This is a genomic window from Nakamurella sp. UYEF19 (genome assembly GCF_040546275.1).
In the GTDB taxonomy this organism is placed as follows: domain Bacteria; phylum Actinomycetota; class Actinomycetes; order Mycobacteriales; family Nakamurellaceae; genus Nakamurella.
Genome location: NZ_JBEPNO010000005.1, coordinates 1 through 57,376, shown reverse-complemented (window position 1 = coordinate 57,376; position 57,376 = coordinate 1). Strand labels below are relative to the sequence as shown.

Below are 57,376 nucleotides of genomic sequence, written 5' to 3'. Positions count from 1 at the left end.
GAATCGCTGCCAGTACGAGCGGTACGCCTCGAGCGTGCGGACCAGCGGGCCATTGCGTCCCTCCGGCCGGAGGTTGGCGTCGACCAGCAGCGGCGGGTCGGGGGTCGGGCGACCCAGCAGTCGCGCCATCAGGTCGGCCACTGCACTCATGTCGTCCATGCCGCCTCTGCTGTCCTCGTCGGGCAGCGGTTCGGCCACGTACATCACGTCGGCGTCCGAGGAGTAGCCCAGTTCGGCTCCGCCGAGCCGGCCCATCCCGATGACGGCCATCCGACCGCGCACCTTGCCGCCATGGGCCGCCGCGACCTGCCGTAGTGACACCTCGTAGGCGGCCTGCAGGGAGGCTTCAGCGATGCTCGTCAGGCCGGTGGCGATGTCGGTGACCTTGATGAGGCCGAGCATGTCGCCACAGGCCAGGCGCAGCATCTCGTGCCGGCGAGCCGATCTGGCTGCGTCCACCGATTCCTGGGCGGTCGCAGCCCTTTTCGACCTGGCAAGCAGCGCCAGCCGGACCTCGGCCGGCTGCGGCCGCAGCAGCGAGACGTCGTCGACCAGCAGCCTGAGCACCTCGGGCGCCCTGACCAGCAGGTTGCCGATGAGTTTGGATCCGCCGAGCAACGTTCCGAGTCGCTGGGCGACAAGACCCTCGTCGCGCAGAAGCCTGAGGTACCAGGGCGTTTCGGCCAGAGCCTCGGACACCTGACGGTAGGAGAGCAGTCCGGCGTCCGGGTCTGGGCTGCCGGCGAACGTATCCAGCAGTACCGGGAGCAGGGTGCGCTGGATGGCCGCCCGCCGGCTGACGCCGGAGGTGAGCGCGGCCAGATGACGCAGGGCAGCATCGGGATTTGCGAACCCCAGCGCCGCTAGGCGTGCGGTCGCCGCCTCCGGACTCAGCCGCAGTTCGTCGCCGGGAACAGCAGCGACGGCATGCAGAAGTGGCCGGTAGAAGAGCTTCTCGTGCAGTCTCCGGACCGAGGCGCTGTGCCGGGTCCGGTCGGCGGTGAAGATCTCCGCCGCGCTGGACGTCCCGCTGGCCGTGTAGCCGTCCGTCCGGGCCAGCCACTCCAGATCGGCCTGGTCCTCCGGCAGCAGATGGGTGCGTCGCAGCCGCTGCAACTGGAGGCGGTGCTCGGCCCGGCGCAGAAACGTGTAGGCAGCGGCCATCTCGGCACCGTCGGACCGGCCGACGTACCCACCGCGGATCAGGAACCGAAGGGCCATCAGGGTTCCCGGCAACCGGAGTTCGGTATCGGTCCGGCCGTGCACCAACTGGAGCAGCTGGACGGCGAACTCCACATCACGGAGCCCACCCGCGCCCAGCTTGAGTTCCTTGTCCCGCTGGTCCTCCGGGATGTTGGCCTCGACGCGCCGGCGCATGGCCTGCACGTCGTCGACGAACGAGGCGCGGCCGGCGGCGCTCCAGACGCCCACCGACGTGATGTCGGTGAAGGCCTTCCCGACGGCGGCGTCACCGGCCGCCGGACGGGCCTTGAGCAGGGCCTGGAACTCCCAGGTGTGGGCCCAGCGCTGGTAGTACGCGGCGTGGCTGGACAGCGTGCGCACCAGCGCACCGGCCTTGCCCTCGGGCCGGAGCGCGGCGTCCACCTCCCAGGCGGCCTGACCGCAGATGCGCATCAGCCCCGCCGCCAGCGCCGTCGCCGTGGCGAGCATCGCACTGTCGTCCCTGGTGGCCGTGGCCGGGCCGGGCCGGGATGGTCTGTCCGCTGCCGGACTGTCGGCGTCCGAGCCCTCAAGGCCTTCCGAGCCCTCAAGGCCTTCCGGGCGTTGGCTGGCGACGGCTTGTTCGTCCGGGGCCGCCGGGTGATCAGCAGCGAAGATGACGTCGACGTCGGACAGGTAGTTCAGTTCCCGCGCACCGCATTTGCCCATCGCGATGATGGCCAGACGTGCCGGAGCAGCCGTGGCCGGCAGTGCGGCGGCGGCCACCGCAAGACCGACCTGCAGGGTGGCATCGGCCAGGTCGGACAGGGCCTGGCAGACAGCCGGTAGTGCCGTGACCGGCAGCGACGACTCGACTGCCGGCGCCAGGTCGTGGGCGGCGATGATCAACAGCTGGGACCGGTACGCGCGCTGCAGCGCGAGCACCGCCGCCCCACCGGTCACGGTCGCGCGGCCGCCCTCGGTACCGGTGCAGAGCGGCTCGGCCGGATCGATGCCGACCGACGCCGAGAGCGCCGCCTGCATCGTCTCCGCGGTGATCAACTGACCCGGTACCGCCTCCGGTAGCAGCAGACGCCACTGTTCCGGTTGCGCGGCCAGGTGTTCGGCCAGGCCGGTCGACGCACCGAGGACCCCCAGCAGACGCCCCCGGAATCGCGCCGACGCTCGCAGCGCGTCCAGGATCTCCGGCCCGTCGGCGCTCGCCTCGATCAGGGCGCACAGGCCGTGCACCGCCAGGTCGGGGCGACCGGTACGGGACAGCGCGGCAAGCACGTCCTCCGATCCCGGCATGACCGACGAGCCGGAGGCGAGGCCGAGCGTGCGCAGGTTATCCCCCGCTCGTTCGTTGTCACCAAACCCGTACCGGGCCAGGGTTCTGGAAGCGGGGCGGGTCACTGGTGTCCGTGCAGGGGAAGCCGGCGGCCCAGCAGCTCGTCGTCATGGTGCGTGTAAGAGGTCGAGGATCGGGCGGTCGAGGTTCGGGCGAATTCGACGAACCGCGCGGTGAAGTCCCGCCAGACCTCGCCCATGACCTCCTCGGCCTGGTCGAGTACCGGTCCAAGGCGCCCCACCGGTTCGCGTCCCTCCGTCCGTCCCCAGGCGCGTAGATCCTCGGCGGAGGCCTCGATGTGGAACTGCAGCGCCCACGCCGCCGACCCGATCCGCCACGCCTGGTGCGGGTATCCGGTGGAGGACAACAGCAAGACAGCCCCGGGTGGCAGTGTGGACACCACGTCGTAGTGGTACTGCATCACGTCCGGCGTCATGGGGAGCGGGTCGAACAGCGGATCCTGTTCCGCTGCATCGCGTTTCGCCGTCAGGTAGGCGCCGACCTCCGGACCTTCCGCACCGATGGTGACCGTCCCGCCGGTGGCGACGGCCAACAGCTGCGAACCGAGACAGACGGCCAGGGTGGGGGTCCGGGTGTTCACCGCGTGCGCCAGCAGGTCTCGGGTCGCGGGCAGCCACGGAGCGATGTCGTCGTCGTAGGCGCCCATCTCGCCGCCGAGACTGATCACCGCCTGGTAGCCGGTCAGGTCGGCCGGGACGTCGTCGTCGTCGTACAACCTCAGGATGTCCACGATCGCATCGGCGTCGGCCAGCCAGTCACCCACGCGCAGCAGGGGATCAGAGGCATCGTGCTGGAGGACCAGGATGCGTACCTCGCTGCTGGCGTTGGTCTCGCTCATGCCGGTTTCCGTCATGCCGGTTTCCGTCATGCCGGTTTCGGTCATGCCGGATCCTCGAGTTCGACGATCACCGGGGCATGGTCGGACGCGCCTTTGCCCTTGCGTTCCTCACGGTCGATGGTCGCCCCGGTGACCCGGGCGGCCAGCGTGGCCGAGGCGAGCGCGAAGTCGATCCGCATGCCTTCCCTCCTGGCGAAGCGCAGACGTTGGTAGTCCCAGTAGGTGTACACGCCTGGCCCGGGATGATGGGGACGGACCACATCCACCAGGCCGACGTCGAGCAGATTTTGAAAGGCGGTGCGCTCGGGCTCGGTGACGTGGGTGTCGCCCTCGAAGGCGGCCATGTCCCAGACATCCTCGTCCGTGGGGGCGATGTTGAAATCGCCGCACAGGGCCAGTTGCAGCTGCGGCTCGGCGGCGACCCGGGAAGCCGCGTACCAGCCGAGAGCCGCCAGCCACTGGAGCTTGTAGTCGTAGTGCGGGTCACCGACGGCACGCCCGTTGGGCACGTAGAGACTCCAGATGTCCACCCCTCCGCACATGGCCCCGATCGCTCTGGCCTCCGCGACCGGCGGATCGCCGAACAACGGCATGTCCGGAAAGCTGGTCCGGACGTTCTCGATCCCCACCCGCGAGATGATGGCGACGCCGTTCCACTGCGAGAACCCATGGTGCGCAACCTCGAAGCCGAGATCGGTCAGCGGACCGTCTGGAAACTTGGCGTCCGGGATCTTGGTCTCCTGGACCGCCAGGACGTCGACGTCCGATCGCTCCAGCCACGCCAGCAACCGGTCCTGCCGCGCCCGGATCGAATTGATGTTCCAGGTGGCGAACCTCATCCCAGGACCGGTCCGGCCGGCGGCGCCGGGACGAAGAACGGGAGGGCCCACTCCGGCCGGGTGTCACCGTCTATCCTGGCCCGCCAGACGAGCACGCGGCCGGCCGGGAGCGGCAGACCGGTGTTGAAGTAGAGGACGACGTGCGAGCGGGCGGGCAGGGCACGCCGGGGAACACCGTTGCCGCGGAAGTTCGGTTCGTCGACCTGCAGGGTCTGGCCGAATCGCATGACGCTCGACGCTCCGCCGACGGGCACCGCGGTGAGTTCCACCGGCGCTCCGGAGGTGTCCTCGAGCACCACCTCGAACGAGTACTGCTCGTTGAAGACCTCCGGCGGAAAATCGAGCGAGACGACCAGCGCGAAGGCCGACGAGACACCCTTGACGTGGTCGCGTCCGACGATCTGCAGCCCACCGCCGACCATCTGCAGCTTGCCGAGCTGGTCCGCCACCGCATAGTCGGCCAGCACCAGGGAAACCGACGCCCGCTCGAAGACCATGCTCATGTTGAATCAGCCGTCCTGCGATGCTCACTCATGCCGCCGATCGTGCCAGACCCGGGTCAGCGGAAGTCCCGGGAGGGCGTGGCGGCGATCAGATCGAGTCGGGCGATCCGCTCTGCGAGCACCGAGAATGCTGCCCCCTGACGCTCCAGCATTCCCCTGACCAGCAGTGACGGCGACTCCCGTGCGACCTTCCGGTACTTGGACCAGAACCCGGTCGAGCAGACGATGTTGATCATCCCCGACTCGTCCTCCAGGTTGATGAAGATGATGCCCGAGGCGGTGGCCGGCCGTTGCCGGTGCGTCACCATCCCGGCCACCAGCACCCGCGTCCCATGTGCCACCGTGGCGAGATCACGGGCCGACAGCACACCCATCTCCTGCAGCTTCGAGCGGGAGAACTCGGTGGGATAGGCCACAGGTGAGATCCCGGTGGCCCAGATGTCGGCGACGGTGAGCTCGATCTCGCTCATCCCCGGCAGCGTCGGCGCGTCGAGACCGACCATCGTGCCGGGCAGGGTGCCGGCACGCTCCCCCGCGGCAGCACCCGCCGCCCAGAGCGCGCGGCGGCGGTCCTTGCCCAGCGGTTCCTCACCGTTCAACGTCAGCGAGTCCAGCGCTCCGGAGGTGGCCAGCGCCTCGGCGTGCGAGCTGGCCAGGGTGACCGCCCTGGTCAGCTGGTCGATGTCGCGGTACCCGCCCTCCGGACGCGCCGCGACGATCCGGTCGGCCAGCTCCGCACCGATGGTCCTGATGCCCGCCAATCCCAACCTGATCGCAGGGGCACCGCCCGGTCCCGGCTCGAGGTCGGCGTGGGCGCGCGAGAGGTTGATGTCGGGTCGGCGCACGGTGACCCCGTGTCGCCTGGCGTCGGCGACCAGTGATTGCGGTGAGTAGAAACCCATCGGCTGGGCTCGTAGCAACGCAGCGGTGAAGGCCGCTGGGTGGTGCAGTTTGAGCCAGGACGAGTAGAAGACCAGAGCGGCGAAGGACAGGGCGTGCGACTCGGCGAAACCGAAGTTGGCGAAGGCCAGCAACCGCTCGTAGATGCGGTCCGCAGCCTGGCCGGTGATGCCGTGCAGGTTCTGCATCCCGTCATACAACCGGGTCTTCATCTTCTCCATCTTCGCGCTGGACCTCTTGGAGCCCATGGCTCTTCGGAGCTGATCGGCCTCACCGGCGTCGAAACCGGCCACGTCGACGGCCAACTGCATGAGCTGCTCCTGGAACAGCGGGATGCCGAGCGTCTTGGACAGCGAACGTTCCATCACCGGATGGTCGTAGACGACCGGCTCCAACCCGTTGCGGCGCCTGATGTACGGGTGCACCGAGCCACCCTGGATGGGGCCGGGGCGGATCAGCGCCACCTCGACGACGAGGTCGTAGAACGTCCGCGGTTTGAGCCGGGGAAGGGTGGCCATCTGGGCACGCGATTCGACCTGGAACACACCGACCGAGTCGGCGCGGCGCAACATCTCGTAGACCGCGGGTTCTTCGAGATCGAGCTTGGCGAAATCGACGTCGATCTTCTCGTGCTCGCGTACGAGGTCGACCGCGTAGTGCAGCGCCGACAGCATGCCGAGGCCCAGCAGGTCGAACTTCACCAGCCCGATCACCGCGCAGTCGTCCTTGTCCCACTGGAGCACGGACCGGTTCGGCATCCGGCCCCATTCCACCGGGCACACCTCCCCCACCGGCCGGTCGCAGATCACCATGCCGCCGGAGTGGATGCCGAGATGCCGTGGATAGTCCTGGATCCGGCCGGCCAGCTCGAGGACGTCGGGCGGGATCGACTGCTCGACGTCCTGGGCTGCCAGCGGGGTCCAGCCGTCCAGCTGTTTGGAGTAGGCGTCCTGCTGGCCGGGCGAATGACCGAGGGCCTTGGCCATGTCCCTGACCGCCATCCGGGGACGGAAGGTGTTGACGTTGGCCACCTGTGCGGCCCGTTCCCGGCCGTACTTGTCGTACACGTGCTGGATGACCTCCTCCCGACGGTCGGACTCGATGTCCACGTCGATGTCGGGCGGTCCATCCCGCTCGGGGGCGAGGAACCGTTCGAAGAGCAGCCCGTACTCGACGGCGTCGACGGCGGTGATCCGAAGGGCGTAGCAGACGGCCGAGTTGGCGGCCGAACCTCTGCCCTGGCAGAGAATGTCGTGATCGCGGCAGAACATCACGATGTCGTGCACGATGAGGAAGTAACCCGGAAAGTTGAGGTGCGCGATGATCCGCAACTCCTTCTCGATCTGCGCATAGGCCACGGGATTGTCCTGCGGCGACCCGTAGCGCTCGACGGCGCCGGCCAGGGTGAGCGCCCGGAGATGACTGTTCTCGTCGTGGCCGGGCGGCACCTCGAACGGTGGTAGTTGCGGGGCGACCAGCATCAGGTCGAAGGCGCACTCCTGCCCGATCCGGGCCGCGGTGGCAACGGCGGTCGGGTAACGGGCGAACAGCCGCTGCATCTCCGCCCCGGACCGCAGATGTGCACCGGGACCCGCCGGCAGATAGGGATCTGCCTCGTCCAGGCTGCGCCTTGCTCGCACGGCCGCCACCGCGGTGCCGAGCCGGTGGCCGTGCGGCCTGGCGTAGTGGGCTCCGGTGGTCGCCACCACCGGGAGACCGAGATCTGCTGCCAGCCGGGCCAACTCGTCGTTGTCCTCGTCATCGGTCGGTTGTTGCTGGGTGGTCAGTTCGACCACCACGTTCTGCTGACCGAACCGCTCGACCAGGTTCAGGATCTCCCGACGCGCCATCGGCGGGCCGCCCCGCGCGAGAGCCCGCCGAACACTGCCCTTGCGGCATCCGGTGAGGATCAGCCAGTGGCCGTCGGCTGCCTTCCCCAGATCGTCGAGATCGTAGATTGGGCGGCCTTTCTCATGTCCCTTCAGCTGCGCTTTGCTGATCTGCTGCGCCAGCCGTCGGTACCCCTCCTGACCTCTGGCCAGCACCAGCAGGTGCTGGCCGACCGGGTCCGGCACGCCGAGCTGTCCGGCCGGGAGATCGAGGGACAGCTCCGCCCCGTAGAGCGTGCGCAGTCCGGCATCCCGTGCTGCCTCGGCGAAGCGGACCACACCGTAGAAGCCATCGTGATCGGTGATGGCCAAGGCCTCCAGCCCTAGTCGCACCGCCTCCGCCACCAGGGTTTCCGGGGTGGAGGCACCGTCGAGGAAGCTGAACGCGGAGTGACAGTGCAGTTCTGCGTAGGGGACAGCTTGCTCCGGCTCCCGCTGCAACGGTTCCTGCTGGATCGGTTGTCGCTGCGCCTCGGTGATTCCCGCGGTTCTACTGGTTCCCGGAGATCCGGGAGTCCCCGGCGGCCGAATCGGCGCAACCTTCGGCGGACCTCTGCCCTCCAATGGTGGTAACCCGGACAGCGCACGCTCCAGTTCTCGCCAGGGGACAGGCGGATTCGACCAGCCCATCAGTCGTACTCCCCCTCGATCTGCCAGCCGTTGACGCCGAACAACAGCAGCAGTGCTGATCCGTTGTCGGTGAGCACCTGCAATCGCGCCCGGTGTCGGGTCGGTGCGCTGACCGCCGTCACCTGATGTGCCTTGGTCGATGATGCCGGGGGCGGTGGTGCCGGGGGCGGTGGTGCGAAAGCGCCCTTTCTGGGTGGCTTGTCGTAGGCCGTATCGCCGGGACCGAGGCTGTACGGCCCGGCCGGCCGGCGAGCGATGTTCGGCATCACCGTCACCTTCTCCACCGCTACCTTCTCCACCGACTCCGGTAGTTCGGCGAGCCACCAGCGTTCGTCCAGTAGCCACGGTCCCGCCCAGCCCCGGATCCAGGCGGTGTCGAAACGCCGCCCGTGCAATCGAGTGGGGACGCCGCTGAGCATGCCCCGGTCGGTGACGCTGACCGGAGCCCCGTACTCGTCCAGCATGGTCACCGAGATGTCCGCCGGACCCACCTCCGCACGGAGATCGACCGGTGAGGCCAGGCGAGCGGGCGCCGGGGCGGGTAGCGCACCCGGCCAGGGCGCTGACGGATCGCGGGCCGGCACCTTCTCCTCGCCCCAGGGCACAAGGGTGATGCGCTCGATCGGTCCACGACCCCCCGACAACACCGGTGTCAGCACGGATTCCGGTCCGAGCAGACCTTGAACCCTGGCGAACGCCCACCCGGCTCGTTGATCATCCTGTCCGTCGGAACCCCACAGTCCGTACTGGACCAGACCCGCGCCGATCGCCTCGATGGGCTCGAGCCGCAGCAGGGTGATGGCGCCGGGACCGCTGAATTCGTCGTCCAGCGGATCGTCTTGACCCTGCTGATGCTCCTGGACGTGTTGACGCTGCTGACCTCGTGAATTCTGCTGACCTCGTGGATTCTGCTGACCCCGCTGTCCAGCGGCGAGGACGGTCCGTCCCGAGGTCAACCAGCCGTCCAACTGCCAACGCAACCGGTCTGCGGTGGCAGCCGGGGTCAACGGCCGGGCGCAACGCCAGATCCTCGACAGCTGAGCCCCTCTGTCCGTCGTTGCGCTGATCGCCAGCCGCGTGCAGGCCAACCCGGCGTCCGCGAGCCGCGCATGAAACTGCTCCGCCAGCGCCCGGGCCGCGAAGGCGGCGGCGTCCACCCGGTCCAGCGGAGGGTCGCAGTGCTGCTCGACCGCCAACTCTTCGGGAATGATCCGGCGCGACATTCCCCGCTCGTCGAGACCCTTCGACAGTCGATGGGCGACAACGGCATCCGCCCCGAACCTGGTGGCCACCTTCATCTCCGGCAGCGCGGCGAAAGCACCGGCTGTGGTGATGCCGAGGCGGATCAGCAGATCGACGAGTTCCCACCGCTGCGGTGGTGAGATCGCCGGATCCCTGGCCAGTTCGGCGATGGGCAGCGTGCCGCAGAATTCGGCCGACCGGCCGGGCGGAACGATGACGACCTGCCGGGCGGCGAGGACCGCGACCGCGAGCGAGTCGGCGAACCCGACCGAGCATTCGACATCCAGCGCCTCGACGATGTCCGTGATCCGTTCAGCCGCCTTCTCCTCGCTGCCGAAGTACCTCGTCGGCCCACGCGACGAGCACGCGATCAGGCCGGGCCGAAGGATCTCCACCCCCGGCGCCACCGATTCCGCTGCGGCCACCACGGGTTCGAAGAGCCGTGCGTCACGATCGGCATCTGCTTTGAGCACCAACAGGTCCGGGCATCGCGACTGGGCGTCCCGCCGTCGCTGCCCCACCTTGATGCCCTCCGACCGGGCGGCCGTGTTACAGGTCTGTACCCGGTTGGCGTGGAAGACGGCCACCGGGTCCGACGCCGATTTGCCGGCCTGCCGTGCACCGGCGACTGCGGGCCAGTCCGGGCACCAGATCACCAGGGTGCGGTTGCGATCGGCTTTGGGGTTCATCGTGTGGCCTGCGGTTCGAACAGCGCTTTCCGGCAGAAGGCCATGATTTCGTCGAAGGTGTCGAACTGGCTGAAGTCGGTGTTGTCGAGCAGGTCCTCTCCGGCCGAGACAGGTCTGTGGAGCGCGGGTTGTTCGTCATCTGCTTTCGTGGCCGGTGCGGTCCTCGGTGCGGTGACTCGTTCTTCGGCCGATGCGGTACTCGGGGCGGCAGTCGGTTCTCCGGCCGGTGCGGTAGCCATCGGGTCGGCATTCGGCGGGTCGAAGACGTCGAAGGCGTTGAAAGCATCAGCTCCGGTGAAGTCGACCGCTTCGGAGGGGCCGTCGGCGGCGCGGCAGAACACCCCCACCGACTCGGCAAGCCTGAATCCGCCACCCAACCGGGCCTGCGCTGCCTCCTCATCCACCACATACCCGCCGGCCACGTCCGCATCGTCGCCTCGCGGGCCGGGCAGCATGACCCGCACCCCGGGCACCGCAACCCCGTCAGGCCGATGAAACACCCACCCGGACAACGTCGCACCGCGACTGGTCGGCCCGGCGAACCCGACGGTGAAACCACCCTCGTGGACCTGCATGTGGTGGAACCGACACACCAGCACCAGGTTGTCCAGATCGGTCCCGCCGCCGTTCTTCCAATGCACCACATGATGAGCTTCCAGATGCCGCCGGCGATGACACCCCGGAAACTGACACCCCCCATCGCGGACCCGCAACGCCCGCCGCAACCCCGCCGAGATCTTTCGGGTCCGGCGTCCCACCCGCAGCGGCTCCCCACGCAGCAACGGACCCAACCCGGAACGGACCACCGCCACCACCGCGGCATCGCAGATCAACCGCTCCACTGTGCTCCGTGACACCCCCGGACCGTCCTCCAGATGACAACGCCCCCGAAAGTCCTGCCCAACCTGCCCATCAGCAGGACCATGCAGAACCCGCGAATCAGACCCGCCGGGTTCGACAAGTTCGACAGGTTCGACAGGTTCGACAGGTTCGACAGGTTCGACGGGTTCGACAGGTTCGACGAGCATCGCGGCATCGACGTGCAGGACCAGCAGATGCCGATCATCACCGGAACTGTCCACCGGACCAGCAGCCAACGCATTCTGCGCCATCGCCATCAACGCATCCGCCGTACACCACCCACCCTGCTCAGAATCCCGCCGCACCAACGCCTCCGCAGACATACAGTCATCCGGCCACAGCGCCACCACCGGCGACGAATCAGCCGCATCAACACCCCCCACATCCAGGTCGGCGTCACCCACATCCAGGTCGGCGTCACCCACACCCAGGTCGGCACCATCCACGTCCACGTCAGTGCCATCCACGTCCACGTCAGTGCCATTCGGGTCAGCACCGCTCGGAGCAGGACAGTCCGCAGCGGCAGCATTCGAAGCCCCGTCGTCACCGGGCGGCACACCCAAAGACTGCTCCGCCGCGCGTAACGCCGCCAACAAAATCGCGCCCTCATCCGGCGGCAATCGGGCGGTCAGAACGAACATCCCATCCTCATCCCAAAACCAGCGGGCCTTGCGCTGCCGCTGCTGATCAACCCCAGCACTGTCGGTCTTGCCGAACTCCCGCACCACCCGCTGCAACTGAGCTGCCGTATGCAACAACGCCTGCTCCAGCAACGTCTGCTCCGGCACCAACCCCACCACACGGGTAATCACCTTCACCTTCGAAAACGACAACCTCCCCGCCGCAAAAGCTGCCACGATCAACGGCACCCGATCCAGCACCCTGGCCACCCGCAAAAACTCACGCGCCGACTGTGCCGACACCGAACACGCCCACGACAACCAATGCGCACACGACTTCAACCCCCACTGCGCCCACCCCTTGCGACGGTCGAACTCCGCCACCATCAACAACCACTCACACGTCGACGCCGCAATGTGCGCAGCCTGCGAACAGATCCGCGCCTCCAACCGCTCCAACGACTCCTCCGACACCCCCTCCACCGATGACACCCCCTCCACCGGCGGCAAGTCCTCCGGCACCGACAGCAGGTCCTCCGGCACCCCACCCGGTGGCAGGGCTATCGGGGGTATAGCGGGCACCGCAGATACCGGCGACTCCGGAAGTGCAGGAATTACCATCGGGGACACACCGTTCACCACGAACCTCCACACCACATCAACACACCAAAAAACCGGCAACAGACCTACGTCGAACCTCTGTTCGAGACACTAGATCAAGCCACCGACAGTCCCGGATTCCGAAGAACCTCCGCATCCTGATGTCCGAATTGCCGCTTTCGCGGCATCGTTTCTACCGTCACCTCACCGCTCCACACCACCTGAACCACCCGACGCCTGACGGCACCTGACCGACACCACCGTGCTCGACATGAAATCGGGACGATCGGATATCCCCGGGCGACCGCCCGATCTGATGCGAGAACGAGGGCTCCACACGCCACTACCAACTCGCAATGTCCGAATTGCCGCTTTCGCGGCATCGTTTTGGTGCTGGTCAATCCCGCCATCACACCGATCCAGGCGTGACGTGGCCCGTCAGACGACCTCGGAGATCGCCGGGTCGAGGACAAAGCGTTCCGGCGCGGCACCGACATCGATATCGACCGACGATCGACGACTCGTCAGAAACATCGCTGCGGATGCCCGACGGCCGGCTGCTCGACGTCCTCCGACCTCGACGATCAGCTCCCGGTCCTTCAACCGGCCATGTCCGCGCCCGAGCCCGGTCCATCGTTCGATCCGACAGTCCAGCACCAGATCGGCACCTGGCCAGGCCCCCGCGACGAGCAGCACGGCACCGCTCTGTCGCAACCGGGCGGTGAGCACCCGCTGTCGGGCCGGAGCAACCGACCAACCGGCACCACCGCGCGGCGGTGCGGCCACAATGATGTCGACACCGTCGGCCAGCACCGAAAGGACCTGCAGGGCATCGGGACCCGGGTACGGAATCAGCACCACACGATCGAGGTCGACGCCCAGCTCGGACGCTGCGAGCAATCCGACATCCGGCATGCCGACCAGCGCGGACCAGGTGTTGGCCGGGGCAGCCAACAGCGAGAAGAGCAGACTGGTCGCCCCGGCGCCGCCGCCCAGACTGACCACGCCACCACGGGGCAGACCCCCACCGGGCAGAATCTCGGCCAGGGGCCCGGGGACAGCCAGGACCGGCCGACCGGCCGACCGCAACGTAGCTGCAGTAGTGGTGACGGATAGCGCAGTCGTCGCGGTGGCGGCTACGGCGCTGGTGGTGAAGAGTGCCGCAGCGGTGGACGGGGCAGCCGTAGTGGTGGACGAGATAGTGGTGGACGGGGCAGCGGTGACGGGTTCGGCACTGATCTTGCGGCGCAGTTCGGCCAGAACCTGTTGCCTCTGCTGATCGAACACAAGTTCGATACTACAACACCGGAACCTCTACGACACCAGGATCACCACACCTGACTACGAGACAACACCACGCAGCCACGCAGCCACGCAGCCACGCAGCCACGCAGCTACAGCCTGTCCACCCAGTGCTGCAGAACCTGCGCGCCGGCGTCACCGGACTTCTCCGGGTGGAACTGGGTCGCCGAGAGCGGACCGTTCTCCACTGCTGCGACAAAACGATCGCCACCGTGCTCGGCCCAGGTCACCACCGGCGGAACGAACCGACCGGTCACCTCGAGTTCCCAGCGCCGCACCGCGTAGGAGTGCACGAAGTAGAACCGCGTCGACGGGTCGAGGTCGGCGAAGAGCACCGATCCCTCACCCGGTAGCACCGTGTTCCACCCCATGTGCGGGACGATCGGGGCCCGCAACTTCTCGACGGTTCCCGGCCACTCGCCGACGCCGTCCGTCTGCTCGCCGTGCTCGACCCCCGATTCGAAGAGGATCTGCATACCGACGCAGATGCCGAGCACCGGCCGCGATCCAGCCAGCCGGCGACCGATGATCCGGTCCCCCCGGACCGCCTGCAACCCGGTCATGCACGCCGCGTAGGCGCCGACGCCCGGCACCACCAGACCGTCGGCGTTCAGCGCGGTTTCGAAGTCGTCCGTGACCTCGACCTCGGCACCCGTCCGACGCAATGCCCGCTCTGCGGAGGCCAGGTTGCCCGACCCGTAGTCCAGGACAACAACTTTCATCTCACACCAACCACCGTCACACCAACCAGAGGATGCCGCCGGCGACACAGCCAACCGCGAAGATGGCCAGGATCACCGCAGCTATCCGAGACTCGTTGCGCCACAACGAGAGCACGCCACCGATCAGGAACCCGCCGAGCAGGATCAGCACGTAGGCGAACCAGTTCACAGCACGCCCTTGGTCGAGGGAATCCCGCCCACCCGCGGATCCGGCTCGGCGGCGGCGCGCAGTGCACGGGCGACCGCCTTGTACTGGGCCTCGCAGATGTGGTGCGGGTCGCGGCCGTAGATCACCCGGACGTGCAGGGCGATCCGCGCGTGGAAGGCCAACGAGTCGAAGACGTGCCGGTTCAGCACCACCGGGTAGTTGTTGCCGACGGTGAAGCCAAGGATCGACTCGGGTTCGCCGGTGTGCACCGAGAACGGCCGTCCGGACAGGTCAACCGCCGCATGCGCCAGGGTCTCGTCCATCGGGATGAACGCGTCACCGAAGCGCCGGATGCCGGCCTTGTCGCCGAGCGCCTGCGCGAGGGCCTGCCCCAGCACGATCGCTGTGTCCTCGACGGTGTGGTGGGCGTCGATGTCGACGTCACCGGTCGACCTGACCGTCAGGTCGAACGAACCGTGCACGCCGAACGCCGTCAGCATGTGGTCGTAGAACCGGACCCCGGTCGAGATGTCGACCTTGCCCGTCCCGTCGAGGTCGATGTCCACCAGTACGGAGGACTCGCTGGTGGTGCGCTCGATCCTGGCCCGCCGCTTCACGGACACACCATCGCCAGCCACACCAACCCCACCCACACCAACCCCACCCACACCAACCCCACCCACACCAACCCCACCCACACCAACCCCACCCACACCAACCCCACCCACACCAACCCCATCCACACCATCGACAACTACATCATCGACGCTCACACGATCTCCTTCAGACGGGCACTCACAGCGAGGAACACATCGTTCTCATTCTCGGTCCCGACGGTCGCCCGCAGAAATCCGGGGATCCCGGGGTCGCGGATCAACACGCCCTCGTCGAGATAGGTCTGCCACTTCGCGTGCGCGTCGGAGAAACGGCCGAACAGCAGGAAGTTGGCATCGGAGTCGATCACCTCGTAGCCCAGGTCGACCAGCGCTGCGCTCACTCGCTTCCGCTCCGCAACCAGACGCGCCACCGACCCCAGGGTGTCGTCGCCGTGCCGCAGGGCGGCCAGCGCCGCCGCCTGGGTCAGGACGGAGAGATGATAAGGCAGCCGCACCAACAACAATGCGTCGATGATCGCCGGCGACGCGGCCAGGTAGCCCAGTCGGCCCCCGGCGAAAGCGAACGCCTTCGACATGGTCCGGGACACCACCACCCTGGTCGGGAACTCGTCGATCAGGGCGATGGCGCTGGGCCGGTCGGAGAACTCGGCGTAGGCCTCGTCGATCACCACGATGCCGGTCGACGCCTCGACGATCACGCGGATGTCGGGCAGCGAGATGGACCCACCGGTCGGATTGTTCGGGCTCGTCACGAACAGGATGTCCGGCTTCTGCTGCCGAACGGCGGCCACTGCAACTTCAACGTCAATGGTGAAATCGGGGCGCCGAGGAGTCGGCACCCAGGCCGTCTGCGTGCCGGTCGAGATGATCGAGTGCATCGAATAGGACGGCTCGAAACCCAGCGCCCGCCGGCCGGGACCACCGAAGGCCTGCAGCAACTGCTGCAGGATCTCGTTGGAACCATTTGCCGCCCACACGTTCTCGACGGTCAGCGGCACCGAGGTGGTGCGCGCCAGGTACGCGGCCAGTTCGGTCCGCAACAACACGGCGTCGCGGTCCGGATACCGGTTCAGCTCGCCGGCCACCTTCGAGATCGACTCGACCAGGTCCGCCACCAGTGCATCCGAAGGCGCAAAGGGATTTTCGTTGGTGTTGATCTGCACCGGAACGTCCAACTGGGGAGCGCCGTACGGGCTCTTCCCGACCAGATCATCCCGGAGCGGGAGGTCCGCCAGGCGAGCAGAACCGCCGATCGCACCCGCCGTCGCTGCGCTCGCCCTGGCAACACCCCCACCGCCCCCGGTCACCGCGGCACACCATCCGGGAACCTCGCGCTCACGGCCTCGCCGTGGGCCGGCAGGTTCTCGGCGGCGGACAGCGCGAGGACGTGATCGGCGACGGCGGCCAGCGCGTCACGCGAGTACTCGATCACCTGCATCTGCTTGAGGAAGGTGGTGGTGGCCAGACCCGAGGAGAACCGTGCGCAACCGGCGGTCGGCAGCACGTGGTTGGAACCGGCGCAGTAGTCACCCAGCGACACCGGCGAGAACCTCCCGACGAAGATCGCGCCGGCGTTGCGGATCCGGCGCGCGACGATGGGGGCGTCGGTGGTCTGGATCTCCAGGTGCTCGGCGGCGTAGGCGTCGGCGACCTTGATCCCGTCCTCCAGGCTGGCCACCACCACGATCGCGGACTGCGGCCCGGTCAGCGCCACGGTCACGCGGTCCCGGTGCCTGGTGCGCACGACACGGTCGATCACCCTGTCCTCCACCGCATCCGCCAGCGCGACTGAGGTGGTGATGAGGACCGAGGCAGCCATCGGATCGTGCTCGGCCTGCGACACCAGATCGGCGGCCACGTGATCGGCGTCGGCCTTCTCGTCCGCCAGGATCGCGATCTCGGTCGGCCCGGCCTCGGCATCGATGGACACCACCCCGCGCAGCAGTCGCTTCGCGGCCGTCACGTAGACGTTTCCGGGCCCGGTGATGATGTCAACCGGCTCGATCGTGGTCCCGTCGACGTCGATCGCGCCGTAGCCCAGCATCGCGACCGCCTGGGCACCGCCCGCGGCGTAGACCTCGGTCACGCCGAGCAGTCCACAGGCCGCCAGGACGGTCGCGTCCGGCCAACCGGTCGACTGCTGCGGGGGCGAGGTGACGGCCACTCCGGTGACTCCGGCAATCTGGGCCGGCACCACGTTCATGACGACGCTGGACGGATAGACGGCCAGCCCGCCGGGCACGTAGAGGCCGACCCGGCGCATCGGCACCCACCGCTGGGTCACCGTTCCACCCGGCGCGATCTGGGTGACGCGCTCGGTGGGAACCTGGGCCCGGTGACCGATGCGGGCGCGGGCGATCGACTCGAGCAACGCGGCCCTGACCTGCGGACTCAAGGCTTCGACGGCCGCGTCGATGACGTGTCGCGGTACCCGCAGCGTGGTGGGCCCTACCCCGTCGAACTTCTCCGTGTACTCCAGCACCGCGGCCGAGCCGCGCGTGCGGACGTCCTCCACCAGCGGCGCGACGACGGCTACGGCCGCCGTCACGTCCACCGCCCCGCGGGGCAGCATGGTGCGGACATTACCCAGTCCCTGACGCAGATCGATCCGTCGCAGCATGTTCTTCTTGTTCCTCTTTCGTCGCAGTCGGCCCGCACGGGGCCGTCTTCCAGCCTAAAGTGCCCGGCGAGGCGAATTTCGACAGCCGCTCCCAGCTGTTGGGACGAACGCCTCAGTCGGTGAGATCCACCAGGGCGATGCCGGGACCGGCGCCGAGCCGGACCACCTCGTTGCCGTCGGGGCCCCAAGCCCCGCTGAGCCCGCACGCCGGCCCGCCGCCGGTACCACCGGAGTACTGGGCCAACACCGCCCACATCCCCTGACGGGTCACCTCGTGCATCTGCTGGTTGATGCGATGCTCGGACCCGATGACGTACAGCGCGCCGACCAGGTAGGCGTCCGCGCCGGCCGCCGCGGCCGCCACCGGATGCGCGTCAACCGCCGCGTCGGAGCACACCGACAGGGCCAGCTTCCAGCCACCGATCTCGAGCAAGGCTCCTGCGGTGCCGGCACCGAAGATGCCGATCTCACCCACGTGCAGGTGCTGCTTGGCGTAGACCACCCTGATCGCGCCCCGGGGGTCGACCTGCAGGACACCGATCTGCGGCAACCCGGCGCCGGGCGTCGGGCCGCCGATCAGCGCGTGCACCCGGCGTTGTCGGCAGATCTGCGAGATCGGTTGCAGCATCTTGTCATCGGGTCCGATGCGGAGGCCGTGCAGGTCGATCAGGTCGGGCTCGTACCCGGTGAGGGAGAGCTCCGGGAAGAGCACGACGTCGGCGCCGGACTCGGCCGCCGCCTCGATCAGGCGGACGTGCTCCGCCACCGCGGCACTGATGTCCCCCGGCGAGGAGACAAACTGCACCGCGGCGATCCGCAGAGGCGACCGTCCCGGACTCATCCGAGAACGACCCCGAGATCGACCCGGGGCTCGGCCCGGAGGTCCAGCCCGAGATCGACGGCCGGCGACGAGTGGGTGAGAGCACCGACCGCCAGGTAGTCGACGCCGGTCCGGGCGACCTCGGCGGCGTTCGCCAGACCGAGCCCGCCGGAGGACTCGAGCCTGACGCCCGGATAGCCGGACCTGGTGCGCCGCACTGCTTCCGCGGTATCCGGCACGGTGAAGTTGTCGAGCAGTACCAACTGCGCCCCGGCATCGAGCGCCTCGTCGAGCTGCAACAACGTGTCCACCTCGACCTCCAGCGGGATATCCGGTCTCCGCGAACGTACAGCGTCGATCGCAGCGCGCACAGACCCGGCCGCCGCTACGTGGTTGTCCTTGATCAGGGCGGCGTCGCCCAGGCTCATCCGGTGGTTCACCCCGCCCCCGCAGCGGACCGCGTACTTCTCCAGTGCCCGCAGGCCCGGCAGGGTCTTTCTGGTGTCCCTGATCCGCGCATCCGTGCCGGCCACGGCGTCGACCCACTGCCTGGTCAGACTGGCGATGCCCGTCAGGTGGGTGAGGATGTTCAGGGCTGTGCGCTCGGCCGTCAGGATGCCGGACACCCTGCCGTGCAACGTGATCGATGGAATACCCGGTACCAGTGCCGATCCGTCGTCGTGATGCTCGGCGGTGAAGGCGCCGGCACCGAGGATGGTGTCGAACACCGCAAGGGCCACCGGACCGCCGGCCAGCACACCGGCCTGACGGGGCGTGATGTCGGCCCATGCCGCGGCCTCCGTCGGCACGGTGGCCGAGGTGGTGACGTCGGGCCCATCGGCGAAGTCCTCCGACAACGCCCATGACACGACGGCGGCGACCGTTTCCAGGTCGAGGCCGGTCGCTTGCAACGAGCGACGGGTCGACTCGGACCACTGCTCCGGGCTCACGGTGAATACTGCAGTGGTGCTGGACACCGTCATGCGTTGACCTCTACATCCCGGAGGTCCCGGACCTCGGTGGTGAGCACGTCGTCCTGCTGCCGGACGAGCACCGAGGTGGTCCACTGCTGCTCGGCGGCCGGGAAATCGGTTCTGACGTGGCAACCGCGCGACTCGGTCCGCGTGGCAGCGGCGATCAGCAGGGCACGGGAGGCCAGGTCGAGGTTCGCGGCCTCGGCCGTCTGCCGGGACGGCACTGCAATCGGTTCGGGCTGCCCGGACTGCCCCGAGCGCCAGGGCTGCCCGGGTTGCACCGAGTGCCCCAACGAGCCGAACCGGGCCATGGCACGGGCCAGACCTGTTGCGTCACGACCGATCCCGGCTTCGGCACTCATGACGGCCTGACCGTCCTCACGTCCGTCCGTGGAGCGGACCGGGAGCGGCGGCAACGCGGGATCACCTGCGGGTCCACCGGCCGACAACAGGTCCCCGGGCAGCGCCGCGGCCGCGCGTTCACCCATCACGAGACCTTCCAGCAGCGAGTTGGACGCCAGCCGGTTCGCCCCGTGCAGACCGGTCCTCGCGACCTCGCCCACGGCGTAGAGCCCCGGCACACCGGTGCGCCCGAACAGATCCGTCAGGACGCCGCCGCAGTGGTAGTGCGCCGCCGGCGCCACCGGGATGGGTTGCGTGTTGGGGTTGATCCCGGCCTCGGCACAGGCCTGCGACACGGTCGGGAAACGGCGGGCGAAGACATCGGCAGGGATCCCGGTGGCATCGAGGAAGACGTGATCGCGCACGCCACCGGGGGCGCCGGCCAGGCGACGGGTGATGGCGAGCGACACCACGTCACGGGGCGCGAGATCACCCAACGGATGGACGCCGGCCATCACCCGGGTGCCGGTGGCGTCGATCAGCACGGCACCTTCGCCGCGGACGGCCTCGGTGACCAGCGGCCGGTGGCCGCGCACGCCCCCGCCGGTGAACAGCACCGTGGGGTGGAACTGCATGAACTCGATGTCCGTCAGGGTGGCGCCGGCACGCAGCGCGATGGCCAGTCCGTCGCCGGTGGCGACGTCGGGATTGGTGGTGGCCGCGTAGAGGTGGCCGGCGCCGCCGGTGGCCAGGACGATGGCATCTGCCCTGATCAGACCGATGGTTCCGTCGTCGCCGAGCACGGTGACACCCGTCGTCCGCCCGTTGGCGTCGAGCACGACGTCCAGTACCTGGTGCCCGGTGAGCATGCCGGGCAGGTCGTCGGCGTGCAGCAGGGTCCGCTCGATCTCTGCTCCGGTGGCATCACCGCCGGCGTGGATCACCCGGTTCGCGGAGTGACCGCCTTCCCTGGTCCGCATCAGGCCGGTCGGGCCGGCGTCGAAGTGCGCGCCCCGCCGGACGAGTCGGGCGACGGCCGCCGGACCCTCGGTCAGGATCATGGACACGGCGGCCGGGTCGGACAGGCCACCGCCCGCGACCAGCGTGTCCTCGATGTGGGCACCGACCGAATCACCCGGATCCCGCTCGCCCCGAACCACGGCGACACCGCCCTGCGCCCAGTAGGTGTTGGCCTCGTCCGGAGCGCCCTTGGTGAGCAGTAGCGTTGGAACACCGCAGCCCGCCAGATCAAGGGCGCAGGTCAGGCCGGCAACACCGGTGCCGATGACGACCACCTGCGACCTGGCCTCCCAGGTCGGCAAGGTGGGCTGTGAGCTCATTCGCCACCCCCGCCGGAGGAACCGATGGCGATCATCCGCTCGACGGCGCCGCGGGCCCGCGCTGCTGTTTCGAGGTCCACCTGCACCTCGTCGCGGTTTTCCACCAGGGAGCGCATCAGCTTCTCCGGGGTGATCATCTTCATGTATTTGCAGGAGGCGTTCTCGTTGACGGCGAGGAAGTCGACGGACGGGGCGGCCCGCTTGAGCTGGTGGATCATCCCGATCTCGGTGGCGACCAGGACGGACCGCGACGTGGCACCGGCTGCGGCCGTGACCATCTCACCGGTCGAGAGGATCTTGATCCGGTCCTTGGCGACGGCTCCGCTGGTGGCCAGGTAGAGCGCGCTGGTCGCGCAGCCACACTCCGGGTGGATGTAGAGATCGGCGTCCGGGTGGGCGGCGGCTTTGGCGGAGAGCTCGGCACCGTTGATGCCGGCGTGTACGTGGCACTCGCCGCCCCAGACCTTGATGTTGTCGCGCTTCAGGATCCGGCGGACGTGGGCACCGAGGAACTGGTCGGGGCCGAACAGCACCGGGGTGTCGCGCGGGATCGAGTCGACCACTTCGACGGCATTCGAGGACGTGCAACAGATGTCGGTCTCGGCCTTCACCGCGGCGGTGGTGTTGACGTAGGAAACGACGACAGCGCCGGGGTTCTCGGCCTTCCAGGTGCGCAGCTCCTCGACGGTCAGCGAGTCGGCGAGCGAGCAGCCCGCAGCCTCGTCCGGGATCAGTACCGTTTTCTCCGGCGACAGGATCTTGGCCGTCTCCGCCATGAAGTGCACGCCGCAGAAGATGATCGTCGACTCCGGCGCGCTAGCGGCGATCCGGGACAGCGCGAGCGAGTCGCCGACGTGGTGGGCGACGTCCTGGATGATCGGCAGCTGGTAGTTGTGCGCCAGGATCACCGCGTCCCGCTCCTTGGCCAGGCGGTGGATCTGTTCCATCCAGGCCACGGAGCCCGGAACATCGAGTGTGGGTGCCGACATGTCGTTTCCTTCTGCCAGGGTTTTCGACTTATAATCGAAAACATGCCCCATGGTAGCAGCCCGTCACTTCCCGGCCATCCCGAGGACACATTCGTCGAGGTGCTCGCCGCCGTCTTCAGCGTGCGACCGCTAGCCCGCCCGAGCGATCCGAGCGCAGCCGGACAGGTCGCGTTGCACGTGCTTCTCTGGCAGCGCGGCCAGCACCCGGACGCCGGGAAATGGGCCCTACCAGGAGGAATCGTGCTTTCCACCGAAGACGTGGACACCTCGGCGCAGCGTCAGCTCGCCGAGAAGGTCGACCTGACGCGCGTCTCGCACCTGGAGCAGATCGGAGTGTTCTCTGCGCCACACCGGATGCCGGACGTCCGCACCGTGGCCACCGGCTTCCTCGGGCTGGTCCCGCTCGACGCCGACCCGACCCTGCCGGCGGATACCGCCTGGCACCCGGTTGGCACGCTGCCACCCACCGCCCTCGACCACGGGGTCATCGTGGAACGGGCTCACCGCCGGCTGCAGGCCAAGCTCAGCTATACGAACATCGGGTTCGCGCTGGCCCCGGCCGAGTTCACCATCGCCGAACTGCGTCAGGTCTACGCCACCGCGCTCGGGCACGACGTCGACCCGACGAATCTGCACCGGATCCTGCTGCGCCGCGGCATGCTCGAACCCACCGGGACCACCGGTCCACGCAATCCCGTCGGCGGCCGGCCGGCGGCGCTGCACCGGTTCACCGTGGCCGAACTGCGGGTCACCGATCCGTTTGCGGCGTTCCGCCCGCCGGAGAAGCCGGCCGATCCGGCCGGCCCGCTGGATGCGCCCGACGCGGCCGATCCCGCCGCGTCAACCGGATCAACGCCCACACCGCCGCCAACACCACGATGATCGCCACGTACATCAGGTAGCCCGCCACGTAGTTGCGGTTGAGCAGGGTCGGGTTGTCCTCGTGCAGACCGGGTCGCCCCAGGTACGGCACGGCGATCAGCAGCAGGGTGCCGATCAGCACCGCGGCCACCTGGGCGGGCAACCGGGCCCACGCCGCAAGCCCCTTGGTGAGAACGTGACCGACGACGGCCGCGATCGGGAGCAGCACCAGATCCGACAGGATCGCCGGAAAAGTGAACCAGATGGCGGCCGAGATGACCTCCTGGTGCGAACGTTCGAGCAGGAATTTCGCGCCGACGCCCACGCACACCACACCGATCAGCCCCAGGGCCGACCGAATCACCCTGTCCGTCATAGCGCCTCGATCCTGGTGAGCCATTTGGTTTGCAGCGCACCGGGTCTGCTCGGTGCGATCAGCCGGGCCGGGTATCCGTGGTCGAGGTCGAGCGGCTCGCCTTCCAGCTGCAGCGCGACCAGCGTCAGGTCGTCGGTGGCCACCTTCGGCGTCACCATGCTCTCCCCATAGAGACCGACCTCGGCCGAGATCATCCGGGCGCCGCCGGTGGCGCCCGGATCGACGAGGGCCAGCAGGTCCTTGAGGCGGACGCCGGTCCAGCTGGCCGACTGCGACCAGCCCTCGACGCAGGCGATCGGCAGCGTGGCGGTGATCTGCGGCATGGCCTGCAGTTGCGCGAGGCTCAGTCGGTGGTCGCCACCCGGACCGTGGATGACGAGTGCATAGGCTGCACTGGTGACGGCGGCGGTCACCCCGGCCGCGCCGGCGGTGCGGTTCACCGGCAGTCCCTGTGGGCCGGATCCGTTGCGCTGCGCCAGGACGGACACCGTGCGGAACGCTGGGATCTTGTCCCCCACCGTTGCCACGACGGCCACCCCGGCCGCAGCGAGGGCCAGGGCCAGCACTCCCCGGCGTGAGAGCGGGCCCGAATGGGTCGCCGGCGGCTCGCCATCCAGCACGGGCCGGGGATCGGCGTCGGCGGACCCTTTCAGCGCCCGGCGGATGACGGGCAGCTTCACCGCGATGTGGACGGCGAGTGCACCGATGGCCACCCAGGCGATCGCGAAGTGGACCGGCGGGAAGAAGAAGGTCCAGGGATACCATTCGGCCACGTTCAGCAGCCCCGAGATCAGCTGGAAGAACGCCGCACCGACCAGCACGAAGATCGAGAGCCGTTCCAGCGCATTGAGGATGCTGGTGATCGGCGGCCATTGCCAGAAGCGCGGCGACACCGTCCACAGCTTCACGAGCAGCAGCGGGATCGACGCGATCCCGGTGGTGATGTGCACCCCCTGGTTGATCCGGTAGAGCCAGACCGGCCGGGTGGGCCAGCCGAACCATTCCGGCGGGTGCTGGATCAGGTGGCTGAATAGCCCTGTCACGAAACAGATCGCGAAGGCGGCGCCGAGCCAGAGCCCGACCCGTGCGGCCAGCCGCTCCGAGTGGAGTCTGGACGGGTAGTCCTCCGGTCGTGGCGGGCGCAGCTTCCGCTCGGTGAGGCTCACGTCGGATCCTGGCTCGCCGTACTGATGCCCAACTGGCCCTGCCAGCGACCGTCGACGGCCCAGACCTGCTGCACCACCAGCCCTGCACGCAGGGCGAGTTCGGCGAGTACGTCGGTTCCGACCCAGCACCAGCGGAACCAATCGCTGGTCCGGCCGGCCTGCTCCAGCCGGACCTTCTCCACCAGCAGTCCGGATCCGGGCTCTCCGACGTCCAGCAGGATGGTCCCGCCAGCGGTGAGCAGTTCCCGGCACCGGCGCAGCAGATGCACCGGATCGCCGTCGATCCCGACGTTGCCGTCCGCCAACAGCACATGTTGCCAACGACCCGCACCGGGGAGCTCGTGGAAGATGCTGCGCTGCAACGCGAGTCCACCACGATCCGTGGTCATCCGGACGGCGAGCGCGGAGATGTCGATCCCCAGGGCGGGTACACCGCGTGCGGTCAGCGCCGCCGTCATCCGTCCGGGACCACAGCCCACGTCCAGGGTCGGACCGGTACACCGGTCCAGCAGAGCGTTGTCGGCGGTCCCCGCTTCTCCGGACCACAGGGCGATCGGCAGGGTCTGCGCATGTCCGTGCTGGTTCACCAGCGTCCCCGAACCATGTCGCAGCGCGGCCTCGTAGACGGTCATGGCTGACATGCGGACCTCGATCTGTTGTCGGCGAGCAACTGTCGGACGTGAGAGGCGAATCGGGTGGTCGGCGCCTGTCGGCCGACCCGGACCGCGTCGGGGAAGGCGTCGACATCGGTGAGGGTCGGCAGCAGGGCCACCCTGAGCCCGAGGGACCTGAGCGCCTCCAACGTCCGGGTGCCGGTGTCGTCCTGCGACATCGGCACCGCATGCAGCACCCGGGCGTCGGCGCCGCTTCGCAGACCCAACGTCCACCAGCCGCCGTCTGCTGCCGGTCCGAGGACCGCGTCGACCCCCGGCCGGCCGAGCGTGTGGACCGCCGCAGACAGCTGGACCGCCGTCAGCTGCGGAGTGTCCATCCCGATCTGCAACACCGGTCCCTCCCGGCCGGCGTCGGCGTGTGCAGCGACCAGCCGCTGCGCAAAGGTGTTGCCGCGCTGCGGGATCACCTGCGCATTCGCCAGGGCGGCCCGCAGCGGCACGGAGAGTTCGGCGTCGTCCAGGTCGCCGTGCATCGCCACCGTCGTGGCCAGACCGGTGGCCGAGCACGAGTACAGCGTGTCGATCAACGCCGCGGCGGCCAGTTGAGCGGCCTCGAGGGGCGTCAGCGGCGGGCAGAGCCGCGTCTTCACCTGTCCCGCGACGGGCGCCTTCGCCATCACCAGCAGGCCCGTCATGCCGCGACCCGATGCCGGCGAACGGTCCGCAGGATGTCCCCGGTCGCCACCACGGTGCCGCGCACGGATCCGGAGACCTTCGACGTGGTGCCGAGAGCCCGGGTGCGGTAGGTCATGTCGTGCTCCTGGATCCGCCATCCGGCCATCGCCGCCCGGATCAGCGTCTCCACCGGATAGCCGCTGCGCCGGTCCCGCACGTCCAGCGCCAGCAGCTCGACCCGCCGGGCCACCCGCACCGGTCCGAGGTCGGTGAGCGTCAAGCCGGGCACCGATCGGGACAGCACCGAGGCCAGCACGCGGTTGCCGGTCCTGGCGTGCCACGGCCACGCCCCCGACTCCACTGGACGACGGCGCCCGAGGGCCAGGTCAGCGGTCCCTTCGGCGACCGCGGCGACCAGGGTGGGGAGCTCTGCCGGGTCGAGCGATCCGTCGCAGTCCAGCACCGCGACGATGTCCGCGGTGGCTGCCAGCAGGCCGGCGTTGACCGCCGATCCGTAGCCCTTCCGCTCCTCGACGACTACCCGGGCGCCGAGCGACGTGGCCACGTCGGCACTTCCGTCGCGAGAGCCGTTGTCCACCAGGATGACCCGGTAGGACGCCGGGACGGCGGCGAACACCGCCGGCAGCGCGGCGGCCTCGTCCAGGCACGGGAGGATCAGGTCAACCGACGGGCCGACCGTTGGGCCGAGCCTGCCGGTGCCGCTGGTGCTGTCACAGGATTCGAGGTTCATGCAGTGCAGAGTTCACGACGAAAGGCCTGCTGCTCAACAACTGTGGCCTTACCGAATTCTTTCCTCACTCGGCTATCGGGGGCAGTTCTTACCGATTGCTTTCCGCGCCCGACGAACTGTTCCGATCGCTCCACCGTGCCTCTACGGTCCGAGGGAGATGACGAATCCAGAGCTCCTGACGCAGGTACCCGCGACGGCCGGAGCCGCCGCTGCCAATGGGACCACCGCCGACGCGAACGCAGCCGACGCACCCATCCGCGGTGACGTGGTCGCGGTCGTCGCATCGCTGGTGCTGGTGGCCACGGCCTCCGCGGTCGGCTACCTGTTGCTGGCCAACGGGGTGGAGATCAACCTCCAGTCCCCGCCGCTGTTCGCGCGCTTCGTCCCGCACGTCGGTATCGGCACACCGTTCGCGCTCTGCTTGGGGCTGCTGGGTTTTCGGTTCGCACCGCGTCTGGCGGAGCACCTGCCGTGGCATGGATCGGTCCCGCTGGCCGCCGTCACGGCGATGGCGTGGACGACGTCGCTGGCGCTCGTCGACGGGTGGCAGGCCGGCTGGGTTGGTCGGCTGACCGTCTCCAACGAGTACCTCTACGACCTGCCCCGCATCGGATCGGTCGGCCCGTTCCTGTCCGGATTCACCTCCCACATCCTGGACTTCCAACCGGGTTCCTGGACCACCCACGTCTCCAGCCACCCGCCGGGGGCCACCCTCGTCTTCCTCTTGCTGGACCGCATCGGACTTGGCGGCGGTGGATGGGCCGGAGCCCTGGTGGTCCTGGTGGGATCGACCGCCGGCGTCGCGGTCTGCTTGACGATCCGGACCCTCGGAGCACCGGTGGCGGCGCGTCGGTTGCTGCCGTTCGCCGTGTTCTTCCCCGGGGCGGTCTGGGTGGGCGTCTCGGCCGACGGTCTGTTCGCCGGCGTCGCAGCGTGGGGTATCGCGCTGGCCGTCCTCGGGGCGAGGCGCGGTGGCCGGAGCGGCGCACTGGTCGGACTGGCCGGCGGCCTGCTGCTCGGCTACACCGCCTACCTCTCCTACGGCCTCGTGCTGCTGGTACTGGTGCTGGCGGTCGCGGTGATGTTCTCCCGCCGCCGACGAATCCACCTGGCCGTCCTCGCCGGCGTCATCGCAGTGGTCACGATCTTCACCCTGGCCGGGTTCGACTGGCTCGAGGGCGAGCGACTGCTCGTGCTCCGCTACTACCAAGGCGTCGCGAGCCTGCGGCCGTACTCCTACTACGTCTGGGCGAACCTCGCCGCGCTGACCCTCTCGGTCGGGCCGATGACGGCCGCCGGTCTGCGGCGGGCGGTCCCGGTGGTGCTCCGCAGCGGTCCGGTGATCCGGGCCAGCGGCATCGTCGATCGCGAAACCCTGGTGCCGGCCGCGTTGTCGCTGGCAGCCGGCCTGGCCGTGCTGATCGCCGACCTCACCGGTCTGAGCAAGGCCGAGACCGAGCGGATCTGGTTGCCGTTGGGATTCTGGATGATCGCCTCGCTCGTCCTGCTTCCCCGGCGGCTGCTGCCGGCCGCACTCGCAGTCCAGATCGCCGTCGCCATCGGTATCAATCACCTGGAGATGACCTATTGGTGAATCATGAGGTCCATGAGGCTGTGCTCCGCGAATCTGCGCACCAAAACACTGCGCCGGTGAAGAAGGTCCTGGTCGTCGACGACGACCCAACAGTTCGCGAAGTGGTGTCCCGCTACCTGAGCCGCGACGGCCACGAGGTGATCGAGCGGTCCAACGGCACCGACGGCCTGGCCGCCGCGCTGTCCGAGCACCCGGATCTGGTGGTGCTGGATCTGATGATGCCGGGGATGGACGGACTGGCCGTCTGCCGCGAACTCCGGCTGCGCTCCCGCGTGCCGGTGATCATGCTGACCGCGCTCGGCGAGGAGTCCGACCGGGTGGTCGGGCTGGAGTACGGCGCCGACGACTACGTGACCAAACCGTTCAGCCCACGCGAGCTCGCGCTGCGCGTGGCCGGCGTGCTGCGCCGCTCGGGCGAGGTCCGGGCGGCCCTGCCGACCGGAGCGATGCCGGCCGGGTCTTCGTCAGGCGGGATGCCGTCGGATCGCGGACCGGAACCAACTGCCGACGGCGATCTGATCATGGACCCGGCCGCTCGGACGGTGACCCGGAACGGGCTCCCGCTCCAGCTGACCATCCGGGAGTTCGACCTGCTGGCGTTCTTCCTGGCCCACCGCGGTCAGGTGTTCTCCCGGGCCGCGCTGATGGAACAGGTCTGGGGCTGGACGTTCGGCGACGAATCGACCGTCACCGTCCACGTCCGCCGGCTCCGGGAGAAGATCGAGCCCGATCCGGCCAACCCGCACCGGGTGGTCACCGTGTGGGGCATCGGCTACCGGTACGACAGCACGTCGGGCAACACGTCAGACAGCGCATCCGGCAGAGGGAACAACTAGCCATGTGGACCGACGTCCTGCACATCCTGCCGTGGGCAGCGGTGGCCTGCGTGCTCACGGTCGCGCTCGAGATCGGTGTGCTGGCCCTGCTTCGCGGACGCTCGGTGGCCGTCAACATCGCCGCCATCGTGGCCGTCCCGATCCTGTCCGTGCTGATCTTCGTCGTGTCGATCAGCGGTTTCATGTTCACCACCGAACTCCGCTGGACGGCCGTGACGTGCGCGCTGATCGCCATCGCGGTGGTGCCGGCCGCCGTCCTCCTCGGGCGTCGGATCGCGATCGCCGGGATCACCGCAGAATCCGAGCGGGCCGCGGAGCGTGCGGGTGAGGATTCCCGGCGCCAGCTGGTGGCCTGGGTCAGCCACGATCTGCGGACCCCGCTGGCCGGGATCAGGGCGATGAGCGAGGCCCTCGAGGACGCCGTGGTGGTCGATCCCGACGAGATCGCCGGGTACGCACGCCGGATCAACACCGAGACGATCCGGCTGTCGGGCATGGTCGACGACCTGTTCGAGCTGTCCCGGATCAACGCAGGCGCCGTCAAGCTGCACTTCCATGACATCGCGGTGGAAGGTCTGGTGGCCGACGCGATGGAATCCACTGCCCCCTCGGCGCGCAAGCGCGGGGTCCAGCTGCACGCCAGGGCCGACGGCGGCTGGCCGACCGTGTCCGGGTCCGACCCCGAGTTGACGAGGGTGCTCCGCAACCTGCTCGTCAACGCGGTGCGGCACACCCCGGAGGACGGGTCGGTCACCGTGGTGGCGGGCACCGACGGCACCGAGGCCTGGTTCGCCGTGCAGGACAGCTGCGGGGGCATCCCCGAGCCCGACCTGCCGAAGGTGTTCGACGTGGCGTTCCGCGGCGCGCAGGCGCGCTCCCCGATGCCCGACGCAGCCGGCGCCGGGCTGGGACTGGCGATCGCGCGCGGTCTGGTCGAGGCCCACGGCGGGCGGATCGCCGTCGAGAACCACGGCGACGGCTGCCGTTTCGAGGTCAGGTTGCCGGTGGCCGCATAGGCGCGGTGGCGAATTCCCTGACCCCGGTAGCGAAGTCGACCTGCGCAGTGAATCCTAACACCTGGCGGGCCAGTGCCGGGTCTGCCACCACGTGCCGGACGTCACCGGCCCGGCCGCCGCCGACCACCTCCGGCGCGGGGCCACCCATCGCCGCAGCCAGCACCGTCGCCATCTCGCCGACCGTGTGCGGGTGCCCGGAGGATACGTTGCAGGCCAGCGCTTCTCCGCCGGAGACGGGCTCGTCCGCGTAGATCCGGTCGAGGGCGGCCAGGTTGGCGGCGGCGATGTCGGAGACGTGGATGAAGTCGCGCATCTGCCCACCGTCCTCGTAGACCCTCGGCGCCCGGCCCGACTCCAGGGCCGACCGGAAGATCGCGGCGACCCCGGCGTAGGGGGTGTCGCGCGGCATCCGCGGGCCGTAGACGTTGTGGTAGCGAAGCGATGTCACCCCGCTGGACGTCTGCCGGGCCCACGACGCGGCGAAGTGCTCCTGGGCAAGTTTGCTTGCGGCATAGGTGTTGCGGGGATCCAACGGCGCGTCTTCTGAAATCGTGGTCCACCGCAGTTCTGCTCCGCACTGCGGGCAGGGTGGGTCGAACGCCCCGGCGGTCAATGCCTCCGGTAGCCGTGGGCCGGGGCGGACATCGCCGTGCTCGGCGCAGCGATAACGGCCCTCGCCGTAGACCACCATCGACGAGGCCTGGACCAGCGACCGGACGCCGGCGGCGGCCATCTCGGCGAGCAGAACGGCGGTGCCGAGAACGTTGTGCCCGGCGTACTCGGGAGCATCTGCCGCGTCCACCCCCAGCCCGACCATCGCCGCCTGGTGGCAGACCACATCGACGCCCGGCAGGACGCTCCGGACGAATTCGGCATCCCGGACGTCGCCGATGATCAACCCGCCCGGACTCCACTGCGGGGGGTGCGAGCCGTGCGCGGCCGGCAGCAGCAGGTCGACCGGGACGATCTCGTCCCCGCGCGCGAGAAGCTGGTCGGCGATGGTGGAACCGATGAACCCGGCCGCTCCGGTCAGCAGCACCCGCATGGCCGGCGGCCTCTCAGGATTGCGGTGTCGGCGCTGTGGCCGACACATCCGGGGCTGTCTGCGCACCGCGGGAGAGGTCGGGCTGACCGTTCCAGGCCACCAGGAACGTGTAGACGGCGACGGCGATGGCCGGCTGGGCGATGATCACCATGGCGTTGCCGAGCGTCGCGGCCGAGGTGACCACCGACTCCACGCTGCTGTTGCCGACCGACGCCGGATCGACGCCGCTGACCAGCACCCGACCGACCAGGTAGGCCGTCAATGCGCCGAGCCCGTTCGCACCGGCGACGACGAGGGCGGTGCTGATACCGCGCACGGAACGCCAGTGCCAGCAGAGGGTTCCGACCGCAACACCGACGACGACGCCGATCAGCGCGAAGATCGCCACCGACGTGAACTGGTGGTAGGACTCGGTCGGCAGTGGCAGGTACTGACCATCGGTGTAGACCTTGAACTGTTCTCCTGGAGCGATCCGGGACCACAGCACCGCCTGCAGCAGACCGAGAATCACCGTCCCGACGACGATCGCCGCGCCGGAACGCCACAGCTTCAACTCCTCGTTCATGCGAGACAGTCCGCACCGAGCAGGGCCTTGAGATCACCCATCAGCGCCGAGGTCCAGGTGACCCGCAACCCGTCGTCGAGGCGCAGAGTGGTGGCCCGGCTGCCGTTCATCAGCCGCAGGTGGACCGCGGTGGTGCCGGGGTGGTTCTGCAGGACCTCTCGCAGCCGGTCGACCACCGGTGGCGTGCAACGGGTTGCGCTCATCGTCACCTGCATCGGGCCCTTGCTCGACGGGCCCGACAGGTCGGGCACCACCACGCTCTGGGCGTGCAGGCTGAGCCGGTCGTCGGAGCGGGAGACCCTGGCCTTCACCAGCACCACGGCGTCCTCGGCCAGGCTGAGCGCGAACTCGGCGTAGACCTTCGGGAAGAAGGCGACCTCGACACCGCCGGCCAGGTCCTCCAGCTGGGCGGAGGCCCACGGGTCGCCCTTCTTCGTCAGCCGGCGCTGCAGGCCGGTCAGGATGCCGCCGACCGTCACCGTCGCACGATCGGGCACGGTGCCGTCGATGATGTCCGGGATCGACGCATCCGACTGGGCCGACAGGACGTGCTCGATCCCGGCCAGCGGGTGACCGGAGACATAGAGCCCCAACATCTCCCGCTCGAATCCGAGCAGGAGCTTCTGGTCCCACTCGGTGTCGGGGACGGTGATCGTCAGGGCGCCGCCGACGTCCTCGGCGCTCATCTCGCCGAACAGGTCGAACTGACCGGCCGCCTCGGCCTTCTTCACGTTCATGTACAGGTCGATACCTTCGGCGTGCGCCATCAGCAGACCCTTGCGCGGGTGGTTCAGCGAATCGAACGCGCCCGCCTTGATGAGCGACTCGACGACCTTCTTGTTGCAGACGACCGCTTCCACCTTGGAGAGAAATTCGGAGAAGTCTGCGTAGTCTCCCTTGGCCTTGCGGGTGGCGATCAGCGAGGCGACGGCGCCGGCCCCCACGTTGCGGATCGCGGAGAGCCCGAACCGGATGTCGGTGCCGACCGGGGCGAAGTTCTTCGCCGAGGCGTTGACGTCCGGCGGCAGCACCTTGATGCCCATGTTGCGGCACTCGGCGAGGTAGATGGCGGACTTGTCCTTGTCGTCCCCCACGGACGTGAGCAGCGCAGCCATGTACTCCGACGGGTAGTTGGCCTTCAGGTAGGCCGTCCAGTAGGAGACCAGACCGTAGGCCGCGGAGTGGGCCTTGTTGAACGCGTAGTCGGAGAAGGGCAACAGGATGTCCCACAAGGTCTGCACCGCGGCCTGGGAGAACCCCCGCTCCTTCATACCGGCGGAGAAGTTCGCGAACTGCTTGTCCAGCTCGGACTTCTTCTTCTTGCCCATCGCCCGCCGCAGCAGGTCGGCCGCGCCGAGCGAGTATCCGGCGACGTGCTGGGCGATCGCCATGACCTGTTCCTGGTAGACGATCAGGCCGTAGGTGTCGCCCAGGATCTCCGACAGCGCCTCCGCCAACTCCGGATGGATCGGGATCACCGGCTTGCGGTTGTTCTTCCGGTCCGCGTACTCGTTGTGCGAGTTGGCCCCCATCGGGCCCGGCCGGTAGAGCGCACCGACGGCCGAGATGTCCTCGAAATTGTCGGGTTTCATCGATCGCAGCAGGGCCCGCATCGGGCCGCCGTCCAGCTGGAAGACGCCGAGGGTGTCGCCGCGGGCGAGCAGTTCGAAGGTCTTCGGATCGTCCAGCGCCAGGTCCTCCAGGACGATCGTCTCGCCGCGGTTGGCCTCGATGTTGATCAGCGCGTCGTCCAGGACCGTCAGGTTGCGCAGGCCGAGGAAGTCCATCTTGATCAGGCCGAGCGTCTCGCAGGTCGGGTAGTCGAACTGCGTGATGATCGCGCCGTCCTGCTCCCGTTTCATGATCGGGATCAGGTTCTGCAGCGGTTCGGACGACATGATGACGCCGGCCGCATGCACGCCCCACTGGCGCTTGAGACCCTCGAGCCCCTTGGCCATGTCGACCACGCGGCGCACGTCGACGTCGGACTCCACCAGCGCGCGGAACTCGGCGCCCTCGGAATACCGCGCGTCGCTCGGCTCGAAGATCTTGGACAGCGGCACGTCCTTGCCCATCACCGGGGCCGGCATCACCTTCGTGATCCGGTCGCCGACGGAGAACGGCATGCCCAGCACCCGTGCCGAGTCCTTGACGGCCTGCTTGGCCTTGATGGTGCCGTAGGTGACGATCTGGGCAACCCGGTCGTCGCCGTACTTCTCGGTGACGTACCGGATGACGTCACCGCGTCGGCGCTCGTCGAAGTCGACGTCGAAGTCGGGCATGGAGACGCGCTCCGGGTTGAGGAACCGCTCGAAGATCAGGCCGTGCTGCAACGGGTTGAGGTCGGTGATCTTCATGGCGTAGGCCACCATCGAACCGGCGCCGGATCCACGCCCGGGGCCGACGCGGATGCCGTTCTTCTTCGCCCAGTTGATGAAGTCGGCGACCACCAGGAAGTAGCCGGGGAAGTTCATCCCGGTGATGACGCCGATCTCGAACTCGGCCTGCGTCTGGCACTCTGCCGGGATGCCGTTCGGGAAGCGGGCGTGCATTCCGAGCTGCACTTCCTTGACGAACCAGGTCTGTTCGGTCTCGCCCTCCGGGACGTGGAAGCGCGGCATGTACGACGAGTCCTCGTCGAACTCGACCTTGCACCGCTCGGCGATCAGCAAGGTGTTGTCGCAGGCCGACTTCAGGTCGAACTTGCCCTCCCAGAGCTCCCGCATCTCGCGGGCGGACTTGAGGTAGAAGTCCCGGGCGTCGAACTTGAATCGGTTCGGGTCGTCCATCGTCTTGCCGGACTGTACGCAGAGCAGGGCCTCGTGCGCGTCGGCATCCGCCGGGTCGACGTAGTGCAGGTCGTTCGTCGCGATCATCGGCAGCTCGAGGTCCTTGGCGATGCGCATCAGGCCCGAGTGCACCCTGGTCTCGATGGACAGCCCGTGGTCCATCAGCTCGACGAAGTAGTTGTCCTTGCCGAAGATGTCCCGGAATTCCGCGGCGCTGGCGAGCGCGTTCTCGTACTTGCCGATGCGGAGCCACGTCTGGACCTCGCCGGACGGACACCCGGTGGTGGCGATGAGGCCCTTTGCGTACTGGTTCAACAGCTCCCGGTCAGCGCGGGGCTTGTAGTAGAAGCCCTCGAGCGAGCTCCGCGAGGACAGGCGGAACAGGTTGTGCATGCCCTCCGTGGTCTCCGAGAGGAGCGTCATGTGGGTATAGGCGCCGGAGCCGGAGACGTCGTCGTCGCCGCCCTCGGACCAGCGCACACCCTTCTTGTGGAAGCGCGAGGTGTTCGGGGTGACGTAGGCCTCGAGCCCGATGATCGGGTTGATGCCGGCGGCGCGGGCCTGCTTGTAGAAGTCGTGGGCGCCGAACACGTTGCCGTGATCTGTCATCGCGATGGCCGGCATCTCCATCTCGCCGGCTCGCTGGAACAACTTCCCCAGCTTGGCCGCACCGTCGAGCATCGAGTACTCGGTGTGAACGTGCAGATGAACGAAGGAATCGCCTGAAATCCCGGACAACTGACGGCCTCCTTCAACGATTCCTGGTGCGTGTTCTGCTCGGATCAGCGCGGAACCGCGCGAATCAGCCAGGGTCATCATCTCAGCCCTGTGCCGTCGCCGACGACCGACACCGTTCTAACACGCCGCCCCGACAGTCCCCGGACGGTCCTGGACAGTCCTGGATGAAAGGCACTCGGGCGCGACATCCGCAGGGACATCGGTGCAGACATCGGGCACGGTCGGCGGGTAGCGTCCCACCAGTGACGACACCTGACTCTGCGCAAGGACGGCCCGTGCCGGACACCGATGACCTGCGCCTGCTGGCGGAGATCATCAACAACGGTTCCATCGGGTTGCCGCAGGCCGCCTGGAACGCCCGGATGAGCCAGACCGAGGCGGCCACCCGGTTCGTCACGATGGCCGAACGCGGCATGCCGTTGCGACTGGTCGCCGAGGGTGACCGGCAGCTGTTGTGGCGAATCGCCCAGGCCGGACCGGCCACCGGCGGTTTCCCGCTTCCCGGTGCCGCACCGACGCCCGAACCGGCGCCGCCTGCTGCGCCGGTCGCGCCGGTCGCGCCCGAACCGACACCCCAGCCCCCCACGCCCGCACCGGACCTGTCGAGCGGGCAGATCCCGGTGGGGGCGCAGACGGGTTCCCAGGCCACCTGGGCCGCTCCGGAACCTGCGCCGCCAGCCGCACCCGCGCCGCCTGTACCGGTCGAAAGCCAACCCGTCCAACAGATCCCGCTGCCGCCGATGTCGCCCCCGTCGATGTCGCCCCAGCCGATGGCTCCCCCTTCGATGTCGCCCCCGCCCATGGCCCCCCCGCCGGTCGTTCTCCCGCCCGCGTCGGCAGTACCGCCCCACGAGCAGGCCATCGCCGGTGCGGTTCCGTTGGGACAGCCCCCTTTCGGGGCGAGCGACACCCTCGTCGAGCCACCCGCGGCACCCCCCACGCCTCCGGTCGAACCAGCCACGACGACGGCTCCGCCAGGCGAGGCCCCGCCGGCCGAGAGTGCATCACCTGCCGAAGCTGTGCCGGGCGGCCCATCGACCTGGGGACTCCCGGGTACGTCGGCCTGGGTCCGCTCCGACGAACCGGAGATGACGCAGTCCTATCCACCGCCGAGCCGGGACGACGACGAACTCGAGGGGACCAGCTCGCAGGACACGACACCGCCCGCTCCGATCACGTCGGGGTCCCCGGTGGTCACGCCGTTGCCGCCGTTGTTCCCGCCCTCCGTGCTGGCCGACTTCACCCCGCCTGCTTCACATCTCGATCTGACGCCGACGCCGGCCCCGGCAGAACCCGCCCCACCGCAGCCCGCCCCGTCAGAACCCGCCGCCGCAGAGCCCACCCCGGCCGCAGCAGCCGAAGTGCGCGAGTTCCCCCCGACGCCGACGGAATCAGCGCCACCCGCCGCGTCCCCGACCAGCCGGGTGATGGTCTCCGGCCAGCCGACCCAGTCGATCGTCGGCCTGTTCGGCGAGCACCTCGATGTCAGCCTGATGGGCATCATCGACCCGGCCGACGCGATCCTGACGTCGGTCGGCTACCGACTCGAGGCCGGCGAGCGGGCGCTGCTGGTGCAGACGTCCATCGGCAACCGCGGACCGATCGACTACGAGTCGCTGCCCGATCTCTACCTGGTCCTGGTCGGCAGCGCCGGCGACATCCTGCCGAAGGCCGCCATGGCCGTGGGCGGATACCCGGCCCATCGGGTCGGCGTGGCAGCCAACTCGTTGGTCTCGGGATGGACGGTGTTCCTGGTCCCGGCGGCGACCGAGGTCACCGAGCTGCGCTGGAGCGTCCGTCCCGATCTGGCCAACCGGACCGTCACCTGGGGCTTCGGACCGGCCTGAGTCGGGGCCGAAGGACCAGGTCTCACTCAGCCGGCCGCGAGCAGGTCCTTCGCGTGGACCAGGTCCGCCGGGTAGGGGCTGACGAACGAAACCCGCCGTCCGTCGTCGGGGTGGGCGAACGCGAGCTGGTGCGCGTGCAGCCACTGCCGGGACAGGCCGAGGCGGGCCGTCAGGACCGGGTCTGCGCCGTAGGTCGTGTCGCCGACGCAGGGGTGGTGCATGGCCGAGAAGTGCACCCGGATCTGATGGGTGCGACCGGTCTCCAGGTGCACCTCGACCAGGGTCGCGGAGCGGAAGACCTCGAGCGTGTCGTAGTGCGTGATGCTGTCCCGACCACCGGCGACCACGGCGAACTTCCAGTCCGCCTTGGGGTGCCGTCCGATCGGGGCGTCGATCGTCCCGGAACTCGGGTCGGGGTAGCCCTGGATGATCGCGTGGTAGATCTTCTCCACCGTCCGGTCGCGGAAGGCGTCCTTGAGCACCGAGTAGGCGCGCTCGCTCTTCGCGACCACCATCACCCCGGTGGTCCCGACGTCCAGTCGGTGGACGATGCCCTGACGCTCCTCCGAGCCGGACGTGGCGAGCGAGACCCCCAGTGCGGCAAGCGCTCCCAGCACGGTCGGGCCGTTCCAGCCGGGACTGGGATGCGCCGCGACGCCGACCGGTTTGTCCACAACCACGATATCCGCGTCCTGGTAGAGGATCTCGAGTCCGTCGACCCGCTGCGGGACCACCACGAGCGGGCGATCCGGCTCGGGCAGGGTGATCTCTAGCCACATCCCGGGGCTCAGTCGGTCGGATCGGCCGGCCACGTCGCCGTTCACGAGCACGTTGCCGGAGTCGATCATCACCCCGACGCTGGTCCGGCTGATGCCGAGCAGTCGGGCCAGACCGGCGTCGGCACGCATACCGTCGAGTCCGTCCGGTACCGGAAGTTCCCTGCGGTCAGCCACTGCTTGCTTCCTTCTTCCTGCTCTGGCCACGCCGGCCGTCCATGTCGATGCCCAGGATCGCGGTGATCACCAGGGCGACAGCGCCAAGGGTGATCCCCGAGTCGGCCACGTTGAAGACGGCGAAATGACGACCGTCGGGCTCGAAGAGGGAGATGAAGTCGACCACGTGCCCACGCAGGAAACCCGGCGAACGGAAGATGCGGTCGATCAGATTGCCGATGGCCCCGCCCAGCACCAGCCCGAGCGCGATCGCCCAGGCCGTCGAGCGCAGCTTGCTGGCCATCCGGATGATGACGACCACCACTGCGATGGCCACCAGCGCGAGCAGCCAGGTCACCCCGGTGGCGGTGGAGAACGCGGCCCCCGCGTTGCGGAACAGCGAAAGGTAGACGATGCCGCCCAGGATCCTCTTCGGCTCACCCAGCGGATCCAGGTTGGCCACCACCAGCAGCTTGGTCACCTGGTCCAACACGATGATGATCGCGGCAAGGGTGGCCACCAGCCCGAGTCGCTTGGGCCCGAGCGGCACTTCCAGAACCCCTGCGACATCAGCGCCCGCAGCGTCTTCGGTGTTCGTCGCGGGAGTCACAGCCGCTGCGTCACCGGCGGTTTCGGGCGCCTCGCCGGGCACCGGTTCCGGCTCGTTGGATCTGTTCACCCCGTCAGTGTCCCAAAGAATCGGACCATCCCCGGACCGGGCGAGCCCGATCAGGCCTTCCTCACCCGTCGGCTCGGTCCCCGCGCTCGCCGAACCACGACGCCAGTGCGCCCCCGCGGCTGACCGCCCGCAGGCGGCGTTCGGTCTGCGGCCGGTCGCGTTCGGGAGTGACGACGAGCAACTGATCACCCGACTGGAGGCGCACCGTCGGCGCCACCGGTACCGGCGCGCCATCCCGGACGATCAGCGCGATGGTCGCTCCGGCCGGCAGCCGCAGTTCCGACACGTAGACGCCGTGCATGCGCGATTCCGGGGGCACGGTGATCTGCAGCACCTGAGCGTTCATCTCCTCCAGGGGAGCCGCCTCGACCTGGATCTCGGTGGCCTGACCAGGCTGGATGACGTCGAGCTTGCGGGCCACCCAGGGCAGACTCGTGCCCTGCACGAGGGTGTAGATGACCACCACCACCACGATGATGTTCACCATCGACCGGGACTGCGCGTCGTTCCGCACCATCAGCGGGATCAGGGCCAGCACGATCGGCACCGCACCGCGCAGTCCCGACCAGGACAGGAACGCCTGTTCCCGCCACGTCATCCGGAACGGCAGCGCGGCGGCGATCACCGACAGCGGCCGCGCGACGATCAGGACCAGCAGGCCGATGGCGGCGCCGGGCAGCAGGGCCTTGGGCAGCTCGTACGGGTCGACGTACAGGCCGAGCAGGACGAACAGGCCGATCTGCGCGATCCACCCGAATCCCTCCGCGAACGAAAGCGTCGAAGCGCGGTGCGGGAGGCGGGAGTTGCCCAGGATCACCGCCGCGATGTACGTCGCCAGGAAGCCGGACGCGTGCAGGTACTGGCCGGCTGCGTAGGCGCCGCCGATCAGGGCGAGGGTGGCGAGCGGGTAGAGACCGGCGGCGGGCAGAGCGCCGCGGCGCAGACTCCACCCACCGGCGAATCCGATGGCTCCGCCGATGGCGGCGCCGGCGATGAGCTCGTAGACGACCAGCAGCGGGTCGGTCCAGTGCAGCGCGGTGGTGCCGGCCAGCAGCAGCACCGCGATGACGACCGGCGCGTCGTTCAGCCCGGATTCCAGCTCGAGTGCAGCCGCCAGCTTCGGTTTGACGCCGACGCCGCGGAGCACCGAGAACACCGCTGCGGCATCCGTGCTGGACAGCACGGCTCCCCACAGCAGCGAAGTGCGCCAGTCCATGTCCAGCGCGGTCCCGAGCAGCAGGTGCACCCCGGCCCCGGCGATGGCGATGCTCACCACGACCGACACGGTCGCCAGCGCGGACCCGAGCCCGAGGGCCGGCCGGACGTTGGCCCAGCGGGTGGTCAGGCCGCCCTCGGCCAGGATGAATACCAGTGCCGCCAGCCCGAGCTGCTCGGTGAGGACGGTGTCGGAGAACTGGATGCCCAGTCCGCGGTTGCCCAGCAGGATGCCGATGCCCAGGTACAGCAGCAGCGAGGGCAGGCCGAGCCGGCGGGAGAGCCGGATGGCGATCAGCGCGACGATCAGGACCAGCGACGACAGACCGAACGCGCGCTGCACGGTGTCCAACTCCATGGCCGCTCCCCTCGTCCGTTGTCGCAGTTCAGGTCTGTGGCAGATCGAGCCGAGAGCAGATCAGGTCTGGAGCAGGTGCGGTCGCGCGGCAGTCAGCTCTGGAGGGCGGGCACCTGCGTCATGCCGAGGGCGCCCAAGACCTCCAACGTCGCCTTGGAACGGTTGAACGTGTAGAAGTGCAGACCGGGGGCACCGGCAGCGAGCAACTGCTCGCACATGCGGATCGCATGGGCCATACCGATTTCCCGCCCGGCCGCGGCGTCACCCTTGACAGCGAGAAGCTGCTCGGCGAGATCTTCGGGAACCCGCTGGCCGGACAGTTCGATGATGCGCATCAGGCGGCCGTACGAGGTCACCGGCATGATGCCCGGCAGGATCGGGACGTCCGCGCCGGCCGCAACCGACCTGTCCCGCAGATCCACGAAATCCTGGGCGGAGAACAGCATCTGGGTGATCGCGTAGTCCGCGCCGGCCGCGACCTTCTGGGCGAAGTAGCGGGTGTCGGACTCGAGATCACGCGAGCGCGGATGCATGTCGGGGAACGCAGCGACACCGACGCTGAAGTCACCGAGCGACCGCGTCAGGGCCACCAGATCGCTGGCGTGGTTCAGGCCTTGCGGGTGGGCGATCCACTCCGCGCCGGGGTCCTCCCCCGGCGGATCCCCGCGCAGCGCCAGGATGTTTCGCACGCCGACGGACGCGTAGGAACCGATGACGTGACGGAGTTCGGCGACCGAGTGCCCGACCGCGGTGAGGTGGGCCACCGGGAGCAGCGTCGTCTCGGCCGCGATCCGCTCGGTGATCCGGATGGTCCGGTCGCGTCGCGACCCGCCCGCGCCATAGGTGACCGACACGAAGGCCGGACGCAGCGGTTCGAGCTTGCGAATGGCGAGCCAGAGGGTCGACTCCTCGGCGTCGTCACGGGGCGGGAAGAACTCGACCGAAAAATGAGGGCCGGGCGCGGCCAAACGGTCGCGGACGGTCACCATGGGTGTCACAGTATCGGTCCGGCAGACTGGGTCCGTGCAACCACCACGCCTGACGACTGACACCGCAGATCCGGTGGTCGCCGTCGAGTCGGTCCTGACCGCGGAACTGGCGTCCCGCCGCGACGAGGTCCGGGCCATCGACCCCCGGCTCACCGACGACATCGATCGGCTGATCGCCCACCTCGGGGCCGGCGGAAAACGCCTCCGGCCGCAGTTCCTGTGCTGGGGTTGGGCCGCAGCAGGCGGAGATCCGGCGCTGCAGGGACCGCCGCCCGGGGTGATCAAGGCCGCAGCCGCCCTGGAGCTGATCCAGGCCTGCGCCCTCATCCACGACGACATCATCGACCGGTCCGACACCCGTCGCGGAGCACCGAGCGTGCACCGGGCGGTGGCCGAGATGCACGTGGACCGCGGCTGGTCCGGTGACGCAGAACACTTCGGCTTCTCCGCAGCCCTGCTCCTCGGCGACCTCGCGCTGGCCTGGGCCGACGACCTGTTCTCCGACGGACTGAGGCTGGTGGGCGACCCGCCGGCGGCCCTTTCCGCCTGGCGGGCGATGCGCACCGAGGTCCTCGCCGGTCAGATGCTCGACCTCCGGATCTCGGCCGACGAGTCGCCGGATCCGGAGATCGCAGCGTCCGACGCGATGGTCGTCAACCGGTACAAGACGGCCGCCTACACGGTCGAGCGTCCGCTGCACCTCGGTGCTGCGCTGGCCGGTGCCACCGCCGCCACCATCGCCGCCCTCCGCCGTTACGGAGCCTCCATCGGAGTGGCGTTCCAACTGCGGGACGACCTGCTGGGGGTGTTCGGCGACCCGGCGGTCACCGGCAAACCGGCAGGTGACGACCTGGTCGAGGGCAAGAAAACGGTGCTGCTGGCCCTGGCCCGGGCCGACCTTCGAAGCAATCCGGCGCTGCTGGCCGATCTGGACCGGAATCTCGGCACTGATCCGGGGCCGGACGGCGTCAGCCGGTTGACCGACCTGATCGCCTCGACGAGCGCGCCGGCCGAGGTCGAGAGCCGGATCGAGGAGCTCTACGCGACCGGTCTTCTGGCGCTGGCCGAGACGGATGCTTCCGGAAGCCCGCTGATCGCGCCGGCGGCGGCCACGCAGCTGCGCAGGCTGGCCATGGCCGCGACGGCCCGCAGCTTCTGAGAGGTAAGGACTCAGAACCCGGCGGCCTGGGCCCGACGGTGCACCTCACGGCCGCGGTTCTCCCGCAGCGCGGTGATCGGCCGACCCGGCAGCGAGTCGTCGGCCTCGAACAGCCAGTCGATGATCTCCGGATCGGTGTAGCCGGCGTCGGAGAGCAGCGTGATGGTGGACGGGAGACCCTTGACCACCAGTCCGTCCTTGACGAATTCCTTCGGGACACGCAGCACTCCGTCGACCCGCGTCGCGACGATCTGACGCTCCCGGAGCAGCTGGTGCACCCGGGTGACGATCATGCCCAGTGCCGAGGCGATGTCGGGCACCGGAGCCAGCGTGGGCGGTCCGGTGTCGGGGGCCGGGTCGGCAGCCGATGGTGAGGACATGGGTCGAGATGGCGACGGGGGTCGAGATGACGAGGTGGACACGACGTCCAGCGTGCCACCTCCGACCGTGACGAGTCGAACTGATCCCCGACTCGGGGACGGAACCGCGGCGGTCCGGGCCCCGGCCCTGGCAGGATCAAATGTCGTGGGTACCTCGGGTGGAGCGACGGCGGGATCGTCGTTGATCGGCGCCGTCCTCGACGGCCGCTACCGGGTGGGGGCGATCATCGCCCGTGGCGGCATGTCGACCGTCTACCGTGGGTCCGATCTGCGGCTCGACCGGCCGGTGGCGATCAAGGTGATGAAACCAGCCTTCGCTTCGGACCCGAGTTTCCTGACCAGGTTCGAGCGCGAGGCCAGGTTGGCGGCCGGCGTCGCACACCGTGGCGTCGTCGGCGTCTACGACCAGGGCCGCGACGGTGACGTGGTGTTCCTGGTGATGGAACTCGTCGACGGAGGCACGCTCCGCGACCTGATGCACCAGTCCGGCGCGCTCTCGGTCTCGGTGACGATGTCGATCATGGAACCGCTGCTGGCCGCCCTGGGTGCCGCCCACTCGGCGGGTCTGGTGCACCGCGACGTCAAGCCCGAGAACGTGCTGATCTCGTCGAAGGGCGAGGTGAAGGTCGCCGATTTCGGTCTGGTGCGGGCGGTCAGTTCGCAGACGATGGCCACGGGTGACGTGATCCTGGGCACCGTCGCCTACCTCTCGCCGGAGCAGGTCGCCACCGGGGCCTCCGATCCTCGGTCGGACGTCTACGCGGCCGGCATCGTTGCCTTCGAGATGCTCACCGGTCACACACCGTACCGCGGCGACAACGCCATTTCCGTTGCCTACCAACACGTTCACTCCGACGTCCCACCGGTGACCGACGAAGCGCCCGGTGTGCCGCTCGAACTGGACGATCTGGTCCTGGCCGCCACCCGCCGAGACCCGATGGCTCGGCCGCGCGATGCTTCTGCGTTCCTGTCCTCGCTGGTGTCGCTACGGGCCCGACTCGGGCTGGCCCGGGTGGCCGTGCCGGTCCCGCGGTCACGCCCGCCGGTACGGCCCAGCTCGGCCGGTCCGACCGGAACGCGGATCGTGCCGGGCGGCGGCCCTGGGTCAGGCTACGCGGGCGGCCCTCCGGCGAGGTCCGGCACGGTGGCCGCCCGGCCGGGCACTGCAGTGGTCGGCGGCGTCGGTAACACCGTCCGCGGGGCCGGGGGCACCGGCGGAGGGCCGGTCCGCCACTCCACCACCGCCTCGCCGACCCTCGACCACGCCGTCCAGCGCCCGGCGGCACCGGTCACCCCGAACGGCAGCCCGGTACGGCGGAGGTCGGCGCTGCGCCGGTGGCTGATCGTGACGATCATCGTGCTGCTGCTGGGCGCGGCGGCCGCCGTCGGCGGTTGGTGGCTGGGCAGCGGTCGGTGGGCCTACTCACCGCCCGCAGTCGGGGTCGATCAGCAGTCGGCCGAGAACCTGGTGAGAGACGCCGGTCTCGTTCCGCGCGTCAGTGCCGAACCATCGGACACAGTGGCCCAGGGCACCGTCGCCGACACCAGGCCGACGCCGGGTTCACGGCTGCTACGGGGCTCGGACGTCGAGTTGCTGGTATCCACCGGGCGGCCGTCCGTGCCGCTCATCACGCCGGGTAGCAGCGCCGCGGACGCCTCCGGTGTCGTCACTGCCGCCGACCTGACGCCAACCTTCGACGTCCTCGCCGATCGCTACGACCCGGTCGTGCCGGCGGGTGCCGTGCTCGCCACCGACCCGACCGCCGACACGTCCCTGCCCATCGGAGGCGTCGTCGTCCTCGTCAGGTCGAAGGGACCGGCCCCGGAGTCGGTGCCGGAGGTCTCGGGCAAAAACCCCGACGACGCCCGGAACAGGCTACTGGTGGCCGGTTTCACCGTCGGCGCCGATGAAATCCGGTTCGATGCGCTCAGCGAGGACGGCGCGGTCATCGGCACCGATCCGGCGCAGGGCCAGTTGGTCGCCCGCGGGTCGTCGGTGTCGTTGGTCATCTCCTCCTCGATCACCGTCCCGACCGTCCGGGGCGAGTCCAGGAGTCAGGCCGCCGCGGACCTGACGAGTGCCGGGTTCACCGTCTCCTTCGGCGACGCCGTGTTCGACGCGGACATCGGTCCCGGCGACGTCGTCGGCACGACGCCGGCCGCGGAGAGCCGGGTCGATCCCGCTGCTGCGACCGTGGTGCTGACGTTGTCGAATGCCGTGATCGTGCCGGACGTGACGAAAGGCGATGTCGGGCAGGCGCGCACGCAGCTGTCGGACCTCGGGCTGCAGCTCAGTCTGGCCGCGATGTTCGGCGGTGCGGGTGCCTCGGTGATCGGCCAGATCCCCGATGGCGGAACACGTGTCGAACCGGGCTCGACCGTCCAGGTCAGCGCTTTCCCCTGATCCCGCCGGATCAGCCCTGGCGGACCAGTGCACGCAGCGCGAGCTGGGCCACCGGCAGATATCCGAGCGCGATGGGGGCCGGGCCGGTCACCCAGAGCCGGGTGCGGCTGCTGCCCCGCACTCCTGGAACGGACTCCGCTCCTGGCACCGTCTCGACCAGATGCCGCAGGTGCAGCGTCACCCCCAGCGGGAGCCGGGCGTTCCAGGCCCAGTCCATCGACGCCTCGTCGAGGTCGGTCACCTCGAACGGGATCTTCAGCCCGAGCGTGGGGTGGATGGCGTGCACCACTCCGGTGCTTCCGGCCCTGATCACCTCGTCGACGCAGTCGACCCTGGCGATCTGGGGTGACCAGGTCGACCAGAGGGCCGGGCGCGTGTACCGCTCCCAGACCAGCGCGGCGGGCGCGAGGCCGGCGGCGCTGATCGAGAAGGTGGGACGCAGAATTCCCATCAGCGACATCCCCCGTCGCTGCGCTCGGCCCGGCCTCCCATCAGCTGCGAAGCATCTCTGCGACCAGGAAGGCCAGCTCGAGGGACTGCTGGGTGTTCAGGCGCGGGTCGCAGGCCGTCTCGTAGCGGTCGGCCAGATCCTCGTCGCTGATCTCCTGCGCGCCGCCGAGGCACTCGGTGACGTTCTCGCCGGTGAGCTCGACGTGGATGCCGCCGGGGTGGGTGCCGAGGTCACGGTGCACCTCGAAGAAGCCCTGGACCTCGTCCACGATGCGGTCGAAATGCCTTGTCTTGTAGCCGGTCGACGCCTCCTGCGTGTTGCCGTGCATGGGGTCGCACTGCCAGATGACCTGGTGGCCGGTGGCCTGGACCTTCTCGATGATGGCCGGCAGCACGTCGCGGACGTTGCCGTTGCCCATCCGCGAGATCAGCGTCAGGCGGCCGGGGGTGCCGTGCGGATCGAGGCGTTCCACGTACTCGACCGCCTGGTCCGGCGTGGTGCCGGGGCCGATCTTCAGACCGATCGGGTTGGCCAGGATCTCGGCGAACGCGATGTGCGCACCGTCCAGCTGACGGGTCCGCTCACCGATCCAGAGGAAGTGGCCGGACAGGTCGTACAGGCGCGGCTCCGGCCCGGTCGTCTCCAATCGCAGCATCGCGCGTTCGTAGTCCAGCAGCAGGGCCTCGTGGGACGAGAAGATCTCCACCGAGTGCAGGGAGTGGGAGTCGACTCCGCACGCTGACATGAACCGCATGGCCCGGTCGATCTCGCCGGCCATCCGCTCGAAGCGCTCACCGGCCCGGGAGGTGGCGACGAACTCCTGGTTCCACTCGTGGACGCTGGCCAGATCCCCCATGCCGGCGCCGGTGAGCGCACGCACCATGTTCATCGCGGCGGAGGCGTTGGCGTAGGCCCGCACCATCCGCGACGGGTCGGGGACCCTCGCCTCCGGGGTGGTCGCCAGGGAGTTGATGATGTCGCCGCGGTAGGACGCCAGGCCGAGCGAGTCGATCTCCGAGCTGCGCGGCTTCGCGTACTGCCCGGCGATGCGGGCCACCTTGACCACCGGCATCGACGAGCCGTAGGTCAGCACGACCGCCATCTGCAGCAGCGTCTGGATGTTGCCGCGGATGTGCGGTTCCGTGTTGTCCACGAAGGTCTCGGCACAGTCGCCACCCTGGAGCAGGAAGGCCTCGCCCCTGGCCACGGCTGCCAGTTGGGCGTGCAACCGGTCGACCTCGCGCGGGACGGTGACCGGCGGTACCGACTCCAGCAGCGCACGCACGGCCAGCACCTGCTCGGAGTCCGGCCAGCTCGGCTGCTGGGCCGCGGGCAGGGACAGCGCCTTGTCCAGCTCGGCGCGCAGGGTTCCGGGCAGCGGGGGAAGCGACGGCAGGATGTCTGCCGGGATGTCGACGGTCCAGTTCACGTCGTCCAGCCTAGGCGGATTTGAGCGCGGCCTCTGCCGCCTGCCAGCGCGCGAAACCCAGCTGGGCGTCGGCCAGGGCATTGTGCCGGTCGGTTCCCGGGTCCGGAATGGGCGGGCACCCGGCCGCCTCCCAGTGCTGCCGGATCTCCCGGGTCAGCCGCGGGACCTCGTTCGGCATGGCCGGCATCGCACCCCACAGCTGGGCCAGCACGACGTGGTCGTACGCCGCGTACCACGCCCACAGCTCGATCGGCAGGCCCGGCTCGACGAGGAATTCGTAGAGATCCTCGCGGATCCGGGTACGACTTCGCCAACTCCGGTCCGACGGCGAGGGCAGCTTGGACAGAACGTTGCGGCGAACCCACTGACCGGCCGTGTCGGGATCGAAATCGGTTGACACCGCGTAGAACTCACGACCGTCTTCGGCGATGACACCGATCGAGATCAACTCGATCGTGCGACCGTCCTCGATGAACTCGCAGTCGTAGAAATACCGGGAAACTGGTCCTTCCGGCGGCTTCCGGACCACTCAGCCAGCCTTGGTGCCCGGTAGGCGGGTCACCGTTCCAGGACCGCGCCCCTCGACCAGACCGGTCTTGCGGTTCTGCTCGGCCAGCTTGGCGGCCTCCAGATCGGCCTTGACCTTGGCGGCGTACTTGTCGACGTACTCCTGGCCTGACAGCTCCATCAGTCGATACATGATCTCGTCGGTCATCGAGCGTTCGACGAACCGGTCGCCGGCCATGCCTTCGTACCGCGAGAACTCCAACGGACGCCCGAAGATGGCCGTGTAGCGGTGCGGCCGCCAGATCTTGGAGCCGATCGGGTTGACCCGGTCGGTACCGATCATGACCAGCGGGACGACCGGAACGCCGGCCTCGAGGGCCATCCGGGCGACTCCGGTCTTGCCCTTGTAGAGGCGTCCGTCCGGTGACCGGGTGCCCTCGGGGTAGATGCCGAGGCACTTTCCCTCCTTGAGCAGGCGGACACCCGTCATCAGCGCGTCGTGGGCCGCGGACGCGCCACCGCGATCGATCGGGACCTGACCGACGCCGTTGAAGAAGGCCTTCTTCAGTCGACCCTTCAGACCGGTCTCGGTGAAGTACTCGCTCTTGGCCAGGAAGGTCACCCGACGCTTGACGAACAGCGGGGTGAAGAAGGAGTCGGCCACCGAGATGTGGTTGCCAACCAGGATGACGCCACCCTCGGCCGGAACGTATTCGGCCCCGATCACCTTGGCCGGGAAGAACAGACGCAGGAGAGGTCCGATCAGCACGTATTTGCACAGGTAGTACAGCAACGCAGGAGCGCCCCTCTTCTGGATCGGCATACCGGTCGAGTTGCAGGTTTCGGTGTTCGAATCACCGTACGCGCTGGCACGCTGATCGTGCTGGTCGGCGGGCCGCGTCCACGCACATCATCTGGGAGGATGGAGAGCAGCCGGACTTTCCGGCCGGGCCGGTCATCCGCCGGCCCGCCCGCATCCGCCAGGACGCCCCGCAGGGAGACCCGATGACGTCGTTACCGAAGGCGACGGCGTCCCAACCGCTGAGCGTCGACGCCGGCGACATCGGTGTGCTGATCTGTCACGGATTCACCGGCTCACCCGTGTCCATGCGTCCATGGGCCGATCGGATGGTGACCGAGGGATTCTCGGTGCGGCTCCCCCTGCTGCCGGGCCACGGCACCAGCTGGCAGGAGATGAACCGCACCACCTTCGACGACTGGCTCGGCGCCGTGACCGCCGCGCTCGCGGAGCTGCGAGAACGCTGCCGGTCGGTGGTGGTCTGCGGACTGTCGATGGGCGGCACCCTGACCCTGCGCCTCGCCCAGCTGTACCCGGAGGCGATCGCCGGGATCGTGCTGGTCAATCCGGCGGTGATGAGCCTGCGCAGGGAGATGGCCGTACTCCCGGTGCTGAAACATCTGGTGCCGTCGCTCAAGGGCATCACCGACGACATCGCGAAACCGGGCGCGTCAGAATTCGGATACGACCGGACACCGCTGAAGGCAGTCGACGCGATGCGCAAGGGGTGGGCCGTGACGAGGGCCGACCTGGGCGGGATCGCTCTGCCCGTGCTGCTCCTGCACTCCAGGGTCGACCACGTGGTGGAGCCGGAGAACGCACGCCTCATACTCGAGAAGATCTCCTCGACCGACGTCACCGAGATCGTGCTCGAGCGGAGCTACCACGTCGCCACCCTGGACTACGACGCCGACCTGATCTTCGACGAATCGGTCGCCTTCGTCCGCCGCGTCACCAAGGAGCAGTAGAGATGAGCGCCCTGCCTCCGGACGACCCGGACCCGACGGACCGCGAGCGATCCGCCGCCGAGGTCGACGCCGAGTTCGCGGCCATCATCTCCGGAATCTCCGGGCAGATGTCCTGGGACGCACCGTCAGTCACGGACCGCCCGCCCATCGACCGTCGCCGGGTGGCCACCGACGACCGACCCACCGACGAACGCCCCCCGACGGCTGTGTCGGACAGTCAGGACGCGGCCGACGAACGGGAACGCCGACGGCAGCTGCGACGCGCCCAGCGAGCCGAGGAGGTAGCCCTGTTCGAGGCGAGCCAGGCCGAACTGGCAGCCGAGATGCAGGCCGACGACGCACATTTCATCCCGCCCGAACCGCCGCCGGTACCCAAACCACGGCGCCGCACCGTGGTCGCCCTGATCTTCCTCGCCCTCGGTCTGGTGATGCTGATCCGCCCGAGCCTGGTCGAGGTCGCGCCAGATGTCGTGCTGTTTCTCGGGATCGGTTGCCTGATCGGTGGTTTCGGGATGCTGATCCATGGACTACGGCCCCGAGCATCCGATCCGGACGACGCCGACGGCTGGGACGACGGCGCCCGCCTCTAGCCGGGTCAGTGCGGAACGAGGGCGGCCCTGGCCAGCAGGGCGGCACCGATGATGCCGGCCCGATCGCCGAACTGGGCCACCACCACCCTGGGCTCCGGTCGGTGTCCGGCACCGGTGATCGCCGAGCTCAGATCCTGGCGGGCTGCCGGCAGGTACCAGGGCGCAGCAGCAGCAACACCACCTCCGATGACGATGACCTCGGGGTCGAGGATGTCGGTGGCCATCGCCAGACCCACGCCCAGCCAGCGGCTCAGATCGGCCATCGCGCCGAGAGCCACCTGGTCCCCCGCCGCCGCGGCAGCGGCGACCATGGTGCCGGTGATGGCGCCCGGCGCCAGGGCTGCCAGCGGGCTGGCAGCCCGGTCGCTGACCGCGATGAGTGGCAACAGCGGGTCGGACTCGTTGCCCGCCAACAGCTCGAGCGCGGTCTGCGCGAGCGCCGTGCCGGAGCAGTACCGCTCCCAACAGCCCCGCTTCCCGCAGGGGCAGGGCCGGCCCCCGGGCACCACGACCACGTGCCCCAACTCGGGCGCGACGCCGTGCGCGCCACGGTAGACGACGCCGTCGATGACCAGCCCCGCACCGATGCCCGTACCGAGCGCGACCAGCAGAGCGACCGGCGAACCCTGGCCGGCGCCGGCGATGTACTCCGCCCAGGCTGCGGAGTTGACGTCGTGGTCCATCACCACCGGTAGACCGAGGCGCTCCGTCAGGCGGGCCGGCACCGGGTCGCCACGCCAGGCCAGGTGGGGGGCGAACATCACCCGACTGCGATCGGTGGAGACGAATCCAGCCACCGCGAGACCGGCTGCGCTGACCGGGTACTCGGCCGCGAGCTCGGAGATGAGCCCGGACAGCACGTCATCGGTGTCGGCCACCGTCCGCGGGGTGTAGGCCCGTCGGGAGGCGACGATCTCGCAGTTCTCGTCGATCACGGCGGCGCGCACCGAGGTGCCGCCGATGTCGATCCCGATCGTCAGGATCCCGCCGGGTGAAGCCGTGCCGGTCATCGGATGTCGATCCGTTCTACGCCGGACGGCGCCGGGGGGTTCGTGTCGTCGGGCCCGGACGCCTCCGGAGCGGCAGGCTGTTCGGGAATCAACGATCGCAGAGTGGTGACCACCAGCAGCGCTGTGTCCAGGAGTTTCTCGGTGACCTCGGACCGGTCGCCGCGCATCAGCTCCGCCCCTCGGCAGATCGGACACCACCCGAGGCAGGGGTGAAGCTCTCCCGGACGGTCCTGCGGGGTCGTCTCCGTCGGCGCCAGGGGAGGTTCCGCTGACGTCGCAACCGGTCTCGCCCTCATCGTGGACAGTCGGGCAGCAACGGCATCGAGCAACTGCGCAGCCTCGTCCGCCAACGGCCCGACGGCCGGATGCGCAGGGTGCTCGGGTGGCGTCGTCATCGGGCGCCGGCCAGGTCGTCACTGGGCATGGTCTGTGCTTCGGGCAGGATCTGTGCGTCGGGCAGCGTGATGTCGGCAGGCAGCGTGATGTCGGCAGGCCGCGTGATGTCGGCAGGTAGGCCGGCGGCCAGTGCGGCGGGCCACCGGTCGGGATCGGCCTCGAATTCGACGACGAGACAGTCGTCGACGAACGAGGCCCCTGACGTACGGCAGCGCTGCAGGGTGGACGGCAGGGTGATCCGGCGCCGGTGCGGCCCGACCGTGACGACCAGATCGTCTCCGGCGCGACTCAGGTCCACCTCGGCCCGGTCGACCAGTGGCAGGGAGATCCACAACCGGTAGCGGCCGTCGGCGCCCTCGGTCCGCAGCTCCCGCACGGGGATCCGCCCGCCGACCGGATCGTCGCCGCGGAACAGCTCGAGAGCGACGGCTGCGAGTCGTTCCACACCGACCGGCTCGGCGGGGGTCATGGTCACCTGGTGGCGGCCGAGCCCACCGAACGACTCGCCGATCAGCGGCATCACCCGCGACTGGGACTCGCGCCAGGAGGTGAGGAACGCACCCTCGCCCTCCCCAGCGGCAGGATCGGGCAGTACCCGGTTGACCAGCACGGCTTCCACTGCGTAGCCGTGCAGCGACAGCGCCGTCAGCAGCCGCCTGGCCTCGGCGATCACCACCCGCTCCGGCGTCACCACTATTCGAATGCCGGTGATGGTGTTGTCCGTCAACAACTCCCGCGCAGCCGTCAGGTGGTCGAGCAGGCGACCGAGCGCATCGGAGGCATCGCCGGCCGAGACCTGGTCGGCCTTGCCCCGGCTTCCGGTCAAGCCGGCGAAACCGGCTGCCAGCGTGCGCATCAGGCGCACCGGGGCGCCCATCAGCCTGTCGCTGTAGAAACGGATCGTCTCTGGCATCGCGAGCAGCTTGAGTGACTCCCCAGACGGTGCGCAGTCGAGCACGATGACGTCGAACTCACCGGTGGTCGCGTAGCGGTGCACCTCGAGCAGGGCCACGATCTCGTCCGCGCCGGGTAGCACCGTCAACTCCTCGGCCTCCACCTGCGCGATGCCCCGGGCGGCCAGCACACCGACCAGGTAGCCGCGGATATCCGTCCACGCCTGCTCGAACCTGACCCTCGTATCGACCTGGGTGGCCCAGAGCCGCTCGACTCCGGGCACCGGGGTCGGCTCAGCACCGACCTCCGTGCCGAGCACGTCGGCCACGCTGTGGGCCGGGTCGGTCGACAACAGCAGCGTCCGGTGTCCGGCGCGGGCCGCGGCGAGCGCGGTTGCCGCGGACATCGTCGTCTTGCCGACCCCGCCCTTCCCGGTGTGCAGGACGATTCTCAGCGCTGACGGCTCACTCGGCGCTGACGGCTCTTCGCGCAGGCGCTCATCGCTCCTCGCTCGTCCCTCACTGCGATGCTCACTCGGCGCTGACGGCCCTTCGCGCAGGCGCTCATCGCTCCTCGCTCGTCCCTCACTGCGATGCTCACTCGGCGCTGATGGCTCTTCGCGCAGGCGCTCATCGCTCCTCGCTCCGCTCCTCGCTCGTCCCTCACTGCGATGCTCACTCGTGCTCACGCGTTCTCTACTCGCTTGCGGAGTTCCTTGAGCGCGGTATCCATGATGGTGCGCTCGGCCTTGCGCCGGAGCGGCCCGACCAGAGGAACGTTGAGCTGCACGGTCAGCGAGTAGGTGACCTCGGTTCCGCTCGCACCGGCACGCAGGACGTAGGAACCGTGCTGGGCCTTCTGCATCTGACCGATGACCAACTCCCACGTGACGGACAGACCATCACCGGCCCAGGTGTACTCGAGCTCGTAGGTGTCCTTGATCAGGCCGGCATCCAGCCCGAACCGGACCCGCTTGGCCCTTGTCCCCCGCCCGGGATCCGTCACCTCGACCTTCTTCACCGCGCCGGTCCACTCCGGATAGGCGGCGAAGTCCGCGATGACGTCCATGATCGCAGCCGGGGCCGCGTTCATGGTCAGCGATTGGGTTGAGGAGTCGGCCATTGCCAAAGATTACCCAGGGCGCGGGCCGGTTGATTCCGGCCGCAGCTGGACGCTCAGTCGAAATCGACCTCGAAGGCGACCGGGTACCGCTGGAAGTGCCCGACGTTGACGCATTCGGTGCGACCCCGCCTGGTCCGCTGGGCCAGCGGCTGGTGGACGTGACCGAAGACCGACAGCTGGGGCGCGTACTGATCGATCGACTCCAGCAACCCTGGTCCGTACATCTCCATCCGCGCCGGGAATCGGTCGTATCGGAGCATCGCGAGGTTCGGCGGGATGTGCGAGCAGAGGACATCGACCGGGCCGAGGCTCCTCGTCACCGCCTCGAACTCCTGGGCAGATCGGACCAGCGGTCGCCAGACGTGATCCGGTGCCCGCCAGGGCATTCCGGGCCGCGTGGACCCGCCGGCGACAAATCCGAAGCTGCGACCGGCGAGCTCGATCACCTGACCATCACGGTTGGGCAGCTCGGCACCGACCGAGTTCTGCCACGCCGCGGCCACGTCCACGTTTCCCAGGATCAGCAGCGCATCGGTCCCGACGGCTTCGAGCACCTCCCGGTAGCGGGTCTCGACCACCTCGGCGAGGACGGCGGATGGGTCGTCGAGTGAGTCCCAGAGGGTCCGGTTGTACTCGTGCAGGTCCCGGAAAGAACCGCTCGATCGCAACGTGGCGAACTGCCGTACCTTCTCGGCACCGAAGATCTCGCCGAGGATGCCGTTGCCGTGTTCGTGGTAGTCGACGTAGTCCAGCAGGTCGCCCAGGACCACCAGCTGTTCCGCGTTCTCGGCGACCCTGGCCAGACCGTCGATGTTGCCGTGGACATCGGACACGAACGAGATCCTCACGCCCACCACCGTAGTTGGCTCGCTGGGCGGGCAATCTCAGGAGCTCAGCAGTGACGCCAGCCGGTCGGCCGAACGCTGCCAGTCCCAGTGCCCGGTGATCCACTCCCGACCGGCTGTTCCCCACTGCCGTGCGGTGTCGCGGTCGGTCAGCAGCTCGACGACGGCCGCTGCGACAGCGTCGACGTCCCGACCGGGAACCACCACCCCGGTCGCCCCGTCGAGCACGGCCTCCGGCGCACCACCCGAATCGCCGGCCACCACCGGCAACTCCATGGCCGAAGCCTCCAGGAACACGATCCCCAGTCCCTCGACGTCCAGCCCGCCGCCGCGCGTGCGGCAGGGCATGGCGAAGACATCGGCGGCGGCGTAGTGCGCCGGCAGTTCGAGCCAGGGCACGGCCCCGGTGAACACGACGTGGTCAGCCACGCCGAGGTCTGCGGCGGAGCGCTCGAGCGCGGCCCGATCGGGTCCGTCGCCGACCACCAGCAGGACGGCCCCCGGCACCGACGCGATGATCGCCGGGAGCGCCTTGATCAGCACGTCCTGACCCTTCCGGGCGACCAGCCGGGAGATGCACACGACCACCGGGCGATCACCGAGGCCGAACTGCGCCCTGATCCGCGCCCGACCCACCGGATCCGGAGCGAAGACCTCCGTGTCCACTCCGGCAGGGAGGTACTCCAGCGCGGCCATCGGGCCGAGTGCGGCCGCGATGCGGCCTCGGGCATACCGGCTGACGAAGGTGACCACGTCGACGTGGCGCCCGATCGATCGGAGGGCCTGACGGGACCCCGGCAGCATCGACCATCCGACCTCGTGTCCGTGGGTACTGGCCACCGACCGGACGATGCCGGCTCGCCGCAACGTGGGGGTCAGCAGTGCCAGCGGCGCGGCAGCGCCGAACCACACCGCCTCGAGGTGATGCCTGCGGATCAGTTCTGCCGCGCGGCGGGCCACCGAGGGCACCGGCAGCATGAGCGATCCAGGGTGACGGACCACCTCGAACCGTTGCGCTGCATCAAATTCCGCAGCACCCGGCCAGGCCGGTGCGTAGACCACCAGATCCTGAGCCGGCAATCGTTCGGACAGGGCCTGGACGTACGACTGGATACCGCCCTGGCGGGGCGGGAAGTCGTTGGTGACGAGCAGCGTTCGGCGCACGAGATGAAGTCTCCCGTATGGGTCGACTCCATCGTGTACGGCCCAGCGGCAGTGTGTGGTGGCTCAGCCGCGCGGCACGCGGTGGCCTGTCGCATCCGGCCCGCCCCGCTCCACCGGGACGTAGATGATGCCGAGCGACTCGTCGGCGGCGCTGACCACCATGCCGCCACCGACGTACATCGCGACGTGGCTGACCGGCGAGTAGTAGGTGACCAGGTCACCCGGCTGCAGCTGGTCCAGCGGCACCTCGGGGAAGTTCGCCTGCTCGTAGCTGACGCGTGGAATGCTGATGCCCGCCTGGGCCCAGGCCCAGGTGGTCAACCCGGAGCAGTCGTAGGCGTTGGGGCCGTCGGCGGCGTAGACGTAGGCGAAACCGATCTTGGTCATCGCGGCAGCGGCTGCAATCTGTCCCGCCGAGTCCCCGCCCTGGATCGGCGCAGCCTTGGCTGCTGCCGCGGCCGAACCCGATGGGCTCGGCGTACTGCCCGTCGCAGAACTGACCGTGGTGGTCGCTGCGGCCTTGGCGGCAGCAGCCGCATCGGCGTCGGCTTGCGCCTGCGCAGCGGCGGCCCTGGCCAATGACTCCTGACGGACCTTTTCTGCGGCCGCGGCGGCGGCGGCCTTCTCCTGCGCTGACAGTTTGTTGTAGAGGTCCTTGTAGCGAGCCACGGCGGCGTCGAGGTCGGACTTCTTGCCCGAGGCGGTTGCGGTCGCGGTTGCGGCCGCGGCCGACGCCTGGTCTGCCTGGGTCTTCGCAACCAGCGAGGCAGACTCAGCTGCTTCGGCGTCGGTCTTGGCTGCGGCCGCTGCCGTCTTCGCCGCGATGGCCTGCTGCATGGTCTGCTTGGTGTCCTCCGCGACGCGGTTCATCACGGTCGATTCGTCCAGGAAGTCCTCGGCCGACTTCGCGGTGAGGATCACGCCGAGCTGGCTGAGGTTGGCTCCCCGGAAGCTGGCGCTCGCGAAGGCATCGAGCTGGCTCTGGTAGGAGTCGACCGTGGCCGTTGCGGATGCGACGCTCTGACGGGTCGCGGTCACCTTGCTTTCCGCGGCGACAAGATCAGTGGCTGCCCTGCGGGCTCCCTGCTCGGCCCTGATCTGCGCCTGCTTGGCGCCGTTGACCTGTTCACTGGCGATCTCGGCCAGATGACTGCTGTTCTCCCACGCCGTCTTCGCATCGCCCGAGGTGCTGGGCGTACTGGAGGTGCCGGGCGTGGGTGGTGCGGGTTCCGGTGCCGCGTTCGCGGGGAGGGAACCGAGCAGACTGATGCCGAGGGTCACGGTGACGCCGGCGATCAGGGTCCTGGTTCTGCGAAACTTTGGGACACGCAAGTTCAGGTCGTGCGTCGCCAAGTGAGGCGCACCTTTCCTCCTCGACGCCTACCGGGTTAGCTGACGGATTCGGGCCAGGAAGTAGCCCTACCCTCACGTGCGCACTGCCACGAGAAGGATTCACCCCGATAAAACCTGGGTCCTCGGTTCGACGCTTTCGATGACGTCGATTCGGCGTGATCTCCCAGGCCACCTGACTGGCGGCCTTCGCAGAAGATCTCGATCAGGTTACGAGAAGGACACGCTGGAGTCCAGTCGAGCGCATGAGAGTTCAAGGCTTTTTGTTCATCCATAGAACTTGTGCGCCTCGCGGGGCTCCAACCGTGCTCCGCAGATACAGAGATGATCTACGCCGGTGAGAAGGATCACTTGGGGAGCGAAGAACCTCGGCGCGTCGTCAACCGGCCTGCTGGGAAGGATGGTCGACGGCCCTCACCAACCGCAGTGGGGGAACGAGACCGGAAGCAGCCAGCACGCCGAGGGCCTGACGCTCGGTGTCGTCCCACTCGACACCGGTCTGCGGCATTCCGAGCAGAACCGTCATCACGCACCCCGAGCAGGCGTCGCCGCGGACCGTACAACTATCGCAATCGATGTGCATGACACCTCCGGTTCGTGTCTCCGGACGACCATCCGGCTGACTGACACGAACGCTAGAGGCGACCACCGACAGCCAGGTGGGCCGAAGGCTCGCCGCAGCTGTCGGTGAGGACGCAGCCGGGTAAGGGTGGCTCCGGACCCGACCACCACAGCGGCCGCACAAAAAGACCGACAGCCAGGTGGGCCGAAGGCTCGCCGCAGCTGTCGGTGAGGACGCAGCCGGGTAAGGGTGGCTCCGGACCCGACCACCACAGCGGCCGCA

Annotated in this window: 51 protein-coding genes, 1 pseudogene and 1 riboswitch (1 of these 53 cut by a window edge); of the genes and pseudogenes, 10 read left to right on the top strand and 42 right to left on the bottom strand. The window is 69.0% G+C overall.

Annotation, left to right across the window (positions count from 1 at the left end):
- The 7 genes in view from ABIB25_RS10055 to ABIB25_RS10025 are tightly spaced (at most 56 nt apart) and all read right to left on the bottom strand, a layout consistent with a single transcriptional unit that may run on beyond the window.
- Nucleotides 1-2,577, bottom strand: partial view of a bifunctional [glutamine synthetase] adenylyltransferase/[glutamine synthetase]-adenylyl-L-tyrosine phosphorylase gene (locus ABIB25_RS10055; protein WP_354528307.1) — the 5' portion only. 588 nt of this gene lie to the left of the window's left edge; only the first 2,577 of its 3,165 coding nucleotides appear in the window; it begins with the start codon at nt 2,575-2,577; the stop codon falls past the left edge of the window.
- Nucleotides 2,574-3,416 (bottom strand): type 1 glutamine amidotransferase, encoded by an 843-nt coding sequence (locus ABIB25_RS10050; protein WP_354528306.1) that lies wholly within the window; start codon nt 3,414-3,416, stop codon nt 2,574-2,576. The genes ABIB25_RS10055 and ABIB25_RS10050 overlap by 4 nt, the downstream gene beginning before the upstream one ends.
- Nucleotides 3,413-4,210, bottom strand: coding sequence for an exodeoxyribonuclease III (locus ABIB25_RS10045; RefSeq protein WP_354528305.1), 798 nt, complete (start codon nt 4,208-4,210; stop codon nt 3,413-3,415). Before ABIB25_RS10045 ends, ABIB25_RS10050 begins: the two co-directional genes overlap by 4 nt.
- The gene (locus ABIB25_RS10040; protein WP_354528304.1) at nt 4,207-4,713 is read right to left on the bottom strand and encodes a hypothetical protein; all 507 of its coding nucleotides are present in this window, start codon (nt 4,711-4,713) and stop codon (nt 4,207-4,209) included. The genes ABIB25_RS10045 and ABIB25_RS10040 overlap by 4 nt, the downstream gene beginning before the upstream one ends.
- 56 nt (nt 4,714-4,769) lie before the next feature.
- A complete protein-coding gene (locus ABIB25_RS10035) occupies nt 4,770-8,132 on the bottom strand; it encodes an error-prone DNA polymerase (protein ID WP_354528303.1) in 3,363 nt (1,120 codons plus the stop codon).
- Nucleotides 8,132-10,063, bottom strand: a complete 1,932-nt coding sequence (locus ABIB25_RS10030; protein WP_354528302.1) for a DNA polymerase Y family protein — start codon at nt 10,061-10,063, stop codon at nt 8,132-8,134. The genes ABIB25_RS10035 and ABIB25_RS10030 overlap by 1 nt, the downstream gene beginning before the upstream one ends.
- A complete protein-coding gene (locus tag ABIB25_RS10025) occupies nt 10,060-10,821 on the bottom strand; it encodes an HNH endonuclease signature motif containing protein (RefSeq protein ID WP_502919786.1) in 762 nt (253 codons plus the stop codon). Before ABIB25_RS10025 ends, ABIB25_RS10030 begins: the two co-directional genes overlap by 4 nt.
- A 117-nt stretch (nt 10,822-10,938) precedes the next feature.
- Here ABIB25_RS10025 and ABIB25_RS10020 point away from each other — a divergent pair, with 117 nt between their 5' ends.
- Entirely contained in the window at nt 10,939-11,508 is a 570-nt protein-coding gene (locus tag ABIB25_RS10020; RefSeq protein WP_354528480.1) for a hypothetical protein, read from the top strand.
- Between the two features lie 39 nt (nt 11,509-11,547).
- On the opposite strand, the pseudogene ABIB25_RS10015 reads toward ABIB25_RS10020, so the two are convergent.
- The 11 genes and pseudogenes from ABIB25_RS10015 to nadA all read right to left on the bottom strand — a co-directional run.
- Nucleotides 11,548-11,931 (bottom strand): annotated as a pseudogene (locus tag ABIB25_RS10015) (DUF222 domain-containing protein); the annotation flags it as partial.
- A 651-nt stretch (nt 11,932-12,582) separates the two neighbouring features.
- Nucleotides 12,583-13,431: a DnaE2-dependent mutagenesis accessory factor ImuA' gene (gene imuA', locus ABIB25_RS10010; protein WP_354528301.1), complete on the bottom strand. Its 849-nt coding sequence runs from the start codon at nt 13,429-13,431 to the stop codon at nt 12,583-12,585.
- A 107-nt stretch (nt 13,432-13,538) separates the two neighbouring features.
- A complete protein-coding gene (gene hisH, locus ABIB25_RS10005; protein ID WP_354528300.1) occupies nt 13,539-14,168 on the bottom strand; it encodes an imidazole glycerol phosphate synthase subunit HisH in 630 nt (209 codons plus the stop codon).
- Between the two features lie 16 nt (nt 14,169-14,184).
- Nucleotides 14,185-14,337: a CG2302 family histidine operon protein gene (locus ABIB25_RS10000; RefSeq protein ID WP_354528299.1), complete on the bottom strand. Its 153-nt coding sequence runs from the start codon at nt 14,335-14,337 to the stop codon at nt 14,185-14,187.
- Nucleotides 14,334-14,933, bottom strand: a complete 600-nt coding sequence (gene hisB, locus ABIB25_RS09995) for an imidazoleglycerol-phosphate dehydratase HisB (RefSeq protein ID WP_354528298.1) — start codon at nt 14,931-14,933, stop codon at nt 14,334-14,336. Before hisB ends, ABIB25_RS10000 begins: the two co-directional genes overlap by 4 nt.
- Nucleotides 14,934-15,085: 152 nt before the next feature.
- Nucleotides 15,086-16,186, bottom strand: a complete 1,101-nt coding sequence (locus tag ABIB25_RS09990; protein ID WP_354528463.1) for a histidinol-phosphate transaminase — start codon at nt 16,184-16,186, stop codon at nt 15,086-15,088.
- Between the two features lie 50 nt (nt 16,187-16,236).
- Complete coding sequence (hisD, locus tag ABIB25_RS09985) at nt 16,237-17,553, bottom strand: histidinol dehydrogenase (RefSeq protein WP_354528297.1); 1,317 nt, start codon at nt 17,551-17,553, stop codon at nt 16,237-16,239.
- Between the two features lie 112 nt (nt 17,554-17,665).
- Nucleotides 17,666-18,358 (bottom strand): carbon-nitrogen hydrolase family protein, encoded by a 693-nt coding sequence (locus tag ABIB25_RS09980; RefSeq protein ID WP_354528296.1) that lies wholly within the window; start codon nt 18,356-18,358, stop codon nt 17,666-17,668.
- A 32-nt stretch (nt 18,359-18,390) separates the two neighbouring features.
- Complete coding sequence (gene nadC / locus ABIB25_RS09975) at nt 18,391-19,356, bottom strand: carboxylating nicotinate-nucleotide diphosphorylase (protein WP_354528295.1); 966 nt, start codon at nt 19,354-19,356, stop codon at nt 18,391-18,393.
- Nucleotides 19,353-21,029, bottom strand: a complete 1,677-nt coding sequence (locus tag ABIB25_RS09970; protein WP_354528294.1) for an L-aspartate oxidase — start codon at nt 21,027-21,029, stop codon at nt 19,353-19,355. The genes nadC and ABIB25_RS09970 overlap by 4 nt, the downstream gene beginning before the upstream one ends.
- Nucleotides 21,026-22,018 carry a quinolinate synthase NadA gene (nadA, locus tag ABIB25_RS09965; RefSeq protein ID WP_354528293.1) on the bottom strand — a complete coding sequence of 331 codons (993 nt, stop codon included), beginning with the start codon at nt 22,016-22,018 and terminating at the stop codon, nt 21,026-21,028. The genes ABIB25_RS09970 and nadA overlap by 4 nt, the downstream gene beginning before the upstream one ends.
- Nucleotides 22,019-22,060: 42 nt before the next feature.
- Here nadA and ABIB25_RS09960 point away from each other — a divergent pair, with 42 nt between their 5' ends.
- Nucleotides 22,061-22,900 (top strand): NUDIX hydrolase, encoded by an 840-nt coding sequence (locus tag ABIB25_RS09960; RefSeq protein WP_354528292.1) that lies wholly within the window; start codon nt 22,061-22,063, stop codon nt 22,898-22,900.
- Between the two features lie 351 nt (nt 22,901-23,251).
- Here the strand turns inward: ABIB25_RS09960 and ABIB25_RS09955 are convergent, their stop codons facing one another.
- Genes ABIB25_RS09955 through ABIB25_RS09940 form a run of 4 tightly spaced genes read right to left on the bottom strand, consistent with a single transcriptional unit; the run spans nt 23,252 to nt 26,461 of the window.
- A complete protein-coding gene (locus ABIB25_RS09955; protein ID WP_354528291.1) occupies nt 23,252-24,421 on the bottom strand; it encodes a molybdopterin-dependent oxidoreductase in 1,170 nt (389 codons plus the stop codon).
- The gene (locus ABIB25_RS09950) at nt 24,418-25,062 is read right to left on the bottom strand and encodes a class I SAM-dependent methyltransferase (protein ID WP_354528290.1); all 645 of its coding nucleotides are present in this window, start codon (nt 25,060-25,062) and stop codon (nt 24,418-24,420) included. The genes ABIB25_RS09955 and ABIB25_RS09950 overlap by 4 nt, the downstream gene beginning before the upstream one ends.
- Nucleotides 25,050-25,730, bottom strand: coding sequence for a TIGR04282 family arsenosugar biosynthesis glycosyltransferase (locus ABIB25_RS09945; RefSeq protein ID WP_354528289.1), 681 nt, complete (start codon nt 25,728-25,730; stop codon nt 25,050-25,052). Before ABIB25_RS09945 ends, ABIB25_RS09950 begins: the two co-directional genes overlap by 13 nt.
- Nucleotides 25,727-26,461: a glycosyltransferase family 2 protein gene (locus ABIB25_RS09940; protein ID WP_354528288.1), complete on the bottom strand. Its 735-nt coding sequence runs from the start codon at nt 26,459-26,461 to the stop codon at nt 25,727-25,729. The genes ABIB25_RS09945 and ABIB25_RS09940 overlap by 4 nt, the downstream gene beginning before the upstream one ends.
- A 157-nt stretch (nt 26,462-26,618) precedes the next feature.
- Here ABIB25_RS09940 and ABIB25_RS09935 point away from each other — a divergent pair, with 157 nt between their 5' ends.
- Genes ABIB25_RS09935 through ABIB25_RS09925 form a run of 3 tightly spaced genes read left to right on the top strand, consistent with a single transcriptional unit; the run spans nt 26,619 to nt 29,907 of the window.
- Nucleotides 26,619-28,055: a hypothetical protein gene (locus ABIB25_RS09935; protein WP_354528287.1), complete on the top strand. Its 1,437-nt coding sequence runs from the start codon at nt 26,619-26,621 to the stop codon at nt 28,053-28,055.
- A gap of 56 nt (nt 28,056-28,111) precedes the next feature.
- On the top strand, nt 28,112-28,891 hold the full coding sequence (locus tag ABIB25_RS09930) for a response regulator transcription factor (RefSeq protein ID WP_354528286.1): 780 nt from the start codon (nt 28,112-28,114) through the stop codon (nt 28,889-28,891).
- Between the two features lie 2 nt (nt 28,892-28,893).
- Complete coding sequence (locus ABIB25_RS09925; protein WP_354528285.1) at nt 28,894-29,907, top strand: sensor histidine kinase; 1,014 nt, start codon at nt 28,894-28,896, stop codon at nt 29,905-29,907.
- On the opposite strand, the gene ABIB25_RS09920 is transcribed toward ABIB25_RS09925, so the two are convergent.
- Genes ABIB25_RS09920 through dnaE form a run of 3 tightly spaced genes read right to left on the bottom strand, consistent with a single transcriptional unit; the run spans nt 29,885 to nt 35,044 of the window.
- Nucleotides 29,885-30,952, bottom strand: a complete 1,068-nt coding sequence (locus ABIB25_RS09920; protein WP_354528284.1) for an NAD-dependent epimerase/dehydratase family protein — start codon at nt 30,950-30,952, stop codon at nt 29,885-29,887. The two genes, ABIB25_RS09925 and ABIB25_RS09920, sit on opposite strands and share 23 nt — an antisense overlap.
- 13 nt (nt 30,953-30,965) lie before the next feature.
- Entirely contained in the window at nt 30,966-31,517 is a 552-nt protein-coding gene (locus tag ABIB25_RS09915; RefSeq protein ID WP_354528283.1) for a DUF2567 domain-containing protein, read from the bottom strand.
- Complete coding sequence (gene dnaE / locus ABIB25_RS09910; RefSeq protein WP_354528282.1) at nt 31,514-35,044, bottom strand: DNA polymerase III subunit alpha; 3,531 nt, start codon at nt 35,042-35,044, stop codon at nt 31,514-31,516. Before dnaE ends, ABIB25_RS09915 begins: the two co-directional genes overlap by 4 nt.
- A gap of 275 nt (nt 35,045-35,319) precedes the next feature.
- Here dnaE and ABIB25_RS09905 point away from each other — a divergent pair, with 275 nt between their 5' ends.
- Nucleotides 35,320-36,891, top strand: coding sequence for a hypothetical protein (locus tag ABIB25_RS09905; RefSeq protein WP_354528281.1), 1,572 nt, complete (start codon nt 35,320-35,322; stop codon nt 36,889-36,891).
- A 26-nt stretch (nt 36,892-36,917) separates the two neighbouring features.
- Here ABIB25_RS09905 and ABIB25_RS09900 read toward each other — a convergent pair whose 3' ends face one another.
- The 4 genes from ABIB25_RS09900 to metF form a co-directional block, all read right to left on the bottom strand.
- Nucleotides 36,918-37,799 (bottom strand): RluA family pseudouridine synthase, encoded by an 882-nt coding sequence (locus ABIB25_RS09900; RefSeq protein ID WP_502919785.1) that lies wholly within the window; start codon nt 37,797-37,799, stop codon nt 36,918-36,920.
- A 37-nt stretch (nt 37,800-37,836) separates the two neighbouring features.
- Complete coding sequence (lspA, locus tag ABIB25_RS09895) at nt 37,837-38,502, bottom strand: signal peptidase II (RefSeq protein ID WP_354528279.1); 666 nt, start codon at nt 38,500-38,502, stop codon at nt 37,837-37,839.
- Between the two features lie 61 nt (nt 38,503-38,563).
- The gene (locus ABIB25_RS09890) at nt 38,564-40,075 is read right to left on the bottom strand and encodes a potassium/proton antiporter (protein ID WP_354528278.1); all 1,512 of its coding nucleotides are present in this window, start codon (nt 40,073-40,075) and stop codon (nt 38,564-38,566) included.
- A gap of 92 nt (nt 40,076-40,167) precedes the next feature.
- Nucleotides 40,168-41,064 (bottom strand): methylenetetrahydrofolate reductase [NAD(P)H], encoded by an 897-nt coding sequence (metF, locus tag ABIB25_RS09885; protein WP_354528277.1) that lies wholly within the window; start codon nt 41,062-41,064, stop codon nt 40,168-40,170.
- 34 nt (nt 41,065-41,098) lie between these two features.
- Here metF and ABIB25_RS09880 point away from each other — a divergent pair, with 34 nt between their 5' ends.
- Nucleotides 41,099-42,223 (top strand): polyprenyl synthetase family protein, encoded by a 1,125-nt coding sequence (locus tag ABIB25_RS09880; protein ID WP_354528276.1) that lies wholly within the window; start codon nt 41,099-41,101, stop codon nt 42,221-42,223.
- Between the two features lie 11 nt (nt 42,224-42,234).
- Here ABIB25_RS09880 and ABIB25_RS09875 read toward each other — a convergent pair whose 3' ends face one another.
- Nucleotides 42,235-42,603, bottom strand: coding sequence for an Rv2175c family DNA-binding protein (locus ABIB25_RS09875; RefSeq protein ID WP_354528275.1), 369 nt, complete (start codon nt 42,601-42,603; stop codon nt 42,235-42,237).
- Between the two features lie 145 nt (nt 42,604-42,748).
- Between ABIB25_RS09875 and ABIB25_RS09870 the strand changes: the two genes are divergently transcribed.
- On the top strand, nt 42,749-45,007 hold the full coding sequence (locus tag ABIB25_RS09870; RefSeq protein ID WP_354528274.1) for a PASTA domain-containing protein: 2,259 nt from the start codon (nt 42,749-42,751) through the stop codon (nt 45,005-45,007).
- Nucleotides 45,008-45,017: 10 nt separating this feature from the next.
- Here the strand turns inward: ABIB25_RS09870 and ABIB25_RS09865 are convergent, their stop codons facing one another.
- The 4 genes from ABIB25_RS09865 to ABIB25_RS09850 are packed head-to-tail and all read right to left on the bottom strand — an operon-like array spanning nt 45,018 to nt 48,187.
- Complete coding sequence (locus ABIB25_RS09865) at nt 45,018-45,458, bottom strand: SRPBCC family protein (RefSeq protein WP_354528273.1); 441 nt, start codon at nt 45,456-45,458, stop codon at nt 45,018-45,020.
- 40 nt (nt 45,459-45,498) lie between these two features.
- Nucleotides 45,499-46,887: a class II 3-deoxy-7-phosphoheptulonate synthase gene (locus ABIB25_RS09860; RefSeq protein ID WP_354528272.1), complete on the bottom strand. Its 1,389-nt coding sequence runs from the start codon at nt 46,885-46,887 to the stop codon at nt 45,499-45,501.
- Between the two features lie 10 nt (nt 46,888-46,897).
- The gene (locus ABIB25_RS09855) at nt 46,898-47,416 is read right to left on the bottom strand and encodes a polyadenylate-specific 3'-exoribonuclease AS (protein WP_354528271.1); all 519 of its coding nucleotides are present in this window, start codon (nt 47,414-47,416) and stop codon (nt 46,898-46,900) included.
- The gene (locus ABIB25_RS09850) at nt 47,417-48,187 is read right to left on the bottom strand and encodes a lysophospholipid acyltransferase family protein (RefSeq protein ID WP_354528462.1); all 771 of its coding nucleotides are present in this window, start codon (nt 48,185-48,187) and stop codon (nt 47,417-47,419) included.
- 212 nt (nt 48,188-48,399) lie between these two features.
- Here ABIB25_RS09850 and ABIB25_RS09845 point away from each other — a divergent pair, with 212 nt between their 5' ends.
- Both ABIB25_RS09845 and ABIB25_RS09840 read left to right on the top strand, forming a co-directional pair.
- The gene (locus ABIB25_RS09845) at nt 48,400-49,161 is read left to right on the top strand and encodes an alpha/beta hydrolase (RefSeq protein WP_354528270.1); all 762 of its coding nucleotides are present in this window, start codon (nt 48,400-48,402) and stop codon (nt 49,159-49,161) included.
- Between the two features lie 2 nt (nt 49,162-49,163).
- Nucleotides 49,164-49,751 (top strand): hypothetical protein, encoded by a 588-nt coding sequence (locus ABIB25_RS09840; protein WP_354528269.1) that lies wholly within the window; start codon nt 49,164-49,166, stop codon nt 49,749-49,751.
- 5 nt (nt 49,752-49,756) lie between these two features.
- Here the strand turns inward: ABIB25_RS09840 and ABIB25_RS09835 are convergent, their stop codons facing one another.
- From ABIB25_RS09835 to ABIB25_RS09800, 8 genes are all read right to left on the bottom strand, one after another.
- Nucleotides 49,757-50,761: an ROK family protein gene (locus ABIB25_RS09835; RefSeq protein WP_354528268.1), complete on the bottom strand. Its 1,005-nt coding sequence runs from the start codon at nt 50,759-50,761 to the stop codon at nt 49,757-49,759.
- Complete coding sequence (locus ABIB25_RS09830; RefSeq protein ID WP_354528267.1) at nt 50,758-51,156, bottom strand: hypothetical protein; 399 nt, start codon at nt 51,154-51,156, stop codon at nt 50,758-50,760. Before ABIB25_RS09830 ends, ABIB25_RS09835 begins: the two co-directional genes overlap by 4 nt.
- The gene (locus ABIB25_RS09825; RefSeq protein ID WP_354528266.1) at nt 51,153-52,739 is read right to left on the bottom strand and encodes an ArsA family ATPase; all 1,587 of its coding nucleotides are present in this window, start codon (nt 52,737-52,739) and stop codon (nt 51,153-51,155) included. The genes ABIB25_RS09830 and ABIB25_RS09825 overlap by 4 nt, the downstream gene beginning before the upstream one ends.
- Complete coding sequence (locus tag ABIB25_RS09820) at nt 52,736-53,173, bottom strand: SRPBCC family protein (protein ID WP_354528265.1); 438 nt, start codon at nt 53,171-53,173, stop codon at nt 52,736-52,738. The genes ABIB25_RS09825 and ABIB25_RS09820 overlap by 4 nt, the downstream gene beginning before the upstream one ends.
- Nucleotides 53,174-53,226: 53 nt before the next feature.
- On the bottom strand, nt 53,227-54,021 hold the full coding sequence (locus tag ABIB25_RS09815) for a metallophosphoesterase family protein (RefSeq protein ID WP_354528264.1): 795 nt from the start codon (nt 54,019-54,021) through the stop codon (nt 53,227-53,229).
- A gap of 36 nt (nt 54,022-54,057) precedes the next feature.
- Entirely contained in the window at nt 54,058-55,182 is a 1,125-nt protein-coding gene (locus ABIB25_RS09810) for a glycosyltransferase family 4 protein (RefSeq protein ID WP_354528263.1), read from the bottom strand.
- Between the two features lie 63 nt (nt 55,183-55,245).
- A complete protein-coding gene (locus ABIB25_RS09805) occupies nt 55,246-56,514 on the bottom strand; it encodes a C40 family peptidase (protein ID WP_354528262.1) in 1,269 nt (422 codons plus the stop codon).
- Between the two features lie 30 nt (nt 56,515-56,544).
- Nucleotides 56,545-56,701, bottom strand: a riboswitch (cyclic di-AMP (ydaO/yuaA leader).
- Nucleotides 56,702-56,911: 210 nt separating this feature from the next.
- Complete coding sequence (locus tag ABIB25_RS09800; protein WP_354528261.1) at nt 56,912-57,058, bottom strand: hypothetical protein; 147 nt, start codon at nt 57,056-57,058, stop codon at nt 56,912-56,914.
- Nucleotides 57,059-57,376: the final 318 nt, after the last annotated feature.

Excerpts from the sequence above, each read along its gene's own strand:
- ABIB25_RS10050 (WP_354528306.1), bottom strand. The coding sequence starts at position 3,416 with ATGACCGAAACCGGCATGACGGAAACCGGCATGACGGAAACCGGCATG.
- ABIB25_RS10045 (WP_354528305.1), bottom strand. The coding sequence starts at position 4,210 with ATGAGGTTCGCCACCTGGAACATCAATTCGATCCGGGCGCGGCAGGAC.
- ABIB25_RS10040 (WP_354528304.1), bottom strand. The coding sequence starts at position 4,713 with ATGAGCATGGTCTTCGAGCGGGCGTCGGTTTCCCTGGTGCTGGCCGAC.
- ABIB25_RS10035 (WP_354528303.1), bottom strand. The coding sequence starts at position 8,132 with ATGGGCTGGTCGAATCCGCCTGTCCCCTGGCGAGAACTGGAGCGTGCG.
- ABIB25_RS10030 (WP_354528302.1), bottom strand. The coding sequence starts at position 10,063 with ATGAACCCCAAAGCCGATCGCAACCGCACCCTGGTGATCTGGTGCCCG.
- ABIB25_RS10020 (WP_354528480.1), top strand. The coding sequence starts at position 10,939 with ATGACAACGCCCCCGAAAGTCCTGCCCAACCTGCCCATCAGCAGGACC.
- hisH (WP_354528300.1), bottom strand. The coding sequence starts at position 14,168 with ATGAAAGTTGTTGTCCTGGACTACGGGTCGGGCAACCTGGCCTCCGCA.
- hisD (WP_354528297.1), bottom strand. The coding sequence starts at position 17,553 with ATGCTGCGACGGATCGATCTGCGTCAGGGACTGGGTAATGTCCGCACC.
- nadC (WP_354528295.1), bottom strand. The coding sequence starts at position 19,356 with ATGACGGTGTCCAGCACCACTGCAGTATTCACCGTGAGCCCGGAGCAG.
- ABIB25_RS09970 (WP_354528294.1), bottom strand. The coding sequence starts at position 21,029 with ATGAGCTCACAGCCCACCTTGCCGACCTGGGAGGCCAGGTCGCAGGTG.
- nadA (WP_354528293.1), bottom strand. The coding sequence starts at position 22,018 with ATGTCGGCACCCACACTCGATGTTCCGGGCTCCGTGGCCTGGATGGAA.
- ABIB25_RS09960 (WP_354528292.1), top strand. The coding sequence starts at position 22,061 with ATGCCCCATGGTAGCAGCCCGTCACTTCCCGGCCATCCCGAGGACACA.
- ABIB25_RS09950 (WP_354528290.1), bottom strand. The coding sequence starts at position 25,062 with ATGTCAGCCATGACCGTCTACGAGGCCGCGCTGCGACATGGTTCGGGG.
- ABIB25_RS09945 (WP_354528289.1), bottom strand. The coding sequence starts at position 25,730 with ATGACGGGCCTGCTGGTGATGGCGAAGGCGCCCGTCGCGGGACAGGTG.
- ABIB25_RS09940 (WP_354528288.1), bottom strand. The coding sequence starts at position 26,461 with ATGAACCTCGAATCCTGTGACAGCACCAGCGGCACCGGCAGGCTCGGC.
- ABIB25_RS09935 (WP_354528287.1), top strand. The coding sequence starts at position 26,619 with ATGACGAATCCAGAGCTCCTGACGCAGGTACCCGCGACGGCCGGAGCC.
- ABIB25_RS09925 (WP_354528285.1), top strand. The coding sequence starts at position 28,894 with ATGTGGACCGACGTCCTGCACATCCTGCCGTGGGCAGCGGTGGCCTGC.
- ABIB25_RS09920 (WP_354528284.1), bottom strand. The coding sequence starts at position 30,952 with ATGCGGGTGCTGCTGACCGGAGCGGCCGGGTTCATCGGTTCCACCATC.
- ABIB25_RS09915 (WP_354528283.1), bottom strand. The coding sequence starts at position 31,517 with ATGAACGAGGAGTTGAAGCTGTGGCGTTCCGGCGCGGCGATCGTCGTC.
- ABIB25_RS09900 (WP_502919785.1), bottom strand. The coding sequence starts at position 37,799 with ATGCGTGCCGACGCCGGTCTGGCCCGACTGCTCGGCATCAGCCGGACC.
- ABIB25_RS09890 (WP_354528278.1), bottom strand. The coding sequence starts at position 40,075 with ATGGAGTTGGACACCGTGCAGCGCGCGTTCGGTCTGTCGTCGCTGGTC.
- metF (WP_354528277.1), bottom strand. The coding sequence starts at position 41,064 with ATGGTGACCGTCCGCGACCGTTTGGCCGCGCCCGGCCCTCATTTTTCG.
- ABIB25_RS09875 (WP_354528275.1), bottom strand. The coding sequence starts at position 42,603 with ATGTCCTCACCATCGGCTGCCGACCCGGCCCCCGACACCGGACCGCCC.
- ABIB25_RS09865 (WP_354528273.1), bottom strand. The coding sequence starts at position 45,458 with ATGGGAATTCTGCGTCCCACCTTCTCGATCAGCGCCGCCGGCCTCGCG.
- ABIB25_RS09845 (WP_354528270.1), top strand. The coding sequence starts at position 48,400 with ATGACGTCGTTACCGAAGGCGACGGCGTCCCAACCGCTGAGCGTCGAC.
- ABIB25_RS09840 (WP_354528269.1), top strand. The coding sequence starts at position 49,164 with ATGAGCGCCCTGCCTCCGGACGACCCGGACCCGACGGACCGCGAGCGA.
- ABIB25_RS09835 (WP_354528268.1), bottom strand. The coding sequence starts at position 50,761 with ATGACCGGCACGGCTTCACCCGGCGGGATCCTGACGATCGGGATCGAC.
- ABIB25_RS09830 (WP_354528267.1), bottom strand. The coding sequence starts at position 51,156 with ATGACGACGCCACCCGAGCACCCTGCGCATCCGGCCGTCGGGCCGTTG.
- ABIB25_RS09820 (WP_354528265.1), bottom strand. The coding sequence starts at position 53,173 with ATGGCCGACTCCTCAACCCAATCGCTGACCATGAACGCGGCCCCGGCT.
- ABIB25_RS09800 (WP_354528261.1), bottom strand. The coding sequence starts at position 57,058 with ATGACGGTTCTGCTCGGAATGCCGCAGACCGGTGTCGAGTGGGACGAC.